The 42,772-nt window shown below is 58.6% G+C and carries 40 protein-coding genes and 4 pseudogenes; 15 read left to right on the top strand and 29 right to left on the bottom strand.

Annotated elements, in window-relative coordinates:
- Nucleotides 1-43 precede the first annotated feature (43 nt).
- From purM to QMX88_RS18525, 4 genes are all read left to right on the top strand, one after another.
- On the top strand, nucleotides 44-1,102 hold the full coding sequence (gene purM / locus QMX88_RS18510) for a phosphoribosylformylglycinamidine cyclo-ligase (RefSeq protein ID WP_192172859.1): 1,059 nt from the start codon (nucleotides 44-46) through the stop codon (nucleotides 1,100-1,102).
- An 8-nt stretch (nucleotides 1,103-1,110) separates the two neighbouring features.
- Nucleotides 1,111-1,761 (top strand): phosphoribosylglycinamide formyltransferase, encoded by a 651-nt coding sequence (purN, locus tag QMX88_RS18515; protein ID WP_282371795.1) that lies wholly within the window; start codon nucleotides 1,111-1,113, stop codon nucleotides 1,759-1,761.
- 8 nt (nucleotides 1,762-1,769) lie between these two features.
- Nucleotides 1,770-2,486 carry a DUF3108 domain-containing protein gene (locus tag QMX88_RS18520; protein ID WP_192172860.1) on the top strand — a complete coding sequence of 239 codons (717 nt, stop codon included), beginning with the start codon at nucleotides 1,770-1,772 and terminating at the stop codon, nucleotides 2,484-2,486.
- A 283-nt stretch (nucleotides 2,487-2,769) separates the two neighbouring features.
- Nucleotides 2,770-2,958, top strand: coding sequence for a hypothetical protein (locus tag QMX88_RS18525; RefSeq protein ID WP_282371765.1), 189 nt, complete (start codon nucleotides 2,770-2,772; stop codon nucleotides 2,956-2,958).
- A gap of 73 nt (nucleotides 2,959-3,031) precedes the next feature.
- On the opposite strand, the gene QMX88_RS18530 is transcribed toward QMX88_RS18525, so the two are convergent.
- From QMX88_RS18530 to QMX88_RS18560, 7 genes are all read right to left on the bottom strand, one after another.
- Nucleotides 3,032-3,574, bottom strand: coding sequence for a DUF2058 domain-containing protein (locus tag QMX88_RS18530; RefSeq protein ID WP_074890960.1), 543 nt, complete (start codon nucleotides 3,572-3,574; stop codon nucleotides 3,032-3,034).
- Between the two features lie 26 nt (nucleotides 3,575-3,600).
- Complete coding sequence (mazG, locus tag QMX88_RS18535; RefSeq protein ID WP_282371766.1) at nucleotides 3,601-4,434, bottom strand: nucleoside triphosphate pyrophosphohydrolase; 834 nt, start codon at nucleotides 4,432-4,434, stop codon at nucleotides 3,601-3,603.
- Between the two features lie 192 nt (nucleotides 4,435-4,626).
- Nucleotides 4,627-6,870 (bottom strand): GTP diphosphokinase, encoded by a 2,244-nt coding sequence (gene relA / locus QMX88_RS18540; RefSeq protein WP_192172862.1) that lies wholly within the window; start codon nucleotides 6,868-6,870, stop codon nucleotides 4,627-4,629.
- A 156-nt stretch (nucleotides 6,871-7,026) separates the two neighbouring features.
- On the bottom strand, nucleotides 7,027-8,382 hold the full coding sequence (rlmD, locus tag QMX88_RS18545; protein WP_282371767.1) for a 23S rRNA (uracil(1939)-C(5))-methyltransferase RlmD: 1,356 nt from the start codon (nucleotides 8,380-8,382) through the stop codon (nucleotides 7,027-7,029).
- Nucleotides 8,382-9,284: a cysteine synthase CysM gene (gene cysM / locus QMX88_RS18550; RefSeq protein ID WP_192172864.1), complete on the bottom strand. Its 903-nt coding sequence runs from the start codon at nucleotides 9,282-9,284 to the stop codon at nucleotides 8,382-8,384. The genes rlmD and cysM overlap by 1 nt, the downstream gene beginning before the upstream one ends.
- A gap of 227 nt (nucleotides 9,285-9,511) precedes the next feature.
- Nucleotides 9,512-10,888, bottom strand: coding sequence for a sensor histidine kinase (locus QMX88_RS18555; protein ID WP_282371768.1), 1,377 nt, complete (start codon nucleotides 10,886-10,888; stop codon nucleotides 9,512-9,514).
- A gap of 8 nt (nucleotides 10,889-10,896) precedes the next feature.
- Nucleotides 10,897-11,643, bottom strand: a complete 747-nt coding sequence (locus QMX88_RS18560) for a response regulator transcription factor (RefSeq protein ID WP_282371769.1) — start codon at nucleotides 11,641-11,643, stop codon at nucleotides 10,897-10,899.
- Nucleotides 11,644-12,086: 443 nt separating this feature from the next.
- Between QMX88_RS18560 and QMX88_RS18565 the strand changes: the two genes are divergently transcribed.
- The 7 genes from QMX88_RS18565 (at nucleotide 12,087) to QMX88_RS18595 (ending at nucleotide 18,926) form a co-directional block, all read left to right on the top strand.
- Nucleotides 12,087-14,840, top strand: a complete 2,754-nt coding sequence (locus QMX88_RS18565) for a response regulator (protein WP_192172955.1) — start codon at nucleotides 12,087-12,089, stop codon at nucleotides 14,838-14,840.
- Nucleotides 14,841-14,997: 157 nt separating this feature from the next.
- Complete coding sequence (locus tag QMX88_RS18570; protein ID WP_282371770.1) at nucleotides 14,998-15,984, top strand: 2-hydroxyacid dehydrogenase; 987 nt, start codon at nucleotides 14,998-15,000, stop codon at nucleotides 15,982-15,984.
- A gap of 85 nt (nucleotides 15,985-16,069) precedes the next feature.
- Nucleotides 16,070-16,507 carry a hypothetical protein gene (locus QMX88_RS18575; RefSeq protein ID WP_065992852.1) on the top strand — a complete coding sequence of 146 codons (438 nt, stop codon included), beginning with the start codon at nucleotides 16,070-16,072 and terminating at the stop codon, nucleotides 16,505-16,507.
- Entirely contained in the window at nucleotides 16,504-16,908 is a 405-nt protein-coding gene (locus tag QMX88_RS18580) for an META domain-containing protein (RefSeq protein WP_282371771.1), read from the top strand. Before QMX88_RS18575 ends, QMX88_RS18580 begins: the two co-directional genes overlap by 4 nt.
- 289 nt (nucleotides 16,909-17,197) lie before the next feature.
- Nucleotides 17,198-17,719: a cysteine hydrolase family protein gene (locus QMX88_RS18585; RefSeq protein ID WP_282371772.1), complete on the top strand. Its 522-nt coding sequence runs from the start codon at nucleotides 17,198-17,200 to the stop codon at nucleotides 17,717-17,719.
- A 142-nt stretch (nucleotides 17,720-17,861) separates the two neighbouring features.
- Nucleotides 17,862-18,296: a GNAT family N-acetyltransferase gene (locus QMX88_RS18590; protein WP_282371773.1), complete on the top strand. Its 435-nt coding sequence runs from the start codon at nucleotides 17,862-17,864 to the stop codon at nucleotides 18,294-18,296.
- 153 nt (nucleotides 18,297-18,449) lie between these two features.
- Complete coding sequence (locus tag QMX88_RS18595) at nucleotides 18,450-18,926, top strand: NUDIX domain-containing protein (RefSeq protein WP_282371774.1); 477 nt, start codon at nucleotides 18,450-18,452, stop codon at nucleotides 18,924-18,926.
- 146 nt (nucleotides 18,927-19,072) lie between these two features.
- On the opposite strand, the gene QMX88_RS18600 is transcribed toward QMX88_RS18595, so the two are convergent.
- From QMX88_RS18600 to QMX88_RS18615, 4 genes are all read right to left on the bottom strand, one after another.
- Nucleotides 19,073-19,639: an ankyrin repeat domain-containing protein gene (locus QMX88_RS18600; RefSeq protein ID WP_282371775.1), complete on the bottom strand. Its 567-nt coding sequence runs from the start codon at nucleotides 19,637-19,639 to the stop codon at nucleotides 19,073-19,075.
- Nucleotides 19,640-19,692: 53 nt separating this feature from the next.
- Nucleotides 19,693-21,168: a catalase KatB gene (gene katB, locus QMX88_RS18605; RefSeq protein WP_244655949.1), complete on the bottom strand. Its 1,476-nt coding sequence runs from the start codon at nucleotides 21,166-21,168 to the stop codon at nucleotides 19,693-19,695.
- A gap of 162 nt (nucleotides 21,169-21,330) precedes the next feature.
- Nucleotides 21,331-22,458, bottom strand: a complete 1,128-nt coding sequence (locus QMX88_RS18610; RefSeq protein WP_282371776.1) for an acyltransferase family protein — start codon at nucleotides 22,456-22,458, stop codon at nucleotides 21,331-21,333.
- Between the two features lie 209 nt (nucleotides 22,459-22,667).
- Nucleotides 22,668-23,918: an MFS transporter gene (locus QMX88_RS18615; protein ID WP_282371777.1), complete on the bottom strand. Its 1,251-nt coding sequence runs from the start codon at nucleotides 23,916-23,918 to the stop codon at nucleotides 22,668-22,670.
- A 103-nt stretch (nucleotides 23,919-24,021) separates the two neighbouring features.
- Here QMX88_RS18615 and QMX88_RS18620 point away from each other — a divergent pair, with 103 nt between their 5' ends.
- Nucleotides 24,022-24,990, top strand: a complete 969-nt coding sequence (locus QMX88_RS18620) for an AraC family transcriptional regulator (protein WP_282371778.1) — start codon at nucleotides 24,022-24,024, stop codon at nucleotides 24,988-24,990.
- Nucleotides 24,991-25,133: 143 nt separating this feature from the next.
- On the opposite strand, the gene QMX88_RS18625 is transcribed toward QMX88_RS18620, so the two are convergent.
- Both QMX88_RS18625 and QMX88_RS18630 read right to left on the bottom strand, forming a co-directional pair.
- Nucleotides 25,134-26,255, bottom strand: coding sequence for an alkene reductase (locus QMX88_RS18625; protein WP_282371779.1), 1,122 nt, complete (start codon nucleotides 26,253-26,255; stop codon nucleotides 25,134-25,136).
- A 2-nt stretch (nucleotides 26,256-26,257) separates the two neighbouring features.
- Nucleotides 26,258-27,301: an MsnO8 family LLM class oxidoreductase gene (locus QMX88_RS18630; RefSeq protein WP_282371780.1), complete on the bottom strand. Its 1,044-nt coding sequence runs from the start codon at nucleotides 27,299-27,301 to the stop codon at nucleotides 26,258-26,260.
- Nucleotides 27,302-27,571: 270 nt separating this feature from the next.
- On the opposite strand from QMX88_RS18630, the gene QMX88_RS18635 reads away from it, so the two are divergent.
- On the top strand, nucleotides 27,572-27,958 hold the full coding sequence (locus tag QMX88_RS18635) for a tautomerase family protein (protein WP_282371796.1): 387 nt from the start codon (nucleotides 27,572-27,574) through the stop codon (nucleotides 27,956-27,958).
- Nucleotides 27,959-28,058: 100 nt separating this feature from the next.
- Here the strand turns inward: QMX88_RS18635 and QMX88_RS18640 are convergent, their stop codons facing one another.
- Nucleotides 28,059-29,870, bottom strand: a complete 1,812-nt coding sequence (locus QMX88_RS18640; protein WP_282371781.1) for an ABC transporter ATP-binding protein — start codon at nucleotides 29,868-29,870, stop codon at nucleotides 28,059-28,061.
- Nucleotides 29,871-30,111: 241 nt separating this feature from the next.
- On the opposite strand from QMX88_RS18640, the gene QMX88_RS18645 reads away from it, so the two are divergent.
- Nucleotides 30,112-30,495: a response regulator gene (locus QMX88_RS18645; RefSeq protein ID WP_282371782.1), complete on the top strand. Its 384-nt coding sequence runs from the start codon at nucleotides 30,112-30,114 to the stop codon at nucleotides 30,493-30,495.
- A gap of 113 nt (nucleotides 30,496-30,608) precedes the next feature.
- On the opposite strand, the pseudogene QMX88_RS29775 reads toward QMX88_RS18645, so the two are convergent.
- From QMX88_RS29775 to QMX88_RS18715, 15 genes and pseudogenes are all read right to left on the bottom strand, one after another.
- A pseudogene (locus QMX88_RS29775) lies at nucleotides 30,609-30,845 on the bottom strand (methyl-accepting chemotaxis protein); the annotation flags it as partial.
- 48 nt (nucleotides 30,846-30,893) lie between these two features.
- A pseudogene (locus QMX88_RS18650) lies at nucleotides 30,894-31,955 on the bottom strand (PAS domain-containing protein); the annotation flags it as partial.
- 228 nt (nucleotides 31,956-32,183) lie between these two features.
- Nucleotides 32,184-32,624, bottom strand: coding sequence for a DUF421 domain-containing protein (locus QMX88_RS18655; RefSeq protein ID WP_237253660.1), 441 nt, complete (start codon nucleotides 32,622-32,624; stop codon nucleotides 32,184-32,186).
- Between the two features lie 7 nt (nucleotides 32,625-32,631).
- A complete protein-coding gene (locus QMX88_RS18660; RefSeq protein ID WP_282371784.1) occupies nucleotides 32,632-33,144 on the bottom strand; it encodes a hypothetical protein in 513 nt (170 codons plus the stop codon).
- Between the two features lie 153 nt (nucleotides 33,145-33,297).
- A pseudogene (locus QMX88_RS29780) lies at nucleotides 33,298-33,528 on the bottom strand (hypothetical protein); the annotation flags it as partial.
- Nucleotides 33,476-34,087 carry a glutathione S-transferase gene (locus tag QMX88_RS18670; RefSeq protein WP_282371786.1) on the bottom strand — a complete coding sequence of 204 codons (612 nt, stop codon included), beginning with the start codon at nucleotides 34,085-34,087 and terminating at the stop codon, nucleotides 33,476-33,478. The gene QMX88_RS18670 and the pseudogene QMX88_RS29780, both read right to left, overlap by 53 nt.
- 210 nt (nucleotides 34,088-34,297) lie before the next feature.
- The gene (locus QMX88_RS18675) at nucleotides 34,298-35,527 is read right to left on the bottom strand and encodes a polysaccharide lyase family 1 protein (protein ID WP_282371787.1); all 1,230 of its coding nucleotides are present in this window, start codon (nucleotides 35,525-35,527) and stop codon (nucleotides 34,298-34,300) included.
- Nucleotides 35,528-35,609: 82 nt separating this feature from the next.
- Nucleotides 35,610-36,170: a hypothetical protein gene (locus QMX88_RS18680; protein WP_282371788.1), complete on the bottom strand. Its 561-nt coding sequence runs from the start codon at nucleotides 36,168-36,170 to the stop codon at nucleotides 35,610-35,612.
- The gene (locus QMX88_RS18685; RefSeq protein WP_282371789.1) at nucleotides 36,142-36,456 is read right to left on the bottom strand and encodes a hypothetical protein; all 315 of its coding nucleotides are present in this window, start codon (nucleotides 36,454-36,456) and stop codon (nucleotides 36,142-36,144) included. The genes QMX88_RS18680 and QMX88_RS18685 overlap by 29 nt, the downstream gene beginning before the upstream one ends.
- A gap of 159 nt (nucleotides 36,457-36,615) precedes the next feature.
- A complete protein-coding gene (locus QMX88_RS29785; RefSeq protein ID WP_442969474.1) occupies nucleotides 36,616-37,479 on the bottom strand; it encodes a methyl-accepting chemotaxis protein in 864 nt (287 codons plus the stop codon).
- A pseudogene (locus tag QMX88_RS29790) lies at nucleotides 37,474-38,262 on the bottom strand (MCP four helix bundle domain-containing protein); the annotation flags it as partial. The gene QMX88_RS29785 and the pseudogene QMX88_RS29790, both read right to left, overlap by 6 nt.
- Before the next feature lie 156 nt (nucleotides 38,263-38,418).
- Nucleotides 38,419-38,862, bottom strand: a complete 444-nt coding sequence (locus tag QMX88_RS18695; RefSeq protein WP_282371791.1) for a hypothetical protein — start codon at nucleotides 38,860-38,862, stop codon at nucleotides 38,419-38,421.
- A gap of 390 nt (nucleotides 38,863-39,252) precedes the next feature.
- Nucleotides 39,253-40,224, bottom strand: a complete 972-nt coding sequence (locus tag QMX88_RS18700) for a helix-turn-helix transcriptional regulator (protein ID WP_282371792.1) — start codon at nucleotides 40,222-40,224, stop codon at nucleotides 39,253-39,255.
- Between the two features lie 647 nt (nucleotides 40,225-40,871).
- A complete protein-coding gene (locus tag QMX88_RS18710; protein ID WP_282371797.1) occupies nucleotides 40,872-41,366 on the bottom strand; it encodes a GNAT family N-acetyltransferase in 495 nt (164 codons plus the stop codon).
- 266 nt (nucleotides 41,367-41,632) lie between these two features.
- Nucleotides 41,633-41,764, bottom strand: coding sequence for a hypothetical protein (locus QMX88_RS18715; protein WP_282371793.1), 132 nt, complete (start codon nucleotides 41,762-41,764; stop codon nucleotides 41,633-41,635).
- Between QMX88_RS18715 and QMX88_RS18720 the strand changes: the two genes are divergently transcribed.
- A partial coding sequence (locus QMX88_RS18720; RefSeq protein ID WP_282371794.1) for an ABC transporter permease occupies nucleotides 41,763-42,772 on the top strand: 1,010 nt, incomplete at its 3' end. The two genes, QMX88_RS18715 and QMX88_RS18720, sit on opposite strands and share 2 nt — an antisense overlap.

The raw sequence follows: 42,772 nt of genomic DNA on the forward strand, positions 1-42,772 counted from the left end.
CCACTCGGTCGTTACCCCGAATCCCCCCCTAAAGGCCTGGATCATGAGCAAGCAACCCTCCCTGAGCTACAAAGACGCCGGTGTTGACATCGACGCCGGTGAAGCGCTGGTCGAACGCATCAAGAGCGTCGCCAAGCGCACCAAGCGCCCGGAAGTGATGGGCGGCCTCGGGGGCTTCGGCGCTCTGTGCGAAATCCCGGCTGGCTACAAGCAGCCTGTTCTGGTGAGCGGCACCGACGGTGTCGGCACCAAGCTGCGTCTGGCACTGAACCTGAACAAACACGACACCATCGGCATCGACCTGGTCGCCATGTGCGTCAACGATCTGGTGGTCTGCGGCGCTGAGCCGCTGTTCTTCCTCGACTACTACGCCACCGGCAAACTGAACGTCGACACCGCAGCTCAAGTGGTCACCGGCATCGGCGCGGGCTGCGAGCTGGCTGGCTGCTCCCTGGTCGGCGGCGAAACCGCTGAAATGCCCGGCATGTACGAAGGCGAAGACTACGACCTGGCCGGCTTCTGCGTCGGCGTCGTGGAGAAAGCCGATATCATCGACGGCTCCAAGGTTGCCGCCGGTGACGCGCTGATCGCCCTGCCGTCTTCCGGTCCGCACTCCAATGGCTACTCGCTGATCCGCAAGATCATCGAAGTGGCAGGTGCCGATATCGAAAACATCCAGCTCGACGGCAAGCCGCTGACCGAACTGCTGATGGCACCGACCCGCATTTACGTCAAGCAGCTGCTCAAGCTGATCAAAGACACCGGCGCGGTAAAAGCCATGGCCCACATCACCGGCGGCGGCCTGCTGGACAACATTCCGCGCGTGCTGCCTGAAGGCGCCCAGGCCATCGTCGACGTGGCGAGCTGGACCCGTCCGGCGGTGTTCGACTGGCTGCAGGAAAAAGGCAACGTGGATGAGCACGAGATGCACCGCGTGCTGAACTGCGGCGTCGGCATGGTCATCTGCGTCGCCCAGGAACACGTTGAAGTCTCGCTGAACGCCCTGCGTGAAGCCGGCGAGCAGCCTTGGGTGATCGGCCAGATCGGCACGGCTGCCGAAGGCGCTGCGCAAGTCGAGCTGAAGAACGTCAAGGCTCATTAATGCCTGACATGCCCCAATCCTGTGATGTGGTGGTGCTGCTGTCCGGCACTGGCGGTAACCTGCAGGCGATGATTGACAGCTTTCAGGACAGCGCGAGCCCTGCCCGCATCCGCGCGGTGATCTCCAACCGCGCCGATGCGTTCGGGCTCGAGCGGGCCGCCCGCGCAGGGATCGACACGCTGGTGCTCGATCACACCGGCTACGAAGGTCGCGAGGCCTTCGATGGGGCGCTGATCGAGGCCATTGATTCGTTTCAGCCGCCGCTGGTGGTGCTCGCCGGCTTCATGCGCATTCTCACGCCCGGGTTCGTCCGCCACTATCACGGGCGCCTGCTGAACATCCACCCTTCCCTGCTTCCGCTGTATAAAGGCCTGCACACCCATCAACGGGTGCTCGACGCCGGCGATGCCGAGCATGGCTGCAGCGTGCACTTTGTCACGGAGGAACTCGATGGGGGGCCTCTGGTCGTACAGGCAGTTGTTTCTGTAGAGTTGCACGACACGCCCGCCACGCTGGCACAGAGGGTTCACGCCCAGGAACACCTGATTTATCCCCTGGCCATTCGCTGGTTCGCCGAAGGACGTTTGACCCTCGACGAACATGGCGCCTCACTGGACGGCCAGCCCTTAGGGCCCAGCGGCCACTTGATCCGACCTTAGGAGATATTATGCGTCGCGCTTTGCTCTTCGCTTTCGCCCTTTTCGCACTTCCCGCAGTCAACGCGGCAGACCTTCAACCTTTCTCCGCCAGCTACACCGCTGACTGGAAACAGCTGCCCATGAGCGGTGGCAGCGCCAGCCGCAGCCTCGAGAAGAACGCCAACGGCACCTGGACCCTGAGTTTCAAGGCGTCGATGATGATCGCCAGCCTGACCGAAGTCAGCACCCTCAAGGTTGACAAGGATCAACTGCTGCCACAAACCTACCACTTCGAACGTGGCGGACTGGGCAAGAGCAAGACGGTCGATCTGGTGTTCGACTGGCCCACCAAATTCATCACCGGTTCGGACCGTGGCAACGCGGTGAAAATCCCGCTGAATGCCGGCATCCTCGACAAGTCCACCTATCAGCTCGCGCTGCAGCATGACGTGGCTGCGGGCAAAAAGAGCATGTCGTATCAGGTCGTCGACGGTGACGAAATCGACACCTATGACTTCCGCGTGCTGGGCACTGAAAAGGTCGACACCAAAGTCGGCTCGGTTGACGCCATCAAGGTCGAGCGCGTGCGTGATCCAACGCAGAACAAGCGCATCACCGTGATGTGGTTCGCCAAGGACTACGATTACCTGCTGGTTCGCCTGCAACAGGTCGAAACCGACGGCAAGGAATACAACATCATGCTGCAGGACGGCACGGTGAACGGTAAGTCAGTCAAAGGCAGCTAATGCACGCCTGACATCGAGCGTCATACGAAAAACCCCGCCTTCATGGCGGGGTTTTTTTTTGGCGTCGGAAAGTGAGTCAGGCCTACATGAAAGATTCTTCATGGCCTTCAACCGGGTGTGACAAAACGCCACACACCCTTCGAATACAAGCGTTTAGCGCACTGTTACGGATTCGGTAAATAACTGTTGCCGGATGCGCACATTTACTTAGCCGGCTATCAAAAACTATAAAGAAGGCCTGCGACGTCCTGCCGCAGATATCCAAGAGTCAGGAGTTTGCACTATGACCGTAACTGTTACTGAACGCGACGACGCCCATATCTCCCACGAGGCCATTGCCGATGGCATCCAGATCTGGGATGTACGCCAACAAGACCAGCTGGTAGGGATGTTTCATCACGAATCGGACGCACAGCGTTACGCAGCAGAGCTTGCCGAGCAAGAAGCCAAGCTACAGGCCAGTCACTCGTAATTTCGGAATCGCAGCAAAACAAAACCCGCCTGCTGGCGGGTTTTGTTGTTTTAGCGGAGTGCGCGACAGACGCTTACCACATCAGATCGTCCGGGATCTTGTACGCGGCGTACGGATCGTCGCCTTCGGGCTCCTCGGTCGGGGCGCTGAGCATGACGATGCGGCGCGGGTCGCGCTCCTGCACCTTGAGGGCGGCTTCGCGGGGGATCACCTCGTAGGTGCCGCCGTGGTGCACGATGGCCAGCGCGCCGCTGCTCAGCTTGCTGCGCATCAGGGCGTTGACCGACAGGCGCTTGACCTTCTTGTCGTCAACGAAGTTGTAGTAGTCCTCGGTCGTCAGCTTCGGCAGGCGAGTGGCTTCGATCAACTGCTTGACCTGGGCGGCACGGGCTTTCTGCTCGATCTTTTCCTGCTGCTGACGATTCAACTCCTGGTCGCGTTTGGCTTTCTCGGCCATCGCTTCCTGGGCCGCGCGCTGGCTGGTGTCGTCCGCCACTGCCTGGCCCTTGTGCACCAGACGCTGTTCCTTCTGCTTGCTCTTGCTGGCCTGCTTCGCCTGTTTTTCATTGACCAGGCCGGCTTTCAGCAACTGGTCACGAAGGGAAATACCCGCCATCTGTCTTCTCTCTCTAAATAGTCAACTCAACCGCAGTTGGGCGTGATCTTTTCCTGGCGCTTGGCTTCGCCCCAGAGCGCATCCATCTCTTCGAGGCTGCAATCTTCGATGGGGCGCCGGGTGTCGCGCAAGGCCTGTTCGATAAATCTAAAGCGCCGCTCGAATTTGGCGTTGGCGGCGCGCAGGGCATTTTCCGGATCGACCTTGAGGTGCCGGGCCAGATTGACGGCGGCAAACAGCAGATCGCCGACCTCTTCGGTGATGGCCGCGCTGTCGTTGTCGGCCATGGCTTCGAGGACCTCATCGAGTTCCTCACGGACGTTATCGACCACCGGCAATGCGTCCGGCCAATCGAACCCGACCTGGGCGGCGCGCTTCTGCAACTTCGCTGCCCGCGACAATGCCGGAAGTACACCCGGCACGTCGTCGAGCAGGGAAAGCTGCTCGGGGGCACTGGCCTTTTCGGCACGCTCCTCGGCCTTGATCTGTTCCCAGCGATGCTTGACCTGCTCTTCGCTGAGGCGCGGGGTTTCCAGCGGCGCGTACAGATCACCGGTCGGGAACACGTGGGGATGACGGCGAATCAGTTTGCGGGTGATGCCGTCGACCACGCCGTCGAACTCGAAGCGCCCTTCTTCCCGCGCCAGCTGGCAGTAATACACCACTTGAAACAGCAGATCGCCGAGCTCACCGCGCAGGTCATCGAAGGCGCCACGCTCGATGGCGTCGGCCACTTCGTAGGCTTCCTCGAGGGTGTGCGGCACGATGCTCGCGTAATTCTGCTTCACGTCCCACGGGCAACCGAATTGCGGATCGCGCAAGCGGGCCATTAGCGTGAGCAGGTCTTGGAGGCTATACATGGGGGTCTCTCTTCGTTCGCAGCTGTAAGCGACAAGCCACAAGCTTCAAGTTATCCGCGTACGGCTTGAAGCTGATCGTTCCCACGCTCTGCGTGGGAATGCCCGCCTGGACGCTCTGCGTCCCACGAGTGACGCTCTGCGTCACGGACTGCGTTCCCACGCAGAGCGTGGGAACGATCAACCGCCGTAAAATCACGGCGTTCTATTACGCCGCGTTTCGATGATGTTCGGCAGTTGCGAGATGCGCCCCAGCAGCCGGCCCAGCGCGTCCAGGCCCGGGATCTCGATGGTCAGCGACATCAGCGCGGTGTTGTCTTCCTTGTTCGAGCGGGTGTTGACTGCCAGCACGTTGATGCGCTCGTTGAGCAGGATCTGCGAGACGTCACGCAGCAGGCCCGACCGGTCGTAGGCGCGGATGATGATGTCCACCGGGTAGGTGAGCACCGGCACCGGGCCCCAGCTGACCTGGATGATCCGCTCGGGTTCGCGCCCGCCCAGTTGCAGCACCGAGGCGCAGTCCTGACGGTGAATGCTCACGCCGCGGCCCTGGGTGATGTAACCGACGATCGCATCGCCCGGCAGCGGCTGGCAGCAGCCGGCCATCTGCGTCATCAGGTTGCCGACGCCCTGGATCTGAATATCCCCGCGCTTGCCCGGCTTGTAGCCCGTGGCCTTGCGGGGAATCAGCTCCAGTTGCTCGTTGCCGCGTTCCGGTTCGACCAGTTGCTGGGCCAGATTGACCAACTGAGCAATGCGCAGGTCGCCAGCACCAAGGGCCGCGAACATGTCTTCGGCCATCTTCATGTTGGCCTTCTCGGCCAGCTTGTCGAAGTCCACCTGAGGCAGTGCCAGACGCGCCAGTTCACGCTCCAGCAATACCTTGCCGGCGGCGACGTTCTGGTCGCGCGCCTGCAGCTTGAACCAGTGCACGATCTTCGCCCGCGCCCGGGACGTGGTGATGTAACCCAGGTTCGAGTTCAGCCAGTCGCGGCTCGGCGTACCGTGCTTGCTGGTGATGATCTCCACCTGCTCGCCGGTCTGCAGGCTGTAGTTGAGCGGGACGATGCGGCCGTTGATCTTCGCGCCACGGCAGTTGTGGCCGATCTCGGTGTGCACGCGATAGGCAAAGTCCAGCGGCGTCGCACCCTTGGGCAGGTCGATGGCGTGACCGTCCGGGGTGAACACGTAGACGCGGTCGGGCTCAATGTCGACGCGCAGCTGTTCGGCCAGCCCGCCGATGTCGCCCAGCTCTTCATGCCACTCGAGCACCTGACGCAGCCAGGAGATTTTCTCTTCGTAGTGATTGGAACCGGATTTGACGTCGGTGCCCTTGTACTTCCAGTGCGCGCAGACGCCCAGTTCGGCCTCTTCGTGCATGGCGTGGGTGCGGATCTGCACTTCCAGCACTTTGCCTTCCGGGCCGATCACCGCCGTGTGCAGCGAGCGATAGCCGTTTTCCTTGGGGTTGGCGATGTAGTCGTCGAATTCCTTGGGAATGTGCCGCCACAGGGTGTGGACGATGCCGAGGGCGGTGTAGCAATCACGCATCTCCGGCACCAGCACGCGAACGGCGCGAACGTCGTAGATCTGGCTGAATTCAAGGCCTTTGCGCTGCATCTTTCGCCAGATCGAGTAGATGTGCTTGGCACGGCCGCTGATGTCGGCCTTGACGCCGGTGGCCAGCAATTCGTTCGACAGCTGCGACATCACGTCGGTGATGAAGCGCTCGCGATCGAGCCGACGCTCGTGCAGCAGCTTGGCGATCTGCTTGTACTGCTCGGGCTCCAGGTAGCGGAAGGACAGGTCCTCCAGCTCCCACTTGATATGACCGATGCCCAGCCGGTGGGCCAGCGGTGCGTAGATGTCGAAGACTTCCCGGGCCACGCGATTGCGCTTTTCATCGTCGGTGTTCTTCACCGCGCGGATGGCGCAGGTGCGTTCAGCCAGCTTGATCAGCGCCACGCGCACGTCATCGACCATGGCCACCAGCATCTTGCGCAGGTTTTCGACCTGGGCCTGAGTGCCGAGCACCAGGGACTGGCGCGGGCTGAGACTGGCGCTGATCGCCGCCATGCGCAGCACGCCGTCGATGAGCTTGGCGACGGTGGGGCCGAAGCGCTGGTTGACGTCGGGCAGCGAGATTTTGCCTTCGCGCACGCCGCGGTAAATTACGGCAGCGACGAGTGAATCCTGATCGAGCTTGAGGTCGGCCAGAATTTCAGCGATTTCCAGGCCCGTCTGAAAACTCGACGTGCCCTCCGCCCAGAGGTTCTTGGCGGCGTTGTCCTGTTGCTCGGCGTGCCGGGCAAATTCACAGGCCTCTTTGAGGGCCTGTCGGTCCACCGCGAGGTCGACGCTGACCACGTGATCCAGCCACGCGTCGAGGTTGATACTGCCGTCTGTGTTGATCGGCTGGTGGGGTCTCACCTGTACCATGTTGCTTACCTTCCCTACGGCGCGATGAAATGCGCCTTCAGTCGCCGGCCTTCTTGAGCGCGTGCGCCTCGCGGGCCATGCAAGGTCGCGTACGCGCGGGCCAGTCGGATTAAACGAGACTCCGTGTAAGGCATCGGCGTTTCCTGGGCCGCCGCCTCACTTGCTCGCTTCAAATAACGCCATCGCCTCGACATGCGCTGTCTGCGGGAACATATCGAGGATTCCGGCACGTTTTAAACGGTAGCCCTGCTTGATCAATTCAACGGTGTCGCGGGCCAGCGTAGCCGGGTTGCACGACACATAAAGGACGCGCCGAGCGCCCAGTGACTTGAGCTTGCCCACTGCTTCGAACGCACCGTCACGCGGCGGATCGAGCAGCACTGCGGCGAAACCTTCCGCCACCCAGGCCGCCTTGTCCAGTGGCTGCGACAGATCGGCCTGATAAAACTTCACGTTGTTCAAACCGTTGCTGGCGGCATTGGCCGTCGCCCGCTGAACCATGGCGTCGACGCCCTCCACGGCCACCACGTCGCGCGTCATTTGCGCCAGCGGTAGAGCGAAGTTACCAAGCCCGCAGAACAAGTCCAGCACTCGTTCGTCCTTGCCGGGCGCGAGCCAGTCCAGGGCCTGTTCGATCATCGCGGTATTGACCTGAGCGTTGACCTGCACGAAGTCGCCGGGGCGATAGGCCAGGGACAGATTCCACGGTTCCAGGCGGTAGCCCAATTGCGCGGAAGGGTCGACCGGGTGTGGCTCGCCTTCGCCGTGCAACCACAGCTGCGCGTCATGGGTTTCGCAAAATGCTTTGAGAATGGCCAGATCGCTTTCAGGCAACGGCGCGGTGTGGCGCAGCAGCACGGCGTTGGCCGACCCGCTGAACAGCTCGACATGCCCCAGCGCCTGAGGTTTGCTCAGGCTGCGAAGCATAGGCGCCAGCGACGTCATGTTCGGTTGCAAGGCCTGTACCAGCACCGGGCATTGTTCGATGGCGATGATGTCCTGACTCGCCGCGGCGCGGAATCCGACGTCCAGGCGTTTGGCGCGGACATCCCAGCGCACGGCGACGCGGGCACGGCGGCGGTAGGCATATTCATCGCCAGTCAGCGGCGCGGCCCATTGCTCCGGCTCGACCCCGGCGATGCGGCTCAATTGCTCGGCAAGCATGCTCTGTTTCAGGGCGAGCTGTTCGGCGTGGGGCATTTGCTGGGTGCTGCACCCACCGCAACGGCCGAAATGCGGGCACGCTGCGGGGCGCCGTATCGGGCTGGCCCGGAACACGCGTTCAGTGCGGGCTTCGACGACTTTGCCGTGGGCATTGAGCACGCGGGCCTCGACCTCTTCGCCGGCCAGACTGCCCATGACAAACCAGGTGCGACCTTCGACGAAACCGATGCCGCGACCGTCGTTGGCCAGGCGCTCGATGGTCAGGCGTTGTTTTTTACCGGCAGGAACCTGCGTGGTCCGGGTGCCGCCGCTGGGCTGGAAACGCAGGCCTGCATCACGCTTGGCCATCAGTTGGGCGCATCGTAGACGCCGGTCGACAGGTAGCGGTCGCCGCGGTCACAAATAATCGCGACCATCACCGCGTTCTCGACTTCCTGGGACAGCCGGAGCATCCCGGCCACCGAGCCGCCCGACGACACGCCACAGAAAATGCCTTCTTCCCGCGCCAGACGACGCATGACGTCCTCGGCTTCGGCCTGGCCCATGTCCATGATCCGGTCGACACGGTCGGCCTGATAAATGCTCGGCAGGTATTCGGTTGGCCAGCGGCGAATGCCCGGAATCGACGCGCCGTCCATAGGCTGGAGGCCGACGATCTGGATGTTCGGGTTCTGTTCCTTGAGGAAACGCGAGGTGCCCATGATGGTGCCGGTGGTGCCCATGGAGCTGACGAAATGGGTGACGGTGCCGCCGGTCTGCTGCCAGATTTCCGGGCCGGTGCCGACGTAATGCGCCTGCGGGTTGTCGCCATTGGCGAACTGGTCGAGCACCTTGCCGCGACCTTCCGCCTGCATGCGCTCGGCCAGATCACGGGCGCCTTCCATGCCCTCTTCCTTGCTGACCAGAATCAGCTCGGCGCCATAGGCAGTCATGGCAGCCTTGCGCTCGGCGCTGGAGTTGTCGGGCATGATCAGAATCATGCGATAGCCCTTGATCGCCGCGGCCATGGCCAGGGCGATGCCGGTGTTGCCAGAGGTGGCTTCGATCAGGGTATCGCCGGGGTGGATCTGCCCGCGCAATTCGGCACGGGTAATCATCGACAGCGCCGGGCGGTCCTTCACGGAACCGGCCGGGTTATTGCCTTCGAGCTTGAGCAGCAACGTGTTGCTGGTGTTCCCGGCCATGCGTTGCAGACGCACTAGCGGGGTGTTGCCGACGCAATCGGCGATGGTTGGATACTGCAGGGTCATGGCGTTTTCGCGATCCAGACGTGCGGAGGTCGCCTATCATACCGGCAATCGTTGCCAGCCCATATCACGCAAAGTGAGGGGGTTATCGCTGAATGGAATAAGGCAGAGGATTTCTGCACAGGCGAACCGGAGATATCCGGGATAACACGCCATCGCCCTGCCGCTGCAAAACATGTGGGACCGCGTTATTCGCCCGGTACAGCGGCGCCTTGACCTCGAGGCGCTTCCTAAAAAGGTCGCGTCCCTCGGGCCGGCAAACGCATGATCATTCTCAAGCCCTGCCCCGTGTTTTCGGCCCACAAGTCACCGCCCTGCAGGCGCAGCGAATTGCGCGCGATGCTCAGCCCCAGCCCGAATCCACCGTCGCCGGGGCGAGCGCCGTCCAGACGGATGAACGGCGCAAAAATACGCTCGAGATCGCCCTCGTCGATCCCGCCGCCCTGATCTTCCAGCCACAACAGCCAGTCATCCCCTTCGCGGCGGCCGTCGAGGCGCACGATGCCCTCGGGCGGAGAATGGCGGATGGCGTTGCGCAGAATGTTTTCCAGCGCCTGGGCCAGGGTGTTGAGATGGCCACTGACCCAGCACTCGCTGTCCAGATCGCAGCGCAACTGACGGGACGGCCAGCAGGTTTCGAAACAGGCGTCGTCCACCAGCATCTCCCACAGCGCCACGACCTGGATGTCTTCGCCGGGGAGTTTTTCGCGCTCGGTGTCGAGCCAGGCCAGTTGCAGGGTGTCGTCGACCAGGCGGCGCATGCCGTCCACTTCCCGGCTCAGGCGCTCGCGCAGTTCGGGCAAGGTTTGCTCGCTGTCGCAGGCCACGCGCAGGCGGCTCAGGGGCGTGCGCAGTTCGTGGGAGAGGTCACGCAACAACTGCTGCTGTACCTGCACCGTCGAGTGCAGGCGCGCGGCCATGTGATCAAAGGCGCGGTTCAGCTCGCCCAGCTCGTCGCGTCGCTCGGTCATTTGCGGCGACAGTCGGCTCGACAATCGGTCGGCGCGCCACGCGTTGGCCTGTTCGCGCAGTTGGTTGAGCGGACGAATCAGCAGGCGATACAACCCGACGCACAGCAGCAAGGTGAACAGCGCGGGAATCAGCACATTGGTCAGGATTTGCCCGACCCACGCGTAACGGCCCGGCTTGAAGCGCTCGGGCAGTTCGATCACCAGACTTCCCGCTTCCGGGTTGCCGGGAAATGCGATTTTTAGCCACGGCACGGTCTTCTGCCGCGTGCTCATCGGCCAGTCGATGCCGCGCATGAACGTCAGCCGTTGCGACTGCTCGCGGGTCAGCGGCGTGCTGCCAAGAGACTGCAAGTCGCTGCCGATGACCCCGACCCAGCCGGCTTCCTGCAGACGGACCTGTTTCAGCCATTCGTCGATGCCGGGCTGACCGCCGCTGTTCCACGCCCTTTCGGCCTGCGCCGCATAGTCGTTGAGCACCTGATGGGCCTCGGCATTCAGATACGCGTTGCGGGTCTCGATGTAGCGGCCCCAATACCAGCTCAGCCAGATCATTAGCAGGCAGAAGCCGACCAGCAGAACTGCCAGTTTCCAGAACAGCGAATGCCGGCCGGGCAGCCGTTTGCGCGGCTCAACCATTCGACACCTCAGGCATCCTGCACCGCCGCCGTCAGCACGTAGCCTTTGCCCCACACGGTGCGCAGTTGCCGCGCCTGATAGCCGACGGCCTTGAGCTTGCGGCGAATCTGGCTGATGTGCATATCGAGGCTGCGGTCATGCTGTGAATAGCCGCGCTGCAGGACGTGCTGATAAAGGAAGGCCTTGCTGAGGACGTCTTCCTGATTGCGCCAAAGGGTATCCAGCAGGCGGTACTCGCTGCCCGTCAATTGCGCGGGGCTACCGGCGAAGAAGACATCGCAGCGCCCGTCATCGAAGGTCAGGCCGTCTTCTTCAGGTTTCTCCGCGCCGGCATCGGGCTCGTGGGCGGTCAGGGCATGGAAGCGTCTTTCCAGCTCGACCCGGCGCAGGATCGCTTCGATGCGCACGCGCAACTCATCGACGCTGAAGGGTTTGGGCAGGTAATCGTCGGCGCCGTTCTGGAAACCGGTGATGCGGTCAGCCTCGGCGCCAAGGGCGGACATGAGGATGATCGGCACGGTGTGGCGGCGGCGCAAATGGGTGAGGATGTCCAGGCCGTTCATGCCCGGCAGCAGGATGTCCATCAGCACCACATCAAAGGGTTCGCGTTGCGCACAGGCCAGTCCTTCGGCGCCGTTCTGGCACCAGGTCACCTGAAACCCGCAGCGATCCAGCTGATCGTGGACAAAAGCGCCGAGCACGACATCGTCCTCGATGGCGAGTATGTGGGGGCGGTGGATGCTGGCGGGAGTCATTGGCGTCTGCGACTGATTCTCAAGAAGAGGATTATTCAAGATTACGCGCGACGGGGCAATGCTGGCCTGCCGGCGATGCGTTCTTTAGTAGGACCGGCTTCAGCCGGGAAGAGGCCAGTGTGGGCGCCATCAATTCTGCGGTGTGATGACTGCCGCTTTCCCGGCTAAAGCCGGTCCTACTAGAGATACGCATTCTTATAGTGGGACTGGCTTTAGCCGGGAAGAGGCCGTTTCGGACACCATTAATTCTGCGGTGTGACGCCCGACGCCTTCCCGGCCAAAGGCAGTCCTACAAGGAAAGTGTCCACTTCCATGAGGTGCGCGCGCGCCGGTCCCACTGTGTGCATGAAGCGCAAATGACTACACTGCGCAGTGATTGTGCGTCACACGCTGCATTGGCGCAGCAATTGCCTGAATTCGTGCCGGGTTGGTGGAGAAGAAGTGTGCTGAGAAAAGTGGGCATCAAAGGCCGCGTCATGCTGCTGACCCTGCTCCCGGCCTGCCTGATGGCGGCGTTGTTGGGGGGTTATTTCACCTGGATGCAACTGACCGAGTTGCAGACCCAGTTGCTCAAGCGTGGCGAAATGATTGCCAACGAGCTGGCGCCGCTGTCCGCCGGCGCGCTGGCCAGCGGCGATCAGGCCATGCTCGAACGCATCGCCGGGCAGGTGCTGGAACAGGCCGACGTGCGCGCGGTGTCGTTCCTTGACGCCGACCGCGCGATGCTGGCCCATGCCGGCCCGAGCATGATCAACCAGGCCCCCATCGGTAACAGCACGCACATGCTGCAGCGCTCGGAAAATGATGCCACCCGCTACCTGATGCCGGTGTTCGGGCGCAGCCGTCATCTGACCGGCGATGTCGTGCCCGCCGAAGCCGACCGTCTGCTGGGCTGGGTCGAGCTGGAACTGTCCCACAACGGCACCCTGCTGCGCGGTTATCGCAGCCTGTTTGCCAGCCTGATCCTGATTGTCATCGGCCTCGGCCTGACCGCCATGCTGTCGCTGCGCATGAGCCGCACCATCAACGGCCCGATCACTCAGATCAAACACGTCGTCGCTCAACTGAAGGATGGCAATCTGGAAGCGCGACTTCCGCCCATGGGCAGTTACGAGCTGGATGAACTGGGATCGGGCATCAATCGCATGGCGGCGACGTTGCAGAACGCCCAGGAAGAATTGCAGCACAGCATCGAGCAGGCCACCGAAGACGTGCGCCAGAACCTGGAAACCATCGAAATCCAGAACATCGAGCTGGACCTGGCGCGCAAGGAAGCCCTGGAAGCCAGCCGGATCAAGTCCGAGTTTCTGGCGAACATGAGCCATGAAATCCGCACGCCGCTCAACGGCATTCTCGGTTTCACCCACCTGTTGCAGAAAAGCGAACTGACGCCGCGCCAGTACGATTACTTGGGCACCATCGAAAAATCCGCCGACAACTTGCTGAGCATCATCAACGAGATTCTGGATTTCTCGAAGATCGAGGCCGGCAAGCTGGTCCTCGACGCGATTCCGTTCAACCTGCGCGACCTGTTGCAGGACACCTTGACCATCCTCGCCCCCGCCGCCCACGCCAAACAGCTGGAGCTGGTAAGTCTGGTTTATCGCGACACGCCGCTGTCGCTGGTGGGCGATCCGCTGCGGCTGCGGCAGATCCTGACCAACCTCGTCAGCAACGCCATCAAGTTCACCCGCGAGGGCACCATCGTGGCGCGGGCGATGCTGGAGGAGGAACACGACACCACCGTGCAGTTGCGCATCAGCGTGCAGGACACCGGCATTGGTCTTTCCAGCCAGGACGTGCGCGCACTGTTTCAGGCGTTCAGTCAGGCGGACAATTCGCTGTCGCGGCACTCCGGCGGCACCGGATTGGGGCTGGTGATTTCCAAGCGGCTAGTGGAGCAGATGGGCGGCGAGATCGGCGTCGAGAGCACACCCGGCGAAGGTTCGGAATTCTGGATCAGCCTGACGCTGCCGAAAACCCGCGACGACCTCGAAGACCTGCCCGCCCCGCCGCTGCTGGGCCGGCGCGTGGCGGTGCTGGAGCATCACGACCTGTCACGCCAGGCCCTTGAGCATCAACTGGAAGACTGCGGCCTGCAGCCGATGGTCTTCAACAATCTGGAAAACCTCATCAATGGCGTGACCGTGGTGCACCAGACGCCCCACGCCATCGACATGGCCGTGCTCGGCGTGACTGCCCACGAGCTGCCGCCCGAGCGTCTGCGCCAGCAGATCTGGGACCTGGAAAACCTCAACTGCAAAGTGCTGGTGCTGTGCCCCACCACCGAACAGGCGCTGTATCAATTTTCCGTGCCTGACGCCTACAACCAGTTGCAGGCCAAGCCGGCGTGTACGCGCAAGTTGCGCCGCGCGCTGTCGGAATTGATTCAGCCCAAGCAACTGCGCAACGAGGTGCCGGAGCCGCTGTCGAGCCGGCCGCCGCGCATTCTCTGTGTGGACGACAACCCGGCAAACCTGTTGCTGGTGCAGACCTTGCTCGAAGACATGGGCGCCAGAGTCAAGGCCGTCGACAGTGGTTATGCGGCGGTGCAAGCGGTGCAGGATGAACCCTTCGATCTAGTGCTGATGGACGTGCAGATGCCGGGCATGGACGGGCGTCAGGCCACCGAAGAAATTCGCAGCTGGGAGAGCGAACGTCAGGCCTCGTCGCTGCCGATCGTCGCCCTCACCGCCCACGCCATGGCCAACGAAAAGCGCGCGCTGTTGCAGAGCGGCATGGACGACTACCTGACCAAGCCGATCAGCGAACGTCAACTGGCGCAGGTGGTGCTGAAGTGGACCGGGCTGGCGCTGCGCAATCAGGCGCCGGAGCGGCACGTCGAAATCGCCCAGGGCGGTATCAATTTGCAGGTGCTCGATCACGAGGAAGGGCTGCGGCTGGCGGCGGGCAAGGCCGACTTGGCGGCGGACATGCTGGCGATGCTGCTGGCCTCCCTCGCCACCGACCGCGAAGCCATCCTCACTGCCCGCGAGGCCAGGGACAACGTCGCACTGATCGAACGCGTCCACCGCCTTCACGGCGCGACCCGTTACTGCGGCGTCCCGCAATTGCGCGCGGCCTGTCAACGCAGCGAAACCCTGTTGAAGCAGGAATCGGCGGACAGCGACAAGGCACTGGATGAATTGGAGAAGGCGATCAACCGCCTCGAAACCGAGGCCCGTGTGAGTGCTTGATCTGGGTCACTGGTTTTTTGTTCTGTGATAGATAGGGTTCGTGGGTGGGTCAGTTCAAATGGAGGGCGCTGACAGAAAGCCTCGCGAGCAAGCTCACTCCTACAGGACCTCTGTTTGCTGCGATAGCCATATGTCAGGCCATATATAAGGAACAACCATGCGCACGCTTATCTACAGCAGCCAGACCTACGACCGCGAGAGCTTTCTCGGCGCGCAGATCGCGCCGGACCTCGAACTGCATTTCCAGCCCGCGCGGTTGACACTGGACACGGTGACGCTGGCCGATCAGTACGAGGTGGTTTGTGCGTTCATCAACGACGACCTGAGCGCGCCGGTTCTGGAGCAACTGGCTGCAGGCGGCACCAAGCTGATCGCCCTGCGCTCGGCCGGCTTCAATCACGTCGACCTCGCCGTCGCCAAGCGCCTCGGCCTGAGCGTCGTGCGGGTTCCGGCCTACTCGCCCCATGCCGTGGCCGAGCATGCGGTGGCGTTGATCCTATCGTTGAACCGCCATCTGCACCGTGCTTACAACCGCACCCGCGACGGCGATTTCAGCCTGCACGGCCTGACCGGTTTCGATCTGGTGGGCAAGACCGTCGGCGTGGTCGGCACCGGGCAGATCGGGGCGACGTTCGCACGGATCATGGCCGGCTTCGGCTGCCAACTGCTGGCCTACGACCCGTACCCGAACCCGCTGGTCGAAGCACTGGGCGCCCGCTATCTGCCCCTCGACGAATTGCTCGCCGAAGCGCAGATCATCAGCCTGCACTGCCCGCTCAACGAGCACACCCGGCACCTGATCAACCCGGATTCGCTGTCGCGCATGCAGCACGGCGCGATGCTGATCAATACCGGGCGCGGCGCGCTGGTGAACACGCCGGCGCTGATCGACGCGCTCAAAAGCGGTCAGCTGGGTTACCTCGGGCTGGACGTCTATGAAGAGGAAGCGCAGCTGTTTTTCGAAGACCGCTCGGACCTGCCGCTGCAGGACGATGTGCTGGCGCGCCTGCTGACGTTCCCTAATGTGGTGATCACCGCCCATCAGGCGTTTCTGACCAAAGAAGCCCTCGGCGCCATCGCCCAGACTACGCTGGATAACGTCACCGATTGGGCGGCGGGCAGCCCGCAGAATCTGGTGCAGTGAGCGCGTTCTCTTCCGATCCCGGGCCGGTCGGCAGCGAGAATCCCCTCTCTAAAGTGTTAGCATGCGCGCCTATTTGGAGACCCCCATGGCCGAACACGATTTCCGTTACAGCATGCTCACCCCGCAACACACCCTGATCGAATGCCGCAGCCTGGCGGTCGGTCGCTACCAGGTCACCGGCAACGGCGGCTCGATCAAGCCCGACGACGTGCTGCTGGTCACCGTTAAAGGCAGCAAAGAGCTGTTCATGCGTTTGAACGTGGAAAAAGTCCGTCACCTGATCAACCCGACCGGTCAATGGGTCGCCGTTGCCAATGGCCCGGCGTTCACCGAGTTGGCGATCCATCAATGGAAAGTGAACTGCAACGACTGCGGCAAAGAGCGCGACATCGAATTCATGGTCGACGGCAAGGACGGCAAAAAAGCCCTCAAGCCTGCCGCCACCGCACGCATCGAGGAACTGGGCTGGAAGGTCGTCGGCGAGAACCACCTCTGCCCTGCCTGCGCGAAGAAAGCCGCATGAAACCGCTTTTGCTGACACTGCTGGCGGCCACGCTGCTGGCGGGATGCGCCACCGAAACCCCTGCTCTAAAGCAGGACCACGGTTACGTGCTGGAATGGATCGGTGAACGGCCGTTGATCGACAACAGCCACCTGACCATGACCCTGGGCAACGACGGCCGCGCCTACGGCAACGCCGGCTGCAACCACTGGTTCGCGTCGTACCAGTTGCAGGGTGATGCGATCAGCTTCGGCCCGGTCGGCAGCACCCGCAAACTGTGCGCGCCAGCGTTGATGGAGCAGGAACACCGATTCCTTGAAGCGATGGGTAAGGTGCAGCGGTGGGATATTTCGCCCGTTGAGCAATTGCGGTTGTGGCCGGCGCAGGGCAAACCTTTGCGGTTTTGGCTGGAAGAGGACTGAGGCTGACTGGCATTTGCAGGAGCGTGGCTTGCCCCGCGACATGGCGTGAAGCGGCAGTAGAAATGGCATTCATCCTGACCATGTTCACTTGCAACACCGTCCCGACAACGTTAACTTCGGGCTCATGACTACGCCACGCTTCGAATCGACCACAACCTTCACGACCGCCACTGGCGGGTCGTGGGAGGTTGTGTGAATTAAACCAGCACACAATCCCAAAGACCCGCCAGCAATGGATCGGGTCTTTTTTTTGCCCCGGTTTTGCTGGCACCCACGTAAGGAAACGCACATGTATGCACTTCTGATTCTCGACATGCAGGTAGGGCTTGTTCATGGCCCGGACAAACCTAGGGAAGTCCGGGCGCTTATCAACACATTGAATGAACTCATGAGGAGTGCCCGAGCAACAGGAGCCCCCATCTTTCTTGCCCGCCATATAGGTCCAGCAGGGTCTCCACTTGAGCCGGGCAGCCCGCTCACCGAGCTTGTCCAGGAGTTACAGCTGATGGGTGACGAAGTCATTTTCGAGAAAAAACGCCCCAACGCCTTCGCTCAGACTGACCTGGCAACTCTGCTACGTGAGCGCGAGTGTGACGGCGTGGTCGTTACAGGCATGAAAACTCAATACTGCGTAGACAGTACCTGCCGCGCCGCCCGCGATTGCGGATTTGATGCTGTCCTCATCGCAGACGGACACACCTGTTCCGATACTCCAGGACTCACAGCAGAGGCCATCGTTGCCCACCATAATTCGACGCTGGGTGGACCATTCTGCCGAGTCGTCCAGGCTGAGGAGTGGAGTTTTAGTTAACTCCCCTGATCGGCCCTGCCAGCGTCAATCTGCCCTTGGCGCTGCCCTGCCACAACCCGTTAGCGGTCATAAACAGCCAATCGAGCGCCGATAGGAACGGCACTTGCACGGAATGTTGATACAACGGACATAAGGAAATGACATGAAGGAATGGCAAACATGCCGCATTAGCGAGCAGCAACTGCAGGTCGTGTCGGAGGGCGTTATAAAACACGGTCAGAACTTGTCCCGTGAACGGGGCGGCGTTGCAGACCCTATGGCTTGCATGGTGTTGGAAGATGGAATCTTGATAGGCGGTGTGACGGGCCGTACCGAATTCCGACGTCTTTTTATCAATTACCTGTGGGTAGACGCCGCTTGCCGAGGGCGGAAACTCGGCACTGAGCTTTTGCACCGACTTGAGGCGCTGGCTCTGGCGCGTGGATGCCGGGAAGCACTCATTGAGACCCTCGATGACGGGGTGGCTGAGTGGTATAAACGCTGCGGTTACCGAATCATTGCGCATCTTCCGGGATACTGCGGGCCTTGGAGTCGCCACACACTTTTGAAAACACTGAATCCGGAAGGTGGTGCTTGAGGGGCGACTTGCCCGAGTCACCTTAACCAGATCAAGCTATTTATGCTCTACGCTCCCACGCACAAAGGCTGCACTGTTGCACAGGTGAGAGACCCAAAACCTGGCAGAGCTAAACGCGCGTTCGACACCCAGCATTTGCTCAGGAAAACTTCAATGCGACGTGCTTACTCAGTCCACGTTTTTCTGACCCGTTCTTTGGGAGGCGAACGCCAGTATCTGATTTTCCAGCGTGCGGCTCGCAACGATCTAGACTTGCCAGCGTTCTTTCAGGGCATATCGGGCGCGCTTGAAGATCAGGAAAGCTTCCAGGACGCGGCAGTTCGCGAAGTGTTCGAAGAAACTGAGCTGCGCATCAACAGCCCAATCTACTCCGGCTTCAGTCACCACTATCCGATCAAGGAGCAATGGCGAAAGCACTATGGTGCGGAGCCTCAGCAAGTAGAGGAACGCGTCTTTACGGTAGATGTTTCGGGCATGGAAGATCCCGTCCTCTCAGCGGAGCACACATCATTTCGCTGGCTTCGGCTTACCGAGGCGCTGCCATTGCTGACTTACGGCGCAAATGCGGAATGTCTTCTCAGTGTTGATCAACTATGGTCGCGCGCCATTGGCCAAGCTGTTCCCAACTGAATGAGCGCGGTATCCAATGTTTCTTTGAGCTCAAACTCCTTGGCATCTTCGCGAGCAAGCTCGCTCCCACAATTTCGTGCATCGGCAGAGCCATCTGGGTGTTGTTTGATGAGGCTGGCTGGGCTGACGGATGCGTTTTGCATCCGTCACCTGTTCGACGACAACGGCTGGAATTCGCCGCGCTCCAGGTTTTGCACCTTGTTGCCCATGGCGTCCGTCGCATTGAGATCCGCGCCTTTGGCTGCCAGTGCGTCAAGAACATCCTTGCGATGGAACAGCGCCGCGTACATGGCGGCGGTCTGACCCGCGTTATTGCGCTGATCGGGCGCGCAATTGGCGTCGACCAGTTGGCGAGCGATGCTGAGCTCGCCTTTGAAGATCGCCCCCATCAACGCCGTATTGCCCCTCAGATCTTTTGCGCAGGGATCAGCGCCCGCGTTCAGCAGTTGGGTCACGGTCGATTGTTGGCCGTGGTAGGCGGCGAGAATCAGGGCGGTATAGCCTTTTTCGTCCTGTACGTTCAGGTCGAACTTCGCGTTGATGAATTCGTTGAGCATGTCTTGGCGGCCGTCTCGGGCAGCCTGGAAAAACAGCTCCCGAAGTTGCGCCTGGGTGTCGCCGGCAGTGTCGGCAGCGGTGCCGCTATCGGATGGGCTGGCCTGGGCCACGCCCGCCGCCAGACACAGCAGCAACACATAAAGGGTTCTGCGCATGTGATGTCCTCCAGAAACCCCGACCCGCCGTGCAAACGGGCCGGGGTGGTCGATCAGTCCTGCAGTGCAGCGGCCAGTTGCTTGACCTTGGCCAGATCGCCATTGGCAACCTTGGTCACGCCAGTGCCGTATTCCGGATCTGCCTTGTAGAGGAACGACAGCATGATGTTCTTGCTCTCGGTATCGGTGGTCGCCAGGGATTCACCAAAGCTCTGGATCAGGTCCTTGCGGTCCTTCTCGCTGTAGGAACGATACAAGTCGCCCGCCTGCTTGAAGTTTTGCTCTTTCTGGATCTTGGCTTGTTGTGTGCTGCCGGACAGTGGCAGTTGGCTGTAGCGCGCCTCTTCAACCGCTGGACGCGGATTGAGTCGGCTTGGCTCGTAGTTCACGCCAGTCGTGGTGTGCCCGGTATTGAGCGGGCCGTCCTGGTTGCCGTTGTTGACCTTGACCCGTGGCGCGTTGATCGGGAGGCTCAACACATTAGGCCCCACGCGATAGAGCTGGGTGTCCGCGTAGGAAAATACCCGGCCTTGCAGCAAGCGATCTTCCGAAGGCTCGATACCCGGTACGACGTTGGCGGGCGCCATGGCGACCTGCTCGGTTTCCTGGAAGAAGTTGTCCACGTTCTTGTTCAGGACCATCTGGCCGATTTTGCGCTCGGGGATATTGGGCCAGATTTTGGTGGCGTCCAGCGGGTCGAAGTCGAACTTAGCCAGGTCTTCAGGCTTGACCACCTGGACGTACAGGTCCCATTTCGGGAAGTCACCCTTGTTGATGGCGCCCACCAGATCGTGGGTCAGGTGGCTGTAGTCCTTGGACTGCACTTCAGCGACCTGCTTGGGATCGAGGTTCTTCAGGCCCTGCAGGCTCTTCCAGTGAAACTTCACATAGTTGACTTCGCCCTTGGCGTTCACCAGTTTGTAGGCATGCACGCCGTTGCCGTCCATGGTGCGATAGCTGGCGGGTGTGCCTTCGTTGGAGTACAGCAAGGTCAACGTACGCGTGGCTTCCGGGACGTGGGAGAAGAAATCGAAACGTCGCGAATCATCATCCAGGTTGGTGCGCGGGTCAGGCTTGAAGGCGTGGACCATGTCCGGGAACTTGATCGCGTCGCGGATGAAGAACGTCGGGAAGTTGTTCCCGACCAAGTCCCAATTGCCATCGGCCGTGTAGAACTTGGTGGCGAAGCCGCGGGGGTCACGCAGGGTTTCAGGGGAGTGATTGCCGTGGACAACGGCGGAGAACCGCACGAACACCGGGGTATGCTCGCCTTTGCGGAAGACCGTGGCCTTGCTCAGATCGGAGGCGTCGTCGGATGCAACGAATTCGCCATGCACGCCAGTACCGCGAGCATGCACCACACGCTCCGGAATGCGTTCACGATCAAAGCGCTGGAGTTTTTGCAGCAATTGCACATCTTGCAGCAGGACCGGACCGTTTGGGCCGGCAGTCTGGGAGTTCTGGTTATCGCCAACGGCGGCGCCATTGTCGCGGGTCAGGGTGTCAGCGTACGCTGCAGAACTGACCATCAGGCTCGCGCCAATCAGGCTGGCTGCGATAGGGGATCGGGGTAAATACATCTCGGTCTCTCTCTGTTTTTGGTTGTTCTGAGAGTGAAAGCCTACGGCCAGAGCCCGCGAATGCTGAATTAGTTCTGGCTATGCGTTTGATAGGTTTAAAAATATTGACGGTCAACCGACGGGCATCACCATCCTGCGCCGCAACAGCTGCTTGCCCAGCGCTTGCCCTCTGAGCTCGACATAGTGATAAGTCGCGCTGGAAATCGTCACGACTACCGCCAGAATCAGCAGCACCATCAGGTTATTCAACCAGCCGTGCCCGGTGTCCAGGTAGCGGATGTCATCCAGCATCGGCGCGGCAGCAAAACCGGTTTTTTTCTGCACCACCATAAAAGCCGAAATCACGAAGAACAGCACGGCCAGATGGGTCAGGTAGATGGAGTAGGACCACCGCCCCAGACGGGCGAAGCATTCGTGCTTGAGCACCCGCGACAGCGCCCCGCCATCAAAGGCAAACAGCACGATGGTGACGCAAAACACCGCGCTCGCCGCCAATACCTTTTGCGGCAACTCACTGGTCAGCACCCACCAGATGCAGATGGCTGCCAAGGCTTCCAGCACGCTAAGCAGCGCAAAGCCCGGCGCAATCCAGCGTCTGAGGCGGTTGAAAAAGCCGTAGGCCAAGGCCCCGGCAAAGAAACAGCCCAGGCCTTTTTGCGCGTAGACGGTCAGTACATCAATCTGGCTGTACAGCAGCGCAAATCCGCCGAGGGCGATGACGGTCCACAGCAGGTATCGGCGAGTGGACGCCATGAACAGGGTTGCGGCGAAGACCATGTAGGTCCAGTACTCGATGCTGATGCTCCAGGACGCGGTGTTGAATGACAGGTTTTCCGTCAGGTGCGTCCAGCTTTGCAGCAGCAGGAGATTGGGCAGGATCTCCGACGGTGCATAGATGCCGGTAAACGGCGGCTGGTTAAAGGAAAAACCTTTTTTGTAGGCGGCGTATTTGAGAAATTCCAGGCCAATGAATACCGCCAGCATGAAGACATGCAGGGGTAGCAGGCGAAAGGTGCGGGAAACCAGGAAGTGGCTGACGTCCAGATGAGGCTTGCTGCCGTAGGCGTGAGCCATCACGAAGCCACTGAGGACAAAGAAGAACTCGACGAACAGGTCGGCGTTGGAGAAGAACGTCCACTCCGTGATGCTGCCGACGACATGGGTGTGATAAAGGAAGACCGCTATTGCGCAGAGACCGCGCAGGCTGTCCAGCGCGTGAAATCGTGTCACTTCTTGCATGTAAACCCCCGATTGGTTGCCATCGCTCGAAAGCGCCTAAAGCAACCCATCGGGTTCGGTCGCGTACTACCTCAGGCAGAACCATAGTGCAGGGATGGGTTTGTGCAAGGAGCGTTGGTCGAAGATGTAACCGAGTTGAATCCCGGGGCCGCAGGTATCTAGGCAGAGATAAGCCGCTAGGGCCGATCGGCGCCCCTTGGAGCGCCAAATCACAAATGCAGTGCTGGCCCTTTAAGCACAGCGCCATCTGCCGAAGGAACTCGTACACGCAGTGCAATCAGCAACGCGGCCAGCAGCATCAGCACGGCCGCCGCCAGAAAAACGCCTGCGCTGCCACCGACGCTGAACATGGCACCACCCGCAGCTGCGCCTGCGGCGATGGCCGATTGTACAGACGCCACCACCATGCCCCCGGCGCTTTCCGCCTGGTCAGGGACCGCGCTGGCGACCCAGTTCGACCACGCCACCGGCACACCGCCAAACGCCAAGCCCCAGACCGCCAGCAGGACGGCCTGCCCTGGCACAGAGGCTGGCAACAGGACCAACGCCAGTGCCGCAACGCCTACCAGCGCGGGCATCAACACCAGGGCGGCCAGCGGGTGACGAGTCAGCAACCACCCCGCCACCAACGTGCCGACAAAGTTCGCCACACCAAAACCCAGCAGCATCAGCGACAGCCCCTGCGGGCCAACGCCAGTCGTGCCTTCGAGGAATGGCCGGATATACGTGAACATCGCAAAGTGGCCGCTGTGCACCAGCACGCAACCGAACATCCCCATGGCGATGCCCGGGCGCAGCAGCACTTCAAGTACCGTGCGCAGACGGGCCGGACGGCGTGGCGCGAGACTCGGCAGCGTGAACGACTGGAATGCCAGGGTCACCACCCCCACCGCTGCCGCTGCAAAGAACGCGCTGCGCCAGCCATATAGCCCGCCCAGATAACTGCCCAGCGGGACTGCAACCACTGTCCCGATGGCGATGCCGCTGAAAATGATCGAGAGCGCTCGCGGCAACAAGGCCCCCGGCACCAAGCGCATCGCCACCGCCGCCGCCATGCTCCAGAACCCGCCAAGCGCGATGCCCAGCAGGATACGCATCGCCAAAAGCACCGCGAAACTGGAGGAAACCGCGACCAACAGATTGGAAGCGATCATCAACGTGGAAAAACCCAGTAGCACCCAGCGGCGATCAATGCTGCGAGTCAGGCCGGGCACCAACAGGCCCGCGAACAGTGCCACCACAGCGGTTACCGTTACCGCTTGGCCAGCCAGCGCTTCGGACACCGCCAGCTCCTTCGCCATTGGCGTCAACAGGCTGGCCGGGAGGTACTCGGCAGTCAGCAAACCGAATACGCCCATGGCCAACGAGAACACGGCCATCCACGCGGGGGTTGCAGGTTCTACATCCGGCCCGGTGCCGGAACGGCTGTCGGGTACGGCATTGCATGTAAGGTCGGTCATTGCACAGATCTCCCAATCTTCAATTGCGACCCGCAGTCTAGGCGGGTGAATCCGGATGATCTATGATCGAAAAACCCGTTTTTTTGACTGAAACTCCTGAACAATGCCACCAGATCAATTTGCTCTTTCTTCCGATCTCATCAACGAGCTGTTGCGCGGCATGCGCCTGCGCGGTGTCGAGTACCGGCGCATCCAGGCGGGCCCGACCTTCGGCCTGGGCTTCGATGCCAAACCCGGACATGCCTGGTTCCACTTCCTGGCGGTCGGCAATGCGGTGCTGCGCATGGATGACGGGACGACCTATGCGCTGTCCGCCGGTAACGCCGTGTTCATCTCCCACGGCGCAGCCCATCAGTTGCTCTCGCATGCGCACGCGCCCGTGCAGGACATCGACCTTCTGAACGGCGAGCCCCTCGGCGACACCGTCAGCGCCGTAGATACCGGAACCGATGCCGGCTCCACGCCGACCACGCTGGTGTTCAGTGGCTGCATGGAATTCGAGTTGGGTAGCCTGCATGGCCTTGGGAAGCTGATGCCGGGCCTCATGCTGATCGATGCCGGCGGCCAGCGTTATCCCGGGCTGGTGCCTATTCTCGCCACCATGGAGCGCGAGGTCAGCGCCGCACGCGTCGGCTTCGCCGGCATCCTTGCGCGACTGGCCGACGTGGTCGCCGCCATGGTCGTTCGCGGTTGGGTCGAGTGCGCTTGCGGCAACGCTTCCGGCCTGGTCGCCGCTCTGCGCGATCCGCGGCTGGCAGGTGCCCTTCTGGCGCTGCATCAGCAACCGGGCAGCGACTGGACTGTCGAGCAACTGGCGGCGCACTGCAATACGTCCCGCTCGGTTTTTGCAGAGCGTTTTCAACTGACGATTGGCATGACCCCGCTGCGCTACGTCACTGAAGTGCGAATGCGGCTTGCCAGCCAGTGGCTGACGCTGGAAAGGGTACCGATTGAAGAGGTCGCGCAGCGTTTGGGCTATACGTCTCAAGCGGCGTTCAGTCGGGCGTTCAAGCGTGTTACGGGTAAAACGCCCGGGTTGAGCCGTAGGTTGAGGCAGGCGGCTGCGACCTGACGCTGGATGAAGGTAGCGTTACTACCTACGTCCACCTGATGGAACATTGACAATCGGTAGACGGCACGGTGGCTGAAGCGTGCCTTCAGCATCCCACCGCAGCCTTCGCGCTGGACATTTACAGGCACGCATCGCTTCTTCAATCAGCCCATGTAGGGCGGATAGTCGACATAGCCTTTTGCATCGCCGCCGTAGTAGGTGTCGCGATCCGGCTCGGTCAGTGACCAGCCATTTTGCAGCCGGGCGACCAGATCAGGATTTGCAATGAAGGGCTGCCCGAATGCCGCCAGATCGATCAGGCCCGCCTGCAGCAGGTCTTCAGCGCGCTCTCGGGTCATGTCCCCGGCGAGGATCAATGCGGTCTTGCCCAACTGTGTTTTGCAGTCTTTGAGCAGGTCACGAAGCGCTTGCTCCTGGGCAGCCGAGCCTTCCTCTGCCATGAAGAAGTGGGTCTGATCCATTACGTGAACGTAAGCGATGCCGCGCTGGCTCATGCCCGCACAGAGCGCTGAGTAGGTTTCGTCGATCTGCGGATACAGCGGCATATCGAACAACTGGCCGTATGGCGAAATCCGGATACCCACTCGATCAGCGCCGATTCTGGCGGCGGCCGCATCGACGACCTCGAATACGAAACGCAAACGATTTTCCAGCGTGTCTGCTGAGTAGCGATCGGTTCGGTCATTCACCAGCGGATTCAGGAATTGCTCAAGCAGATAGCCGTTGGCGCCATGAATTTCCACCCCGTCGAACCCGGCCGCGATAGCGTTTTCAGCAGCCTGGGCGAAATCTTCAACCACGCGTGCTACCTCTTCGGTGGTCAACGGTCGTGGCGTGGATGTGGCCACAAAACCCGGCTCCCCGTCTTCCGTGTAACCAAAGGCAACTGCGCCTTGGGCTTGTTTGCTGGTAGCGCTGACGGGCGCTTTGCCGTCGATCTGAATGGAAGTGTGGGACACGCGGCCAACGTGCCACAGCTGGGCGAACATCTTCCCGCCGACGCTGTGGACCGAGTCGATGACCAGCTTCCATCCCTTGATCTGCTCTTCGGTATAGATGCCCGGGTTGAAGAGATAACCCTGGCCCTCACGAGAGATCGGCGTGCCTTCCGAAACAATTAAACCGGCGGTGCCGCGTTGGGTGTAGTGCAGGGCGATTTGCTCCGTCGCAATGTCGTCAGGGGCGCGCGACCGGGTCATCGGTGCCATGACGATGCGGTTGCCAAGCGTTGTGGCGCCGAGTTCGTATGCTTCAAATAAGGTCATGATTAGTTCTCCTGAAGTGCCCGCTGTGGGGCGCGAAGGTTGGATTCGTTGTTGGCGCGAGCGAGCAGCTCGATAGCACGCTGTCGGTTTGCTTCGCCGGGGATCATGGGGATGACCATCATCTGATCGGTCTGATACTGCGACGCGATGCGCTGCAGTTGCTGAATCGCCAACGGACCGTCGCCAACAACCACGCGCATGCGGTTGAGCGCGACTCGATCGCGTGCTTCAGCGCTGTATTGCGTAGGGTCGACCGCCTCGGGCAGCGCCAACGCCTCGGCTGGGGCAACAGACTCTGCCCGCAGCAACCAGTCATCAAAGCTGGTCGCCAGCCGCTCGGCCTGCTCGACGGTGTCGGCCACTACTGCGAATACAGCAACGATGACACTGGGCGCGGCATGCAGTTTTGATGGACGAAAGTTGGCGCGATAATGCTCGGCGGCCAGCACACCTTGCTGATGATGGGGGTTGATGAAGTGCGCAAACGTGAAGCCCATCCCTTCCAGAGCGGCCAGTTCAGCGGTACTGCCGCTGGCACCCAGTATGTGCAACTCAGGGAGGGTCGTGATCCGAGGTGCAGCGTAGATCGGCTGCGGCTGATCGCCTGCCCCCTCTTTGTCATCAAGGAGCAGAGCCTTGAGGTCCTTGAGCTTGGCCGGGAAAGGAATCTGGTGTGTCTTCTCATCATTGAGGGCACGGGTGACGCGTTGGTCCGCTCCGGGCGCCCTCCCTACTCCCAGGTCTATCCGCCCCGGGTACAACGCCTCCAGCACACGCGCTGTCTCGGCAACTTTGTACGCGCTGTAATGCGGCAGCATGATGCCACCCGAGCCAACCCTGATCGTCTCCGTATGGGCGGCAATCTGCATCATCAACAGCTCGGGGCTGCTTCCCGCCTGAACCCTGGATTGATGGTGCTCCGCCACCCAGTAGCGTTCGTAGCCCAAAGACTCGGCTGCTTGCGCCAGCCGCGTAGTGGCCCATAGCGCATCGCCGGCGTTAAAGCCGTCGTCTACTGGGGAATGGTCAAGAATGCTAAGTCTCACTGCGCCCTCCGGACAAAGAACACAGCCTATTGGAGAAACGATGCGAGATTTCGGCTCGTTTTTACCGAATCACATGAATTCAATTCACCAATGAGCTTTTCTACCCGGCTAGAGGACCTTCACAGTGGTATCACTGCAACTGGCGAACCTGCTCGTCTACAAAAACGCATCAAGAAGACAGGACACGGGGCAATTGGAGGCGTGGGTCAGGCTCCATTTCCCTTTAGTATTACGTCCGTCACTTCATCACTGCCTGAAGAGGAATACGCTATGCCGCTTGTACGGATTGATATCTCCGCCGACGCACCCGATGAGACAGTTGCCGCAATCGGTGACGTGATTTACGAAGCAATGATCAGCACGGCGAACGTGCCCGAACATGACCGATTTCAGATCATTCACCGCCATGCCAGCGATGAACTGGTGTACCCGGCTGAGGGCTATCTGGGCATTACCTACACAAAGAACATCGTGTTCATTCAGGTGGCCTGGAACGAAGGGCGAACCATTGACGTGAAGAAGGCGTTTTATAAGGCTATCGCCCAAGGCATTCATGACAGGACCGGGCACAGACAGGAAGACATCTGGATCAGTCTGATTGATAACAAGAAGGAGAACTGGTCCTTCGGAAACGGGGAAATGCAGTACGCGCCCTGAAATAAACAAGTAGACGTGCGGACGGGCCGCTAATGGGCCGATAGCCGGCAGCTATGGCCGGCTTCATCCAGTCGCCCGCAGGAACTATGCGGGTCGGCGACTACCGATACCCACGCGCCTGGATGTCGAACAGGCTGGCATAGCGCCCGCCGCCCGCCATCAGCTGCGCGTGGGTCCCCTGCTCCAGAATCCGGCCCTGATCCAGCACGATGATGTGGTCAGCGTTGCGCACGCTGGAGAATCGGTGAGAAATGAGCAACGTCATGCGCCCCTTCGCGTACTCGCGGAAGTGCTCGAATACGGCAGCCTCGGCCCCTGCGTCGAGGGCGGCCGTCGGTTCGTCCAGAATCAGCAGATCAGCCTCACGGCGCATGTAGGCCCGCGACAGCGCCAGCTTTTGCCATTGCCCACCGGACAATTCCTGCCCACCGGCGAACCAGCGGCCCAACTGCGTGTGATAGCCGTTGCTCAAGCGTTCGATGAACTCGGCGGCGATTCCTTGGGTGGCCGCATCGCGCCAACGGTCCTGGTCATCGAACGCGTCGACGTCACCCACGCCGAGGTTTTCGCCGACCGTCATCTGGTAACGGATGTAGTCCTGAAAGATCACCCCGATGCGCTGGTGCAAGGCCTGTTCGTCCCAGTCCTGCAAATCGCTGCCGTCCAGCAGGATCCTGCCTTCGTCAGGCGTATAGAGTCGGGTCAGCAGTTTGATCAATGTGGTTTTACCCGAGCCGTTTTCGCCCACCAGCGCCAGGCTCATGCCGGGGGTCAGGTGCAGGCTGATGTCGGTGAGCGTGGGATTCGCAGCACCCGGGTAGCGGAACCCCAGGCCCTCGCAGCGCAGGCCATCGCCCGGGCGTGCACCGGCCTTCAGCGTGCCGCGTACAGGTGCAACCGGCACCCCAAGGTATTCGTAGAGGTCAGACAGGTACAGGCCGTCCTCGTACAGACCGGCAATCGCGCTGAGGCTGGCAGTGATGGCGACCTGGCCTTGCTTGAACAGCACCAGGTACATCGTCATCTGCCCGAGTGTGGTCTGGCCGCGCACGGTGTCCATGACTACCCAGGCGTAGGCTACGTAGAACGCGGCTGTGCCCAATAGCCCGAGGGCAAAGCCCCAAGTGTCGCGTCGCACGGTGAGTCGGCGGTCTTCGGCGTACAGGCGCGTGAAATTGTCGCGATAGCGTTGCAGCAACAACGGCGCCATGCCGAACAGCTTCACTTCTTTGGTATGCGCCTCCTGGGACAGCAAGGCCTCCAGGTAATTTTGCTGGCGGGTTTCCGGGGCGCGACGCTGAAACAGGCGGAAGGCATTACCGGAGAAATGCGTCTCGGCGAAGAACACCGGCAGCGCACCGAGCACCAGGATCAGCAGCGCCCAAGGGGAAAAATGCACCAGCAGCACCGCAAAGCTGACCAGCGAGATCAGGTTTTGCGTCAGCCCCAGGCCTTTGGTGACAAGGCCCAGTGGCCGTGTCGATGCATCGCGGCGCACGCGCACCAACTTGTCGTAAAAGGTCGAGTCCTCGAACTGCAGCAGCGAAAGGGTCTGGGCCTTTTCCAGGATCATCAGATTGACCTTCTGCCCCAACTGCACCCGCAGCAGCGCCTGTTGCATTGAAAGCGCCCGTTGCGCCGCGGCCAGCAACGCCAACACGCCCGCCTCGGCCAACACGTAACGCAGGACAGGCCACACCGGCGCCTGGCTGCCATTGGCGTGGATCTGCATCGCCTGAACCACCGCATCGACGATCCGCTGGCCGATCCAGGCAGCCAGCGCGGGCAAAATGCCGGCGATCAGCGTCGCCACGATCAAGCCGGCGAACAAGGGGCGGGAAGTCGCCCAAACAAGGCCGACCGCCCTGCCGCTCTGGGTTGAAAATGCAGTCAAACGATTGAACAACGACATCAAAGGCGCAGGCTCCGGATTGGCGGTGACGGGGGATTGTAGCGGCTAGTTCGGCACGCTTCCCCGGTCTTGTGGGTAGCCATCTGGATAATCAGGGGCGATTCAGGCTTTGCATAGAACTGCAGGCCACTCCGTCAGGGCGGTATAACCGTGCAGAGAGACTTGAGCTACGGATGTAACGGAAATGGGAACCCGCAGACAGCGGCCCAGTCCAAAACGCACAACAAACCAGGATGGGCAAATGACAGTGTTATCAACCGTTTTAGTGGTGGAAGATGACTGGCTCATTCGCAGTTTGATCCATGAAATTTTAGAGACGGAAGGCTTCGAGGTCGTCACAGCAGAGACAGGCGACGACGCTTGGGACTGGTTGTGCAAGACCTCGGGAGGGGCGGATCTCATCCTGTCCGACATCCATATGCCGGGTGGGCTGAGCGGTATTGGCTTGGCAAACCGGGTGCAAGCTCAATGGCCCCGCATCCCGGTGATCTTGTCCTCGGGAGGACGAGGGCAACAAATCCTGGAGTCTGGATATGCTCCTCTTTTCATCCCCAAACCTTGGCATTCCCTGGATATCGGCGCCATTTGTCGGCGCGCATTAGCTCTGGCGATTAACCGAGAGTGATGCTGCCGACCCCATGGCGGTTACGTTGGAGAGTCTTTTTCCGAACCACTTCTTTTCAGACCTCAACCCGGTTCAAGGAACCAGGGGTTCGAAGAAAGTAGGGGCTAGCGGGCAATCATGCCGGCTGCCTGTTCAGTCGCTTCAGTGGTACGCGTCGCCAACTTGCGAACCTCGTCGGCAACCACTGCGAAGCCACGACCCGCCTCACCCGCACGTGCAGCCTCAATGGCCGCATTCAGGGCCAAAAGATTGGTCTGGCTCGCGATGCTCTGGATCGTCCCCACGATCTGGGACAATTGCGCGATATTGTGCTCAAGCGTCTGCTGATGCTTGACCTCTGTTTCCCTCAGCACGTCCTGCTCGTGTTGCAAGTTGACGTCCACAAGCGCACCGACTACTCGCAGCGGCAGGCCGGCGGGGTCACGCCTGGTCTGGCCTCGCGCACGGAACCACCGATATTCGCCGCTTTTCATCCTCAGCCGGTACTCGATATCGAAGGGTGTCTTGCCTGATCTGTCACTCAGATGAGCCCCGAAGGCGCTGAGGCTTCTGTCCTTGTCATCCGGGTGTAACCTGGATGCCCAGCTGTCCAACACATCTGGAAACTCCTCAACCGTTTCGAAACCCAGCAACCGGCGGAACTGAGGTGACCACCAGAACGGGTTTTTGGGGTTTACAGGGTCTCCGGCAATGACCTCCATATCCCAAAGCCCATCCGAGAGCATTTCCCGAGCCAGCTCGAATCTGGTGATGATGACGTCGTGCTCCTGGTCCCGCTCCAGCTGGTCATGGATATCCCGGAGCGAGCCAGCGACCCGGATGGGCGTGCCTCGCTCGTCGCGGAGTGTCTCACCCTGTGCGTGGAACCAGCGATATGAACCGTCTTTCATGGCGAGCCGATTATTGACTTTGTATGGGGTCATTCCGGACTTGTCGTTGAGATGGCGAGCGAAGGCGTCGAGTGTTGCCTGCTTGTCCTGCGGATGGAGCCGATCGGCCCAACTGGCGAGCACATTTGGAAAGTCTCTTTCGTCCTTGAAGCCCAGCAGGCTGCGGAATTGCTGCGACCACCAAAAGCGATTTCCGGGGTTGACCGGGTCGCCTGCCACGACCTCCATGTCCCAAAGACCTTCACTGGACGCGCGATTGACCAAATCGAATCTGATCTCGTGAGCTGACGCGGAGGCTGCTGATTCGCGAAGCAACTCGCGGGCATCCTCAAGCTCCTTTTCGAGTTGGGCTATGCGGGATTGGTATTGATCATTGGAGGACTGGATCAGGCGCCAGGCATCCAGCACTGCTGGACCTTCTTTGCACTGGGCGACCTCAGGATGTTCGCCGCTCATGATCGACGTCAGCAATTGCTTCAGGGCGCGACGATCGCGGCGAAGAAGGAAAAAATTGGGCATGGTGTACAAGCTCGAAATGCGTGACGGGCCTCCTCCATGGCACCTTGCCATTCTTATCGTCTCAAGCGACAGAAACTTTATCTGTCTGGCTGAATAAATGGCCGTCAACCCGCTGAAATTCCTCAGTAATAGAGGATCTGCTTACGAGGTGTGTGTATATCGAGCCACGCGGAGGGAACCATGGTCAGATCTGTTTTCCTGGCTTTGGCATGCCCCGCCTGACCAAGCCGTTCGCGATGCTGGATAGCGCTTCTTATCAGGCCGTAACGGGGCAGAGAGTCAGGCAGGAATGATCGAGATCTTGCCGTTTCGCTCCAGGATCGCGTACTTGATCTGCTCCACTCGTTCGAAACCCTGCTCTATTCTTGCGGCCTCCAGGATGTCGTCTTCCTGAATACGGGCCTCGTGCATGCGATGTCGCAGGAAAGCGCCGTTTTCAACGATGATCGTCGGCCCCCCATCGATCAGCTTGGCCAAGCGTTTGGACCGCCGCTTGACGAGGGAAAGCCCGATGTCGATCACCATCAACGTCACGATGACCAGAACCGCATTGGTCACAGAGAAGTCATCGCCCAGCAGCGCTTGCTGGGTGGCTTCGCCAATGACCATCAGCAGCACGAAATCAAACGACGTCAGCTCCCCCAATGATCGTCGGCCAGAAATCTTGAAGAGCACCATCAGTGCCAGATAAATCGCGCCCGCGCGTAGTACGGCATCCATTGAGCACCTATGGGTAAATGAACTGAGTGACTGGAATGTGGCCGCCGCCCACGACACTGATCTGACTTTTGAAAAGCCCGATGCCGTCGCTGCGCCATGAGATAAAGAGCGTGACGTGCCCGCTCTTGTCGGTGGGGAAAGTAAGACTCAAACCCTCGGGACTGCCCACCGAGCTGACCGGCTGCGGCTGGATAGACTCGATGCTGAAGCCATCCAGCATAGGCTTGCTGATCGACAGTGTGACCTCTTTGCCCGGTTGCCCCGTGGCCTGGACGATCATTGGATTGGTCCCGCCCGCTCGGTGGAAACGCTCGTACTGCACCGTCAGATCACCCTGCTCGCTCACCGATTCGAGCGTGCTGAGCGGGCCTCTGGAAAACAAGCCGAGCAATGTCAGGACGACCACCGCCGTCAGCACATACCAGCCAACCCTCTGGAACTTCCAGACCTTGCGCTGCAGCGCAATGTCCTCGGCCACGGGGTGTTCACGGTCCTGCATTTCCTGCTCTAAGAGGCTCATACGCATCACTCGTCGGGACTAGCGATGTGACTGCTTTGGTCTGTGGGAAGTTCTGGTGGGGTAAGCGGGTGCTGCTGATTTCGTGGGGGCGTTTGAGACGCTGAGCTCGTCTTTGGATTTAGCGCTTCGATCAGGCTAGGGGCTGCCATCGCCATGGATCTGCATGGCCTGAACCACCGCATCGACGATCCGATGGCCGATCCAGGCGGCAAGCGCGGGCATTACGCCGGCGATCAGCGTCGCCACGATCAAGTTGCTGAACAAGCCGTTGAACAAGGGGCGGGAAGTCGCCCAGACAAGGCCGACCGCCCTTCCGCTCTGGATTGGGCAATCAACTTTGAGGGTAGCGTTTAAATAGCTCGGTAGCTTCCCAGCGTGTCGCATGTGCCTGCAAGGATGGGAAAGCATTCGCCCTGACCACATCAGCGACCATCAACTGAATGAACGACCAGGCGACGGCGCTGGTGATGTCGACCTGTCCCGGCCTATCTGGCGCAACCGGTTGCGGTCCCGACATTAGGGCATCCCATGCGCGACAAGCCGCCAACAACTGCTGGGTTACCCGGTCCAGCCAAGGCTGATGGCGTTTTTCCTCCGGTCGCAGTTTGTATTCGTAAACGATCTGCACTGCCTTTTCGCAGGCAGCCAACGCCAGCCCCAAGATCCGCAGCGATGCGGCCAGAGGCAAAGCCTGGTGTGGCATCAATTTTTGCTCAGCCGGGCTCAGCGCCTCGAAGTAGTCGATGATCAGCGTCGAATCCATCAACACGCTACCGTCATCCAGCACCAAACTCGGTGCCTTCACCACCGGGTTGATCGCACCGAATGCTTCGTAATCGCGGAATACCGAAAGCGTCGCGTGCTCGAACGACATACCCATGACATCCAGCGAAATAGCCACACGGCGAACATAGGGGGAATCCAGCATCCCAATCAGTTTCATAAGGCGCACTCCTTTCTGGTGGGATCAATCCTATTTCTTGGCTTTGCCGCAGAGAAGCGGAATTTGGTGTTTCCAGGGAGTACAGGCGATGTCGTTAGCCTTAGAGGCTCGGTTGGCTGTAGCGAGGGTAGGTCCCCGACGGTCGAGGGAGCGACGGCAGTAACGTGCCGCCGCACAGATCCGTGTATACGTGCGAGTAGCACCGTACGCCTAGATATGCCCGACCCCAGCGTTGTTGAGGACAGATACTCGGGTCAAGCTCGGCGCCGCTGGATGCACCAGATAGCGTCGATATAGCCTGAATGCATCCAAAACAGCCTGATCTTGGGGGGTAAAGTCAGAGCCACTGCTACTAACATCGTTCCCAACGCACTTCCTGCCCAACGTACTTTGACAGGCATCACCGGCGGTGGAGCCGAACAGAGCAAACGCATTGCCTGGCTGTTTGGAATCATTGAAAAGCGGGTGAGTCACATCCTCAAAGTAGTTGCCTTCAACCAAGAGATAAGATGTATCGGTTCTAGACATGATCGCACCCTGATAAGTCAAATGACTAAAGAGGTTGTTGACCAACTGGGCACGAACCTGCGCTCCATTCATTCCACCTGAATGGGGAGCTCTGCCGGAGGTGTGGTGAATATAATTGCCAGCGAGAGTTAACGTGTCATCTTTGCCCAAGAATAGCCAGACAAAATAGTGATGACCGTCGCACGTTGCAGAATATTGCGTCCTGCCATCAAACTCGTTGTCAGAGATGGTGACGTGACTCGCGCTTCCAAAACCCGTGACGATCATCTGCCGACCTATCCGAGCAAACGTGTCGTGGTCAATCCAGACTCCATCGGTATTGTCCAGAGTTAAGGCATCTCCACCCCAGACAACACGTGGATTGATGTCAGATATTGTGAGATTACGAATAATTACATTTTTAGCACCGTCTCCGACGAAGAGCCCGATGCCTTTGATTCCTGCTTTCGAGCCTTGACCAACTAAAGTTTTGTTCGAACCGATTTTCAGGTGCTGTAAGCCAGCCTTATCATAGGTGATGGTCGTCTTGGGCCGTGACTGGCAGAAATGAGTAACTCCATCAATCCCCCATTGACCGCTTCCGTTGGTGCATACATTAGCCATACAGCCGGTCTCAGTCACGTCCGGGCTTCCATCGGACAGAACAGTCCCACGAAAGTCGAATGCGCGATCTAGACTAATAACTCGTGGGGCAGTGTCTGTGCACGCTCCATGACTGTCTGTGGTGGCACACAGAGCTGTTCTCAATTCATCAACAGTGCGAGGGTGTACAGCAGGGGCGCTTCCCCCTCCCGTAACACCGCTTGCGAAGCCTACTGGAATTTCCGCGCTGAAACATATCACTGGGGTCAGCAATGTGCCTAATGACGTAAACAAAAACAGATATCGAATGGTTTGGAGGAAAACAAACATACACGTTCTCTGATGAGCTGAAGGAGGGATCTTATCAATTTTCCGAGGTCATACCATCCCACCAAATGACACTTAGAACAGATTACAATTTTTCTTTCAGCTGAAATTCAGTTTGCGCAAAGCATTTCAAGCTCACCTGCATCTCGCCTAGGTCAGTGTCCATTTTTTCCAGCATCGGAACGCAAGATTCCACCATCGATATAGCTGCGGACCTGAGCTCTTCTTTAGGTATGGCGGTTATGCATTGCTCATCAACCATTTCAGACTCCATGCAATCCACCACGTCGATCATGAGCATGTTAAGACTCGGAAGCAACACCTCCTTCAAATAATCCAATCTGAGATTCAGCTCGGCGAGTTTATAATTTAAAGGCACTCCGGATGGCATTGAAGATCGCTCATTGACTAGCCCAGGAGCTGGATCAATGACCGCATCAGTTGCATAATAGCTATCTCTTTCGAGCAGCTTCATCATTGAAACGATACTATCAATTTCAGCGGCAAGTGTTTTGGTCAAGTTATTGAATACAAGCACAGACCTGAACTGATACTTTCCAATATATTTCACATCATTTCCAAATGGCAGTGATCCGCTAGCCCCCCCCTGTAAAGTCTTAGCTCGACGTGCAGTTGTTCGAATCAAACGGCGTCCAGTCATCATCACTTGCCAACTGAATCGCTAGTAACGCACCATCTGCAAAGGCCAAACGGAAACAATCTGCGGAAGACGTAATATCCAGCCAGCCCGAATAGTTAAGGTCCTCGAGTGGCCTAGCTAGTTCATCAGTGGAGACGATACGGACCAAGCGACCTTGGGGTGTTACCTCAAAATGATCTTGTGTGCATTCAAGGTCGCTGGTGTAAAAACCATGCCCGTCGTGACCGTTTGGCATGCGGTATCTAAATGTTACATAGTCTAGTGCTTTCACAACTTCTATCCTTGCAAGACTGATCCACTAGCTCTGCTTGTGCAAAAGCTTGATATGTTTTTAACAGGTCAACACAAATATAATTGCCGAGTATGATGATGCGGCACAACAAGTTAAAGCAAGGCTCACCTAGCTTCCTTATGGGCGGTAGTAGGAACTTCAGAGCTTGAAATGTCCTACAAGTTTGGTGAAAGATAGCGCCAATTTAGAGAGCTCACTGCTCGACGCGCTTGTTTGATTAGCGCCTGCTGCCGTTTGAGCGGAAAGGTCCTGCACATTTATCAAGTTGCGATCAATCTCTCTTGCCACCTGCGCCTGCTGCTCTGCGGCACTGGCAATCACCATGTTGCGTTCGCTGATCTGATGCACGCCTTCGCTTATGCGTTTGAGTGCGAAGCCAGCCTCGGTCGCTAACGCCTGGGTATCCATAATCATGCTTTGGCTTTTACCCATGGCCAGTACTGCATCATCAGCGCCTTTGCGAACGTGGCTGATCATGGTCTCTATCTCCTTGGTGGAGGACTGGGTGCGGTGGGCCAGTGCGCGAACCTCATCTGCAACTACTGCAAAACCCCGACCCTGCTCGCCGGCTCGTGCTGCCTCAATGGCGGCATTCAACGCCAAAAGGTTGGTCTGTTCGGCAATGCCACGAATGACTTCCAAAACCTTAGTGATGTCATGAATTTGTCCAGCTAATGCTTGGACGCGCTGCGTGGAATCAGTAATGGCAAAGGTGACCGCGTCTATCGCCGTTACGGCTTGCTGCACTTGCTGTTGACCTTTGTGAGCCTCGTCCGCAGTCGTGCTGGAGATCTGTGATGTGCTGACCGCATTACGGGCGACTTCTTCAACAGCGGCGGTCATTTCCGTAACTGCCGTTGCCGCTTGCTGAATTTCGCTGCTTTGCATTACCAGTCCGCGCGTGCTGCTGTCGGTGACCGTGGTCAACTCTTCCGCAGCAGATGCTAGTTGATCCGCTGCGCTGGCAATTTGCTGGACCGTATGTTTAAGATTACCTTGCATATCGCTGAGGGATTGCAAAAGCTGCCCCGTTTCATCAGTTCCACTTACCTCAACCCGTTGAGTCAGATCACCTCTCGCCACACGGCCCGCAGCGTCAACAGACTTGTAAATTGGACCGGTCACCAATTTGGTAGTCACGAGGCCAAGTACTCCTGCACACAAGACGGCCAATAGGCAGCCAATACTCAGCATCCAGGTGAGTTGGGCAGATTCGCTTTGCGCGAAGAGCGTAGCCTCACTAGCTTGCCGGGTATTAGAATCAAGAATGACGTTGAGATCGCCTTTGACAGCTTTGTAGGCAGGTAACACATCAGAAGTGGCAATGTCTCGTGCGCGCTGGATGTCATCGTTTTTTAGCGCGCTAAATCCTTTGTCTACTGCACCGATATAAGCCGGCCAGTCGCGCTCAAAGCTGTCACCAGCGGCTTTCTCGTCGGGCTCTAAGGGTGTGGCACGGTATGCTTTGAATGCCGTAAGGGCTTTATCTTGATTTTGCCGGTACGACTCCTGGTTTTCCCTGATCTCGTCAACGCTTGCGTTTGCAGCAGTCAGCATCACCGCTTTGAGAAAATCACGGTTAGTGGCAATCGCGCTGGCATTTACGGTTTGGGCTTGGTTGATGGAAACGACATTATTTTCGACAATGTCCTCAATTTGACCGTTTAGCTTAGCCAAGCCGGATAGCCCAAGCGCGGCCACTGCAATGGTGATCAGTGCGCAGAGCCCAAATGCTATCATCAATTTGGATTTTAGTTTTGACTTCGAAACATGCAACGTAGACATAGTTATCGTCCTGCAGTAAGAACTTTCGTCCTTCAACTTAGTTTCGAACCAAGCTTGAGACAGACGGGGTGAGAAAAAATGGCTTCAATTTGTTCACTAACAAAAGCTTAAGGATTCGTCATCATAGGCTCTTTCTTAGCCTAAGCGGCTCTGCCATTAAGTTAATGGCCGGACCATCGCGCGAAGCCGGATCTCTAAATTTTCCAGAGCCATTAAAATTTCTGTAAGTTCACACTGCGCCTGATGGACCGCAGCATTACCTTCGTGATCTTTTATCAAGATCTTGTAGCTTGCAGAAAGGGCTTTTGCACCACTCTGGCTAAGTATGCCTACAGCGTCCGCTAAGTTCTTTGTCAAACTCAATACCGCTTTGAATAGCACGAAGGAGTCGCGTCGCAGCATCCTTTCCTTAAAGCTATGTCGTACAACATTGTCCGCATCAATTGTGATGGGTATATCTCGCATCGCGCTACTCACATCGTGAAAAGCGATTTCAAGTTTTGTAGCAGCAAATTCCGCGCTCGCAGCTTGTTTCGAAAGCCCTTGATTGAAGCGAGAAAGCTCTGCAAGGGTATTTAATTGAAGTGTCGGCAAAGTCATTTTTTCGAACTCAGACGTATTGGAGGGATAACTAATTTTCACTGCGCCTGTAATTGCGATCGACAGCAGTTAGCTATCATCCCAGTTGAGATCTGCAACGGCATCACACAAGGCTTGTGTAGACATCTTAGTCACACTTGTATGAGTACTGAGTTTTTCGTCAAAGATAATGCTGCGCTACTACCCATGGAAGATAATTTTTTGCAAAGGCGAAAATATATGCGTTTTTTTTAAATATTTTCGCTTTTTTTTAATTTAGAACGTGCTTTACGCAGACTTAACCTCTGCTTATGCCCAAAGGCGATGCACTGCAGCCACACCCCATGAAGGTGCATGCTAGGAGATCGCGTGAGCCGTACCAACGCAAAAGCGTGCTGGGTTCTCGCGCAGCTAGATAAATGAGTTTGCTCTCAAGGTCTCGATTGGCCGCTCTCCAAACGTAGAGGTGTAGTACTTATCAAATAGGTAAAAATTGGTGAATCCACAAAGTGCAGCAATTTCTTTAGGTGTTCGGATGGGGTGCTCTCGCGATTTGAGCATAACGTGAGCCTTCTTTAGTCTCACGTCGCGAAGGTAGCTCATGGGAGTACATTCTTTGAATTGCTTAAAGCCTAGCTGCAAACTTCTTACGCTAACCCCAGAAAAGGCTGCCAAGTCACTTAAGGTCAATAGCCTATCGTAATGATGCTCAACATATTCTACGGTCCTTTTTATAGTGTAGGGCGTTGGTGCTTCCAGAGTTCTGGTGCATGTTAGCAACTGCGAATAGTTGTTCTCCACATTGTATACAATGAAGCACATAAGGCTTTCTTTGAGATGAGTCAGAACTTTATCTTGTACTAAGTCACTTCCTGCTGCCAGACTGATTATAGTACTTCCCACGCTCTTCATGAATTCAGTTATCAAAACCCCACATTCATTTTTTTTGAAAACCAACCTGGAAGCTTGAGTCTCGCCATTCAATATGGACAAGTATTTAATGAGATCTGTATGAGCGACGTAGATTGCTAAATACTGTGACCGCCGAGAATAACTAGCCATTGTCAGTTCTCTATGGTCTATCAAAAGTCCGGCATTAGCTTTCGAGAGCGTTCGCTGCTTGCCACTCTCCCATACTACATTTCCTTCTTGAGCTAGGGTGAACAGAAACCCATCAGCCTCTGATCGTACTTTGTATCCCCAGCCGGTCGGCGATGAGGTAATACTTACTGTTGACTCACCCAGTTTGCATAGCTTTGTAACGCACTCCAGCCTGTTCTTTTCGACAGTAAATAAATCCATCTCAAAGCAATATTTTGCTAAATATTTTTCAGCGGCTTCTTCATCCACTAAGTGGGAAGCCAGGTAATGGAAATCGCTCATAAATAGTACCGATGAAGATAGTCCAAACTTCTATAAACTCGCGGGGCGAACGCGCTGTGAGTGATTCACGGCAGAATTGTTGTGTCAAATCGCTTCAGCCTATCACTTGTTTACTGTCTATCCGCTTAACAAATGATCTATCGCGATGATGGTGGAGCATGCTCTGGACCTGGTGTTTTCCATGCCTGCAGCGTTGAAGGAAGAAGGAATGAATGACCATCCTCGCCGACCGAGCGCCGGCTAACGGCGGCACAGCTTCAGATGCTAGCCGGAGTGCCGCCGGCCGTCGAGTGGCTCGCCAAGATCGGCAATCCGCGCACCTGACAGGCATACCGGAGCGACCTTGGGGAGTTCTGCCATTTCGTTGGCCTGCCGACCGCAGACGAAATTCGTTCGGTGCCCCGGACGCATGTGTTGACCTAGCGCGCCGATCTGGAGCGCCGGGCCTTGTGTTGGATCACTTTGGGCTGTGTATAAATGAGGGCACAGGTTAGGTGACTGGCAGCCGGACTCAACGAGCAAACCCGTCGCATCCGCGTGTGCGCCCTCCCTCCGGCCCCAGTCCCAAAATTATGCCCTCAGGTCGGGGTTTTCAATCTGTTTAGTAGGCTAGGTGCTACTGCCGCGACACACACCTTGGAATGTCATTACATCGCCAACAGGTAAAACCGCGTGTCAACCGTCATTAGCGGAAACGTCCCTGGCAGTGCTTTCTTATTGATACGCTGAAACCCGTGCTTTTGATAAAACCGATGCGCCGCCAAAAACTCTGCCGTTGTTCCTAAATAGACGCGCTTTAATACTGCGAGCTTGGCAGCATCAAGCAAACATTTCAGCAACTGCCGCGCCACCCCTGATTCGCGTCCACGCCAGGGCTTGGCGACGAACATCTTCCGTAGTGCAGCCTCTCCATTGCCTATGTCCTTCAAGCCGATTGTACCGATCACCATACCGTTATACCGGGCCACCCAAAAATCACCGACGCCGGTCTGATAAAAAGTCCGAATAGACATCAGATCCGGCTGGTCGTGCGCGGAGATGCTCATTCCGAACTCTTCCCTCTGAATGGTCAGGATCATATCGACAATGTCCTGCTCGTCGCCCGGTGCGTATCGATCAATGCGTATCTCAGAAGCGGTCACTGCATTCTCCTGGTAAGTTTTGGCAGAGCAAGGGGATATGTGCATATGTAGCTTTGTTTCTGCAGCAGGCTTTTGGTCCATGAACTGAAAAGACTCCGGCACTGCACTCAAACCTTTCATCCACAAGGTTTCACCTGATGCAGTCTGCGGTTAGGTGCAGTGTCTGGCCGGATAGCGGTAGCTCGGTGAAAAGCTTGGAGGTCTCTGAGACAGCCCGCTTCCAAGGGCCAGACAGCAACGCTTTTTTGCAGAGGGCGCTTGCTCCATCATGGCCCACCTTGTCCGATCGTTTCAAAGCGCTTCAGCCTCCCATCGAGTCGGCTTGCTTGGATCTCGGCAGGTCTGACGTTCATGGATTGTGGTAAAATTCCGCCAATTTTTTTCGTGCGGATTTCCATGAGCAGTCCTGATCCTCAAGCTAAAACGACCCTGGCGATTTACTTTCGCCTGTTGACCTATGTCCGGCCCTACACCGGCCTTTTCTGCTTGAGCATTGTCGGCTTTCTTATCTTTGCGTCCACCCAGCCGATGCTCGCCTACGTCCTTAAATACTTCGTCGATGGCCTCGTTAATCCCGAAGCCAGTCTTTTCCCCGACAACCCCTATATTGGCCACCTGCAATTGCTCCAGCTTGTGCCGCTGATGATCGTGCTGAGCGCGGTCTGGCAAGGCGTCGGGTCCTATCTGGGCAATTTCTTCCTCGACCGCGTCTCCCTCGGGCTGGTGCATGACCTGCGTGTCGTGCTGTTCAACAAATTGCTCACGCTGCCCAACCGCTTTTTCGACAACAGCAACTCCGGGCACCTGATCTCGCGCATCACCTTCAACGTGACCATGGTCACTGGCGCTGCCACCGACGCAATCCAAGTTGTGATTCGCGAAGGCATGACGGTCATCTTCCTGTTCGGCGCACTGTTGTGGATGAACTGGAAACTGACCTTGGTCATGCTGGCGATACTGCCGCTCATCGCGGTCATGGTGAACAGCACCAGCAAGAAGTTTCGCAAGCAGAGCAAAAAGATTCAGGTGGCCATGGGCGATGTGACCCACGTGGCGTCAGAAACAATTCACGGTTATCGCGTGGTCCGCAGCTTTGGCGGCGAAGACTACGAAAAGGCCCGCTTCGAAAAGGCCAGCCGCAGCAATACCAAAAAGCAGTTGGCGATGACCAAGACCGGCGCGGTTTACACACCGATGCTGCAATTGGTGACCTACAGCGGCATGGCCATCGTGATGTTCCTTGTCCTTTATCTGCGCGGCGATTCGTCGGCGGGCGATTTGGTGGCCTACATCACCATGGCCGGCCTGCTGCCCAAGCCGATCCGTCAGTTGTCCGAAGTCAGTTCCACCATCCAGAAAGGCGTCGCCGGTGCGGAGAGCATCTTCGAGCAACTGGATGAGCAGAC

The organism is Pseudomonas sp. PS02290 (genome assembly GCF_029960075.1).
Classification (GTDB): domain Bacteria; phylum Pseudomonadota; class Gammaproteobacteria; order Pseudomonadales; family Pseudomonadaceae; genus Aquipseudomonas.

What these genes read in the sequence shown, in the direction of transcription:
- rlmD (WP_282371767.1), bottom strand. Translation starts at nt 8,382, where the DNA reads ATGGCCAAGCGTGATGCAGGCCTGCGTTTCCAGCCCAGCGGCGGCACC.
- QMX88_RS18590 (WP_282371773.1), top strand. Translation starts at nt 17,862, where the DNA reads ATGAAGGAATGGCAAACATGCCGCATTAGCGAGCAGCAACTGCAGGTC.
- QMX88_RS18625 (WP_282371779.1), bottom strand. Translation starts at nt 26,255, where the DNA reads ATGACCTTATTTGAAGCATACGAACTCGGCGCCACAACGCTTGGCAAC.
- QMX88_RS18655 (WP_237253660.1), bottom strand. Translation starts at nt 32,624, where the DNA reads ATGGATGCCGTACTACGCGCGGGCGCGATTTATCTGGCACTGATGGTG.
- purM (WP_192172859.1), top strand. Translation starts at nt 44, where the DNA reads ATGAGCAAGCAACCCTCCCTGAGCTACAAAGACGCCGGTGTTGACATC.
- katB (WP_244655949.1), bottom strand. Translation starts at nt 21,168, where the DNA reads ATGGTCAGTTCTGCAGCGTACGCTGACACCCTGACCCGCGACAATGGC.
- QMX88_RS18600 (WP_282371775.1), bottom strand. Translation starts at nt 19,639, where the DNA reads ATGCGCAGAACCCTTTATGTGTTGCTGCTGTGTCTGGCGGCGGGCGTG.
- QMX88_RS18610 (WP_282371776.1), bottom strand. Translation starts at nt 22,458, where the DNA reads ATGCAAGAAGTGACACGATTTCACGCGCTGGACAGCCTGCGCGGTCTC.
- QMX88_RS18615 (WP_282371777.1), bottom strand. Translation starts at nt 23,918, where the DNA reads ATGACCGACCTTACATGCAATGCCGTACCCGACAGCCGTTCCGGCACC.
- cysM (WP_192172864.1), bottom strand. Translation starts at nt 9,284, where the DNA reads ATGACCCTGCAGTATCCAACCATCGCCGATTGCGTCGGCAACACCCCG.
- purN (WP_282371795.1), top strand. Translation starts at nt 1,111, where the DNA reads ATGCCCCAATCCTGTGATGTGGTGGTGCTGCTGTCCGGCACTGGCGGT.
- QMX88_RS18595 (WP_282371774.1), top strand. Translation starts at nt 18,450, where the DNA reads ATGCGACGTGCTTACTCAGTCCACGTTTTTCTGACCCGTTCTTTGGGA.
- QMX88_RS18645 (WP_282371782.1), top strand. Translation starts at nt 30,112, where the DNA reads ATGACAGTGTTATCAACCGTTTTAGTGGTGGAAGATGACTGGCTCATT.
- QMX88_RS18585 (WP_282371772.1), top strand. Translation starts at nt 17,198, where the DNA reads ATGTATGCACTTCTGATTCTCGACATGCAGGTAGGGCTTGTTCATGGC.
- QMX88_RS18575 (WP_065992852.1), top strand. Translation starts at nt 16,070, where the DNA reads ATGGCCGAACACGATTTCCGTTACAGCATGCTCACCCCGCAACACACC.
- QMX88_RS18715 (WP_282371793.1), bottom strand. Translation starts at nt 41,764, where the DNA reads ATGGAAATCCGCACGAAAAAAATTGGCGGAATTTTACCACAATCCATG.
- QMX88_RS18560 (WP_282371769.1), bottom strand. Translation starts at nt 11,643, where the DNA reads ATGACTCCCGCCAGCATCCACCGCCCCCACATACTCGCCATCGAGGAC.
- relA (WP_192172862.1), bottom strand. Translation starts at nt 6,870, where the DNA reads ATGGTACAGGTGAGACCCCACCAGCCGATCAACACAGACGGCAGTATC.
- QMX88_RS18580 (WP_282371771.1), top strand. Translation starts at nt 16,504, where the DNA reads ATGAAACCGCTTTTGCTGACACTGCTGGCGGCCACGCTGCTGGCGGGA.
- QMX88_RS18525 (WP_282371765.1), top strand. Translation starts at nt 2,770, where the DNA reads ATGACCGTAACTGTTACTGAACGCGACGACGCCCATATCTCCCACGAG.
- QMX88_RS18670 (WP_282371786.1), bottom strand. Translation starts at nt 34,087, where the DNA reads ATGAAACTGATTGGGATGCTGGATTCCCCCTATGTTCGCCGTGTGGCT.
- QMX88_RS18640 (WP_282371781.1), bottom strand. Translation starts at nt 29,870, where the DNA reads ATGTCGTTGTTCAATCGTTTGACTGCATTTTCAACCCAGAGCGGCAGG.
- QMX88_RS18660 (WP_282371784.1), bottom strand. Translation starts at nt 33,144, where the DNA reads ATGAGCCTCTTAGAGCAGGAAATGCAGGACCGTGAACACCCCGTGGCC.
- QMX88_RS18635 (WP_282371796.1), top strand. Translation starts at nt 27,572, where the DNA reads ATGCCGCTTGTACGGATTGATATCTCCGCCGACGCACCCGATGAGACA.
- QMX88_RS29785 (WP_442969474.1), bottom strand. Translation starts at nt 37,479, where the DNA reads ATGCAAGGTAATCTTAAACATACGGTCCAGCAAATTGCCAGCGCAGCG.
- QMX88_RS18675 (WP_282371787.1), bottom strand. Translation starts at nt 35,527, where the DNA reads ATGTTTGTTTTCCTCCAAACCATTCGATATCTGTTTTTGTTTACGTCA.
- mazG (WP_282371766.1), bottom strand. Translation starts at nt 4,434, where the DNA reads ATGTATAGCCTCCAAGACCTGCTCACGCTAATGGCCCGCTTGCGCGAT.
- QMX88_RS18695 (WP_282371791.1), bottom strand. Translation starts at nt 38,862, where the DNA reads ATGACTTTGCCGACACTTCAATTAAATACCCTTGCAGAGCTTTCTCGC.
- QMX88_RS18570 (WP_282371770.1), top strand. Translation starts at nt 14,998, where the DNA reads ATGCGCACGCTTATCTACAGCAGCCAGACCTACGACCGCGAGAGCTTT.
- QMX88_RS18555 (WP_282371768.1), bottom strand. Translation starts at nt 10,888, where the DNA reads ATGGTTGAGCCGCGCAAACGGCTGCCCGGCCGGCATTCGCTGTTCTGG.
- QMX88_RS18620 (WP_282371778.1), top strand. Translation starts at nt 24,022, where the DNA reads ATGCCACCAGATCAATTTGCTCTTTCTTCCGATCTCATCAACGAGCTG.
- QMX88_RS18700 (WP_282371792.1), bottom strand. Translation starts at nt 40,224, where the DNA reads ATGAGCGATTTCCATTACCTGGCTTCCCACTTAGTGGATGAAGAAGCC.
- QMX88_RS18520 (WP_192172860.1), top strand. Translation starts at nt 1,770, where the DNA reads ATGCGTCGCGCTTTGCTCTTCGCTTTCGCCCTTTTCGCACTTCCCGCA.
- QMX88_RS18530 (WP_074890960.1), bottom strand. Translation starts at nt 3,574, where the DNA reads ATGGCGGGTATTTCCCTTCGTGACCAGTTGCTGAAAGCCGGCCTGGTC.